Origin of the sequence: Brevundimonas naejangsanensis, assembly GCF_003627995.1 — a bacterium.
Taxonomy (GTDB): domain Bacteria; phylum Pseudomonadota; class Alphaproteobacteria; order Caulobacterales; family Caulobacteraceae; genus Brevundimonas; species Brevundimonas naejangsanensis_B.
The window spans coordinates 744,044-798,069 of sequence record NZ_CP032707.1; the positions used below are offsets into that span (position 1 = coordinate 744,044).

Here is a 54,026-nt window from a genome sequence, read left to right on the forward strand (position 1 = left end):
ATTCCTGCATCGCCGAGATCCGCACCGTCGAGACCATCCAGACCGGCGCGGCCAAGACCCCCTTCCTCAAGCATGGCGACACCGTCCGCATCGAGATGCTGGACGAGAAGAACCACACCCTGTTCGGCGCCATCGAGCAGACGGTGGCGGCGGTCTGAACCGCCAGACGGACCCTCAGACGAAAAACTGGCGGCGGCTGCGCTTCGTCGATTGACGCGACCCCAGCCGCCGCTAGATTGCGCCGCCTTGAGCCAAGCCGTGCCGGTGTGGTGAAATTGGTAGACGCGCCGGACTCAAAATCCGGTTCCGCAAGGAGTGTCGGTTCGAGTCCGACCACCGGCACCATCGGCTTCCGAGCCGCCCCTCCCCTTCATAATCCGTCCGTGAATACGCCGCCCCTGCGGTGCAGCGTGCGCGCGACTTGCGCATTCAAGGGACAAGACCCCTTGAACAAGCGGACACAAGTGTCCACTTAGCGCGCCATGACCCGCCCCTTGCGACAAGACGCCGCGGAACGCCGTGAAAGGCTGCTGGCAGCCGCCGAGGCGGCCTTCGCGCGCGACGGGCTCGACGCGCCGCTGCACCTGATCGCCGAGGAGGCGGGCGTGGGGCGGGCGACCCTCTATCGCAACTTCGCCGATCGGTCGGAGCTGGCGCTGGCGGTCTTCCTGAAGCAGATCGACGCCCTGGCCCGGCGCACGCGCGAGCGGCTGGACGATCCCGAGGTCTTCGTCTGGTTCCTGGAGCAGATGACGGGGCTGATGCTCGACAGCGCGGGCCTGTCCGGCGCCATCCGCGACCTGGCGGACGAGGCCCTGGCTCCGATTCGCCAGGGGCTGAAGGCGGCGGGGTCCGAGGCCCTGGCCGTGTCCCAGGCGGCGGGACGGGTGCGGCCCGACCTAACCGTCGAGGACATCCGCGTCCTCGCCCTGATGCTGGGCGCCCCGTCGCGCACCGTGCGGGCCGAGGACCGCGAGGCCCTGAGCCGCCGCTCGCTGGCGCTGGTGCTGGACGCGGTGCGGCCCCGAGGCGAGGCCGCATGAGCCGCCGCGACTGGGACCTGCCGTGGGAGACGTTCCTCGCCACCCTCAAGCCGCACGAGCGGCCCGCCCTGCCCGGATCGCCCGCCACGCCGGACCATCCCCTGCCCTGGCGGCTGGCCTATGCCTTCGTCGGGGTGCTGGTCGCCCTGACCGGCAGCCTGGGCAATGCGGCGGTGACCGCCGACCTGCCGCAGCTGGCGGGCGCCCTGGGGGTGACGACGACCGAGGCCGCCTGGCTGCCGGTCGTCTTCGTCATGACCAACGCCTGCATGAACCTGCTGCTGGTCAAGTTCCGCATGCAGTACGGCCTGCGCCTGTTCGCCGAGATCATCATGGTCGTCTTCCTGGCGACCGCCGCGGCGCACCTGTTCCTGGAGGACTTCGGCTCGACCCTGGTGGTGCGCGGCGTCGCCGGGATCGCGGCGGCGGGGATGTCGACCCTGGGCATCCTCTATCTGGTCCAGGCTTTTCCGGCGCAGCACCGGTTGAAGGGCATCATCATCGGCGTGGGCCTGTCCAGCCTGGCGATCCCCCTGGCCCGGCTGGGGGTGACGCGCCTGCTGGACCTGGACCAGTGGCGGGCCTTCTACATGTTCGAGCTGGGGCTGGTGCTGGTCGCCCTGCCCGCCGTCTTCGCCCTGCGGATGCCGCCGGCCCAGCGGGTGCGGGCGTTCGAGAGGCTGGACTTCGTCACCTTCGCCCTATTCGCGCCGGGGGTGGCCCTGCTGACCGCGGTGCTGGGGCTGGGGCGCATCGTCTGGTGGACCGAGGCGGCGTGGATCGGCTGTGCTCTGGTCGGGGCCATCGTCCTGCTGACCGCCGCCGTGCTGATCGAATACAACCGGGCCAATCCGCTGATCGACCTGAAGTGGCTGGCCGGGCGCGACATCGTGCGCCTGATCCTGGCCATCCTGCTGGTGCGTATCGTCCTGTCGGAGCAGACGACCGGGGCCGTCGGCTTCCTGCAGCAGATGGGCCTGGGGCCGCAGCAGATGCAGGGGCTGTTCCTGGTCATGCTGATCGCCACGGCGGCGGGGACCCTGGTCAGCGCCTTCACCCTGAACCCGATGAAGCTGTGGAAGCCCGTCTCCATCGCCCTGGCCCTGATCGCCGTGGGCGCCTTCCTCGACAGCCACGCCACGGTGCTCACGCGGCCGACGAACCTCTATTTCAGCCAGGCCCTGCTGGCCTTCGCCGCCGCCTTCTTCATCGGCCCGACCATGATCCTGGGCTTCGGCCAGGTGCTTCAGACCGGCGGCAAGAACCTGGTCAGCTTCATCGTCGTCTTCTCCATCGGCCAGAACGTCGGCGGGCTGATGGGCTCGGCCCTGGTCGGCACGATCCAGACCCTGCGCGAGAAGTTCCACTCCAACCAGTTGAGCGAGGGCGTCAGCCTGGGCGATCCCGAGACGGTGCTGCGCTTGCAGCAGCTGGGCGGCGCCTACGCCCATGTCATCGGCGACGCGGCCCAGCGCCAGGGCGCCGCCCTGCGCCTGCTGCAGCAGCAGATCAGCCAGCAGGCCCAGGTGCTGGCCTACAACGACGTCTTCCTGCTGATCTCGGGGGCCGCCGCCGTCGGCGCCGCCTGGGTCGCCCTCAACCATTTCCGCCCCCGCCTGGAGGCGCGCCGCGCCGCCCGACGCCACGCCCAGACCGCTTCCGAGACGGCCGCCTCCGCCGCGGCCGCCGCCGTCGAATGACCCGGACACGACCATGACCGACGCCGCCCCTCCTCCCTCGGCTCCCGCCCCCGCTCCCGCTCCCGCCGCGCCGCCGTCAGCCGCGCCGACGCCCGCCCCGTCCAGCGGCCGCCGTGTCATGTGGACCGTGGTGCTGATCGCCATGGCGGTCGTGGGCATCGGCCTGGTGCTGCACGCCTGGCGCCTGCCGCCGTTCGACGGCGGGCCCCAGACGACGGACAACGCCTATGTGCGCGGCCAGGTGACGATCATCAGCCCCCAGGTCAGCGGCTATGTCACCACGGTCGAGGTGCAGGACTTCCAGACGGTCAAGCAGGGCCAGCTGCTGGCGACCATCGACGACCGCATCTATCGCCAGCGGCTGGAGCAGGCCCAGGCCGCGCTGCATTCGGCCGAAGCCGCCCTGGCCAACTCGGCCCAGAGCCAGGCCTCGGCGCGCGGCTCGGTGGCCGAGAGCCGCGCCGCCGTCGCCGCCGCCCAGTCGGCCGTGACCAAGGCCCGCGCCGATGCGACCCGCGTGCGCACCCTGTTCCAGGGCGGCTGGGTCGCCCAGGCCCAGGTCGATGTCGCCCAGAACGCCCTGCGCGCCGCCGAGGCCCAGCTGGCCCAGACCCGCGCCGCCGAGGGCGTGGCCCAGACCGGCGTGACCTCGGTCGTGGTCGGGCGCGGTTCGCTGGAGGCCGCCGTCGAGAACGCCCGCGCCCAGGTGCGCCTGGCCCAGATCGACCTGGACAACACCCGCATCACCGCCCCGCGCGACGGTCGGCTGGGCGAGGTGACGGTGCGCCAGGGCCAGCAGGTCGCCGTGGGAACCCAACTGACCGCCCTGGTCCCCGACGTGGTCTGGGTCACGGCCAATATGAAGGAGACGCAGATGCGCGACGTGCGGGTGGGCCAGCCGGTCGAGATCACCGTCGACGCCCTGGGCGGGCGCGTCCTGACCGGCGAGGTCGAACGCATCTCGCCCGCCACGGGGTCCGAGTTCAGCGTCATCCGCCCCGACAACGCCACCGGCAACTTCACCAAGGTGGCCCAGCGCATTCCCGTTCGCATCGCCGTCGATCCCGGCCAGGCGGGCGTCGAGCGCTTGGCCCCCGGCATGTCGGTGACGGCGCGGATCAAGGTGCGGGGCTAGGCTTCGACCCTAATCCCGCTCGTCCCGGCGGAGGCCGGGACCCAGTAAGAACGCAGAGCAGCGCCCCATCCATTTGACCGGAGCCGTTTGAAGCCAAAGCGCCGGATCCCGGACTCCGCCGGGATGAGCGGAGGGTGGAACGAACAAGCTTCGAAACCGCCGCCCGCCGCCTGACTTAATTGCTGCAGTGCGCAAATCTTCACCGTCGCAGGGTTGCGTCAGCCTGTCGCAGCCCGCATCTGGGCCGGATGACCACCGCCCCCCTTCCTTCCGCCCCGACCGGGGCCGCCAAGCCCACGGGGCCGGGTTTCGCCGAGTTCGTCTGCCTGATCGCCGTGATGATGGCGCTCAACGCCCTGGCGATCGACGCCATGCTGCCCGCCCTGCCGCACATCGGCGAGGACCTGGGGGTGGCCAATGAGAACAGCCGCCAGTGGGTCATCACCGCCTATCTTCTGGGGTTCGGCGGGGCGCAGCTGTTCTACGGCCCGCTGTCGGACCGCTATGGGCGGCGGCCGGTGCTGTTCGCCGGCATCGGCCTCTACGTCGCCTTCAGCATCCTGGCCGCCTTCGCCCATTCGTTCGAGTGGCTGATCCTGTCGCGCATCGGCATGGGCCTCGGTTCGGCGGCGACGCGGGTGCTGGCCGTGTCGATCGTGCGCGACCGCTACGCCGGGCGCACCATGGCGCGGGTCATGTCGCTGAGCTTCCTGGTCTTCCTGGGCGTGCCCATCCTGGCCCCGACGGTGGGCCAGCTGATCATGCTGGTCGCGCCCTGGCGCTGGATCTTCGGCGTCTTCGCCCTGTTCGGCGGCGCCTTCCTGCTGTGGGCGGCCCTGCGCCTGCCCGAGACCCTGCATCCCGAGGACCGGATGCCGGTCAACCTGGGCCGCATCGCCGGGGCCTTCCGCTTCGCCCTGACCAGCCGGCTGGGCATGGGCTACACCCTGGCCATGACGGTCATCAGCGGGGCGCTGTTCGGCTTCATCAACTCCTCGCAGCAGATCTTCTTCGACGTGTTCAGGGCGCCGGGCCTGTTCCCGGTCGTCTTCGCCCTGGTGGCGGCGGGCATCGCCGTGGCCTCCGTCCTGAACGCGCGCCTGGTCGAGGCGCTGGGCTCGCGCCTGATCGCGCACACCGCCCTGCTGGGCTTCATCGGCTTCAGCGCCCTGCACGCCGCCGTCGCCTATGCCGGGCACGACAGTCTCTGGATGTTCGCCGCCCTGCAGGCCTGCAAGATGTTCTGCTTCGGCTTCATCGCCGGCAATTTCGGGGCCATGGCCATGGAGCCCATGGGCCATATCGCGGGCACGGCCTCCTCGGCGCAGGGCTTCATCTCGACCATCGGCGGCGCCCTTCTGGGCTTCGCCATCGGCCAGCATTTCGACGGCACCACCGTGCCGATGACGGTCGGCTTCGCCGTCCTGGGCCTCCTGGCCCTGGCGCTGGTGCTGGCGGCCGAGAAGGGGCGGCTGTTCCGCGCCCACCACCTGCCCCCGGTCGCAGCAAAGGCTTGATCTTTCGGGCGCGAGGGAGCCTTTTTCGAGCGCATCTGCACACGGAGCGTTCGATGACCCTGAAGCTGGTCGGGCGGGTTTCCGCCCTCGCCCTCGCCGCCGCCCTCGCCACGTCGCTGGGCGCCTGCGCTACCACGCCGGGAGGCGACGCCATGGCGCCTGAAGCCGCCGCTGCGGCGTCTCGGCCCGCCGCCGACTACGTCGACGACGCCCACTCCTACGCCCGCCCCGCCGAGGCCCGGGTGACGCACGTCGACCTGGACCTGGCCGCCGACTTCGCCGCCAAGACCCTGTCGGGCAAGGCGACGCTGGACGTCACCGGCCGCCCTGGCGCGACCGAGGTGGTGCTGGACGCCAAGATGCTGGACATCAAGGGCGTCACCGACGGCCGGGGCCGCGCCCTTGAATGGAGCCTGGGCGAGGCCGACCCGATCAAGGGCCAGCCGCTGAGCGTGCGCCTTCCCGCCTTCCAGGGCGACGAGACGCAGAAGATCGTCGTCGCCTACGCCACCCGGCCCGACGCCTCGGCGCTGCAGTGGCTGAGCCCGCAGCAGACGGCGGGCGGCCAGAAGCCCTATCTGTTCAGCCAGGGCCAGGCGATCCTGACCCGCACCTGGATTCCGACCCAGGACAGCCCCGGCATCCGCCAGACCTACAGCGCCCGCATCGTCGCCCCGGCCGACCTGACGGTCGTCATGGCGGCCGAACAACTGCCCCCCAGGGCGAGGCGGCGGGCGCCGGGACCAAGGCGTGGCGCTTCAAGCTGGACAACCCGATCCCGCCCTATCTGATCGCCGTCGCCGTGGGCGACCTGGCCTTCGCCTCGTTCGACGCGCGCACCGGCGTGTGGACCGAACCAAGCCAGCTGAAGGCCGCCCAGTGGGAGCTGGAGCCGACGGCGCAGATGGTCGACGCGGCCGAGGCGCTCTACGGCCCCTATCGCTGGGGCCGTTACGACCTGCTGGTCCTGCCGCCCAGCTTCCCCTTCGGCGGCATGGAGAATCCGCGCCTGACCTTCGCCACCCCGACCATCATCGCCGGCGACCGGTCGCTGGTATCGCTGGTGGCGCACGAGCTGGCGCATTCCTGGTCCGGCAATCTGGTGACCAACGCCACCTGGGACGACTTCTGGCTGAACGAGGGCTTCACCTCCTATTTCGAGAACCGGATCATGGAGGCGGTCTACGGCCGCGAGGCGGCGCTGCAGGAGCAGGTGCTGGCCTGGGGCGGGCTGCAGGACGAGCTGAAGGCGCTGGCCCCCGCCGACACCCGCCTGCATCTCGAACTGGCAGGGCGCGACCCCGACGAGGGCATGAACACCATCGCCTATGACAAGGGCGCCGCCTTCCTGCGCACCCTCGAACGCATCGCCGGGCGCGAGAAGTTCGACGCCTGGCTGCGCGGCTATTTCGAGCGCAACGCCTGGCGGCCGATGACGTCGGAGCGCTTCCTGGAAGACATCCGCGCCCACCTGGTGAAGGGCGATCCGGCGCTTGAGCAGAGGTTGATGCTGAACGCCTGGGTCTATGAGCCGGGCCTGCCCGACAATGTCGAGGCCCCGGTGTCGCAAGCCTTCGAGCCGGTGGATGCGGCGGCCCGCGCCTTCTACGTCGCCAAGGGGCCGGCCTCGGCCGTGCCGTGGAAGGACTGGAACACCCAGCAGCGGCTGCGCTTCCTGTCGTGGCGACCCGAGGGCCTGGCGGCGGGCGTCGACTGGCTGACCCCGGCCCAGCTGGCCGACCTGGAAAGCACGTTGAAGCTGGACAGCGAAGGCAACGCCGAACTGACCTTCGCCTGGCTGCAGGCGGCCCTGGCCAACCGCTACGAGCCCGCCGTGGCCGTGGCCGACCGCTTCCTGACCAGCCAGGGCCGGCGCAAATTCGTCCTGCCCCTGTTCCAGACCCTGTGGGCCGAAGGCGACTGGGGCCGCCCCATCGCCACGCGCATCTACGCCAAGGCGCGGCCGCTGTATCACCCGGTGACCAGCAACTCCGTCGATCAGGTGGTGGGGCGGCCCTGAGCGAACTGACCTGATCCTCCCCCGCCGAGCGGGGGAGGATGCAGGGCGATTTGCCCGATCACAGCTTCGAAAGGCCTGCCTGCAGGTCGGCCGCATCCATGGCCGGGTTGATCTCAAAGGAGGCGTTCAGCTCGGTGAAGAAAGGTTCAGCCAGCGGCGGAATCTGGGCGGTCGAAGCCAGATCGAACACGGCGACCATGGTGCGCTTGCCGCCCAGGGCGGTGAACCAGACCCCCTCGGGTTTGGCCGCCTCCGTGAAGCGCTGGATGATCTTCGGCAGGCTCCCGTCCTTGATCGCGCGATTGGCGGCCTCGACCTCCATCTGAACCTTCAAAAGCATGCGCATTGGTCGCTCCGTTGTCTGATCCGCCGCTCCGATGACGGGACAACACCCGGCGCCCGAGTAACGTTTCAATCTGCGGCAAGCCCCTGCGTCCCCCCGCCCCAGACTTGACGCCGAGCCTTGCGGCACGCTCCCTACGCCGCGACTGGAGACCTTCATGATCCGAACCACTCTGAAAGCCCTGCCCTTGGCGGCCGCCCTCATGCTGGCGGCGGCCCCGGCGGCCTTCGCCCAGAACCTGCTGATCCGGGGCGGGACCATCCACACCGGCGCGGAGGCCCAGCCGACCGCCGAGGTCGTCGTCGTGCGCGACGGGCGCATCGCCTATGTCGGGGCGGCGGCGGGCGCGCCCTCGGCCGAGGGGCTGGAGGCGGTGGACCTCAAGGGCGCGACCCTGTTCCCCGGCTTCACCGACGGCCACGCCCACCTGGACGGCATCGGCTGGCGCGAGATGACGCTGAACCTAGAAGGCTCGGCCTCGGTCGTCGAGGCGATGCAGCGGCTGACCGCCTGGGCCCAGGCCCACCCCGAGGGCGTCATCGTCGGGCGCGGCTGGATCGAGACCCACTGGCCCGAGAAGCGCTTCCTGACCGCCGACGACCTGGACGCCGCCGCGCCGGGCCGGGTGGTGCTGCTGAGCCGTGCCGACGGCCATGCGGTCGCCGCCTCCAGCGCCGCCCTGGCCGCCGCCGGGGTGGATGCGACGACCCAGGCGCCCTCGGGCGGCGACATCCTGAAGGACGCCGAGGGCCGCCCCACCGGCCTGCTGGTCGACGCCGCCGAACAGCTGGTGTCCAAGCTGATGCCGCAGGCCGACGCGGCGGCCACCCGCGCGGCCTATCGCGCCGGCTTCGACGTCTATGCCCGCTACGGCTGGACCGGGGTGCATTTCATGAGCGCGCCGTGGAAGGACGTGCCGCTGCTCGAGACGATGGCGGCCGAGGGCGAAGCGCCCTTGCGCGTCTACAACAGCGTCACCCCCGACGGCGCCCGCGCCCTGATGGCCCAGGGGCCGCGCAGCGTGGCGGACGGACGCGTCATCACCCGGGCGGTCAAATTCTACGCCGACGGGGCCCTGGGCTCGCGTGGGGCGGCCCTGTTCGAGCCGTACAGCGACCAGCCGGGCACGACGGGCCTGATGCAGACCTCGGGCGCGGAGATGGTCCCCCTGTATGAGGAGGCCCTGCGCACCGGCATCCAGCTGGCCACCCACGCCATCGGCGACCGGGGCAACCACGAGGTCGCCGCCTGGTACGAACAGGTCATGCGCGAGGTCCCGCGCGCCGAATGGAAGCTGGCCGATCCGCGCTGGCGCATCGAGCACGCCCAGATCATCCGGCCGACTGACTATCACTACTTCAGCGACCTGCCGATCATCGCCTCCATGCAGCCCAGCCACGCCATCGGCGACCTGCATTTCGCCGCCGACCGCCTGGGCGACGCGCGGCTGGACGGGGCCTATGCCTGGCACACCCTGGTCGATCGGAGCGTGATCGTGGTGGGCGGCTCGGACGCCCCCGTCGAACGGGGCGATCCGCTGATCGAGTTCTACGCCGCCGTGGCGCGGCGCGACCTGAACGGCTTCCAGGGGCCGGACTGGCGCCCGAACGAGGCGGTGGACCGGGCGACGGCGTTGAAGATGTTCACCCTGTGGCCGGCCTACGCCAGCTTCCGCGAGGCCGAGCTGGGCACCATCGAGGTGGGCAAGCGCGGCGACTTCACCGCCTTCGACATCGACCTGATGACCGTCCCGGCCGCCGCTATTCCCAAGGGCCGGGCCGTGCTGACCGTGGTGGACGGCCGGATCATCCACCGGGCGGACTGACGGCGGCGGACTGACGGCGGAATCCCGCCCCTTCTCGTTGCGGGCGGGGGCCGCTTCGGTTAAGCCCCGCCCATAGGATTTCGTCTCCGGCCGCCCGTCGCGCCGGGGCTTGGCGTTGGAGCGTCTGAGATGGCTGATTTCGCCCCCGGTCTGGTCACCGTGTTCGGAGGCTCGGGCTTCATCGGGACCCAGGTCGTGCGCGCCCTGGCCCGTCGCGGCTGGCGCGTGCGCGTGGCCGTGCGCAATGCGACGCGCGGCGCCGAGATGCGCATGACCGGCGACGTCGGCCAGGTCCAGACCGTCCGCTGCGACATCACCGACAAGGCCGCCGTGGCCGAGGCCGTCCGGGGCGCCGACGCCGTGGTCAACCTGGTCGGCATCCTGTTCGAGACGGGCAGCCGCAAATTCCAGACCCTGCACGTCCAGGGCGCCGTCAACGTCGCCGAGGCGGCCAAGGCGGCGGGCGCCAAGCGCCTGACCCACATCTCGGCCCTGGGCGCCGACGCGAACGGCAAGGCCGACTACGCCCGCACCAAGGGCCAGGCCGAGGCCGCCGTGCGCGCCGCCTTCCCCGGCGCCGTGATCATCCGCCCGTCGATCGTCTTCGGCTCGGGCGACAACTTCCTGAACCGCTTCGCCGCCATGGCGACCTGGTCGCCGGTCCTGCCGCTGATCGGCGGCGGCCACACCAGGTTCCAGCCGGTCCACGTCGCCGACGTCGCCGAAGCGGTCGCCACCGCGACCGTCTCGACCGAGGCCGAGGGCCAGACCTATGAACTGGGCGGGCCGTCGGTCTGGACCTTCGAGGACATCCTCAAGTTCATCCTGCGCGAGACCAACCGCCGCAACCTCCTGCTGCCTCTGCCCTTCCCGATCGCCCGCATCATCGGTTCCCTGGCCCAGATCCCGGCCGTGATCGGCCTGACGCCGCAACTGACCAAGGACCAGGTGACGCTGCTGGAGACGGACAACGTCGTCTCGCCGGGCGCCAAGGGTCTGGCCGACCTGGGGATCGAGCCCTCGGGCCTGGAGGCCATCGCCCCGAACTATCTGTGGCGCTACCGCGACGGCGGCCAGTACGCCGAGAACCCGGCGGATTGATCGCGGACCGCTTGTGAAAAACCCCTCGGGACCGGCGTCCCGAGGGGTTTTTTCTTGGGCGGCGCTCTCTTGGCTCCGTCATCCTCGGGCCTGACCCGAGGATCCAGAGACGACGCGCGCTCCATTTTTCCGATGTCGAAGGGCGGACAACTCGATCCTCGGGTCAAGCCCGAGGATGACGGCGCACGAGGAGGTGTCCTTGCCTTTCCTCCCCACGGCGTGGGGAGGAAAGCTTACAGCGCCCCCGTGGCCGCCAGGCCGATGATGCCGGCCACGCCGACCACGATCCGCCACCAGGCGAAGGGGCCGAAGCCGCGCTTGGACACGAAGTCCAGCAGGAAGCGCACCACCGCCAGGGCCGTCAGGAAGGCGGCGATGAAGCCCACGGCGATCAGGCCGAAATCGCTGAAGTCCAGCACGGCGCGGTTCTTGAACAGGTCATAGGCCACCGCCGCCCCCATGGTCGGCAGGGCCAGGAAGAAGCTGAACTCGGCCGCCGAGCGCTTGTCGGTCTTCAGCAGCAAGCCGCCGGCGATGGTGGCGCCCGAGCGCGACACGCCGGGGATCATGGCCAGGCACTGGAACAGGCCGATTAGGAAATAGACGCGGAAGGGGTAGCGGTCGGCGTCGAGATGGACCGGGACCTTGTCCATCCGGTCCAGCCACAGCAGCAGCACCCCGCCGACGATCAGGGCGATACAGACGACCAGCGGCGTCTCGAACAGCACCGTCTTGATGAAGCCGTAGGCCAGGAAGCCGATCACCACGGCGGGCAGGAAGGCGACCAGCAGGCCGATCAGGAAGCGCCGCGCCGCCGGATCGAAGGGCCAGCGCGTGGCCAGTTGCCACAGCCGCTTGAAATAGACGCTGATGATGGCCAGCAGGGCGCCCAGCTGGATGACGATCTCGAAGGTCTTGCCGGTGCTCTCGAAGCCGAGGAAATGCCCCAGCAACAGCAGGTGGCCGGTGGACGACACCGGAATGAACTCGGTCAATCCCTCGACCAGACCCAGGAGGATCGCCGTCAGCCAGTCCGCCATGAATGCTCCATCGCCATGTCTGTCATTGGGGTCGCGGGCACCGCGCCGCGCGCCGCCTCGGCGCTCTTCTTAGCGTCCCGCCGCGGCCACCGCCATTGGCGCGGGCGCGGTTTTGCGCGACAAGGGCGGGGAAATGACCGCCTCCGCCCTCGACGCCGCCCATGAGACCACGCGCCGGATCACCGCCCTGTCGGTGGCCACGGCGGTCCTGCTGATCGTCATGAAGGCCTTCGCCCTGGGGGCCTCCGGGTCGGTGTCCATCCTGGCCAGCCTGGCGGATTCGGCGCTGGACCTGGTGGCCTCGCTGGCGACCTTCTTCGCCGTGCGCTGGGCCGCCGCTTCGCCGGACGAGGAGCACCGCTACGGCCACGGCAAGGCCGAGGGCCTGGCCTCCCTGGTGCAGTCGGGCATGGTGCTGGCCTCGGGCGTCTTCATCGGCTGGGAGGCGCTGCAGCGCATCTTCGATCCGCGCCCGGTGACGTCCGGCGGCTGGGCCGTGGGGGTCGTGCTCCTGTCCATCGCCATCACGGCGGGCCTGGTGTGGATGCAGACCCAGGCGATGAAGAAGACCGGCTCCCTGGCCGTGGCGGGGGACCGCGCCCACTACGCCGCCGACCTGGCCGCCAACGTCGTGGTGCTGATCGGCGTGGTCGCGGGCGCCTTCCTCAGGGCGCCGGGGCTGGACGCGGCAGCGGGCCTGGTGGTCGCGGTCTGGCTGGCCTGGGGGGCGGTCAGCCTGCTCAAGGACGCCGCCGGCCACCTGCTGGACCGGGCCGCGCCCGACGCCGACCGCGCCGCCATCGTCGCCGCCGTCGGCGAGGACGCCCGCATCACCAACGTCCATCAGTTGCGCACCCGCATGGCCGGCCAGGCCCTGATGGTGCAGATGCACGTCGACCTGGACCCCGACCTCAGCCTGAAAGCCGCGCACGACATCGTGCTGGAGGCCGAGAAACGGGTGCTCAAGGCCTTCCCCCACGCCGACATCCTGATCCACGCCGATCCGCGCGGCGCGGCCGAGCCCCACGGCGGCGCCTTCGCCTCGGCCCGGCCGACGGCGCCGGACAAGCCGGTCGAAGCGGTCGCGCCCGAGGCCCCCGCCGCGCGGCCCGGCCCCTGGTCCTGAGCGCCGGCGACGATCGCGTCGCGGTAAACGGAGCCTTAAGGCGCACGGGCGCATGAAGATCGAACGATGTCCGCACCCGCCGTCCTCTATCATTTCGCCTTTCACCCGGCCTCGCGCGCGGCGCGGCTGGCGCTGGGCGAGGCCAAGATCGACTATGGCGAGGAGCCCGTCCGCCCGTGGGAGGACGACTGCCCCCTGTTCGAGCTGAACCCCTCGGGCATGCCGCCGGTCCTGACGGTGACGGAGAAGGGCAAGGCCCTGACCCTGTGCGAGATCGACGCCATCCTGGGCTGGATCGAGGAGCGCTCCAAGGGCGACCTGCTGCTGCCCTCCGACATGGCCGAGCGGGCCGAGGCGCGCCGCCTCGGCGCCTGGTTCAGCCGCCGCTTCACCGACGAGGTCGACGCCGTCCTGCTGCATGAGCGGATGGAGAAGCCCCTGCTGCGCCTGGGTCCGCCGGATGCGCGCATGCTGCGCGAGGGCCGCGAGGCGCTGAGGAGCCACCTGTCGCTGCTGGAGCCGCTGGCGTCCGGCCGCGAATGGCTGGCGGGGCGTCGCCTCAGCCAGGCCGACCTGATCGCGGCGGGACATCTGTCGGTGCTGGACTATTTCGGCGAGATCGCCTGGGCCTCCTGGCCGGCGCTGAAGCTGTGGTACTCCAAGCTGAAGTCGCGGCCCTGCTTCCGGCCGCTGCTGGGCGACCGTTTCCCCGGCGTGCATCCGGCCCCCTGGTACGCCGACCTCGACTTCTGAGGGCGACGGGCGTTAAAGCGCCCTCATGGCGGCCGATCCCCGCATCTTCATCCGACAGCGCGCCGCCGAACTGGGCTTCGGCGTGTGCCGCTTCGCCTCGGCCAGCGAACCGTGGAGCGCGGGCGAGAAGCTGGCGCACTTCGTCGAGGCGGACCGTCACGGCGACATGGGCTGGATGGAGACGACGCTGGAGCGCCGCGCCCACCCGACCGCCATGTGGGACGGGGCCAGGACCGCCATCGTCCTGGGCATGAATTACGGCCCGGATGAGGACCCACGGCCCGAACTGGACCAGCCCTCGGCGGGCTATATCTCCGTCTATGCGCGCGGCGACGACTATCACGAGGTCATCAAGGGCCGGCTGAAGATCCTGGCCGGCCAGATCGCCGCCCGGCTGGGCCAGGAGGTGAAGGTCTTCGTCGACACCGCCCCCCTGATGGAGAAGCCCCTGGCGCAGCGTGCAGGGCTAGGCTGGCAGGGCAAGCACACCAATCTGCTGAGCCGCACCCACGGCAGCTGGCTGTTCCTCGGCGTCATCCTGACCGCCGCCGAGATCGAGGCGGACGAAGCCGAGAGCGAGCATTGCGGCCGCTGCACCGCCTGTCTGGACGCCTGTCCGACGAACGCCTTTCCGGCGCCCTTCCAGATCGACGCCCGGCGCTGCCTGTCCTACCTGACCATCGAATACGCAGGCGCCTGGCCGCGCGAGTTCCGCGTCGCGACGGGCAACCGCATCTACGGCTGCGACGACTGCCTGGCGGCGTGCCCGTGGAACAAGTTCGCGCAAGCGGCGTCGGAGGCCCGGCTACAGGCCCGCGAGGCGCTGAAGTCGCCGCCTCTGGCCGAGCTGCTGGCGCTGGACGACCCGGCCTTCCGCACCCTGTTCGCCAAGAGCCCGGTCAAGCGCATCGGGCGGGATCGGTTCCTGCGCAATGTGCTCTATGCGGCGGGCAATTCGGGCGAGACGGGGCTGGTCGGTGCGGTCGAGCGATTGCTGGATGATGCGGCGTCCATGGTGCGTGGGGCGGCGACTTGGGCGCTCGGGCGGCTGGCGCCGGAGCGGTTCGAGGCGGCGCGCGAAGCCCGGCTGGCGGGGGAAGCGGACGAGGCGGTACGCGAAGAGTGGCGCGCGACACCTCTCCCTCCCCGTCCCGGGGAGGGTGGCTGAGCCGTCAGGCCGAAGCCGGGTAGGGGCGGCCAGGCTATTCAGGCGCCGCGCCCAGCATCACCTAGCCCTCCCCACCCGGTCTCCACTGCGCGTCGACCACCCTCCCCGGGACGGGGAGGGAGAGGCGTAGCTTAAACGCTGGCCTGGCCCACGCCGCGGCCGCCGCCGGGCACCGGGGCCACGTCCAGCAGCTTGAGCCGGAACACCAGCACCGCATTGCCGGGGATCATCGGCGGGCCGCCCATCTCGCCGTAGCCCAGTTCGGGCGGCAGGAAGAGAATCCACTCGTCGCCGGGCTTCATCATCTGCAGGGCCTCGGTCCAGCCGGGCACCACGCCCTCGGGCGAGAAGACCGCCGGGGCGCCGCGCTTGAACGAGCTGTCGAACACCGTCCCGTCCGTCAGCGTGCCCTCGTAGTCGACCTTTACCAGGTCGTTGCGGTCGGGGCTGACGCCGCCCGCCGGGCCGGAGGCCACGACCTTGTACTGCAGGCCCGACGGCAGGGTCTGGACGCCCTCTTCCGTCGCGTTCTGCTTCATGAAGGCGGCGGCTTCGGCTGCGTTCCTGGCCAGGTCCTCGGGCGCGGCGGCCGGGCGGCCGCAGGCGGCCAGGGCCAAAAGGGCGGTCGCGGCGAGGGCGGCGGCGGAGGGGCGCTTAGCCCATGCGAAGTTCATAACCCTGGTCCTTCAGAGCGGCGCCGATTTCCTCGGCATGACGGGCGTCGCGGGTCTCGACCATGATGTCGAACTCGGCGCCCTTGGCGGGCACGTCCAGCGCCAGCCGGTTGTGCACCACGTCGATGATGTTGCCGCCCAGACCGCCGATCACGGCGGCCATGGCCGACAGCATGCCGGGGCGGTCGTCGCCCAGGATGCGATAGACGATCAGGCGTTTCTCGCGGACCATTTCGCGGTTCAGCACCACGGCCAGCATGCGGGCGTCGATGTTGCCCCCGGTCAGCTCAATGCCGACCTTCATGCCCTTGAAGCGTTCGGGGTTGGCCAGGATGGCGGCCAGGCCGCCGGCCCCGGCGCCCTCGGCCACCGTCTTCTCCAGCGTCGCCAGCAGGGCCACGCCCTTTTCGAAATCCGCCTCCTCGCAGACGAAGACCTCGTCGATCAGGACGTCGGCCAGGGCGAAGGGGATCTCGCCCACGGCCTTGATGGCGATGCCCTCGGCGATGGTCTGGCCGCTGCACTTGGCGGGCTCGCCGCGACGCCGCGCGGTGAAGGAGGGGTAGCGGGCGGCCTCGACGCCGAAGATCTTGATGTCCGGCTTGAGCGCCTTGGCGGCGATGGCGCTGCCGGCGATCAGGCCGCCACCGCCGATGGGGATGATCAGGGCGTCGAGGTCCGGCGCGTCCTCGACGAACTCCAGCCCGCAGACCCCCTGCCCCGCCACGATGCCTTCATCGTCGAAGGCCGAGACGAAGACGTAGCCGTGCTCGGCCTGGAGCCGCTTAGCCTCCTCGGTCGAGGCCGAGAAGTCGAGGCCGTGGATGACGACATTGGCCCCATGGGCGCGCGTGCCGTCCACCTTCACGAAGGGGGTGCCCTCCGGCATGACGATGGTCACGGGCACGCCCAGGCGGCCGCCGTGGTAGGCCAGGGCCTGGGCGTGGTTGCCGGCCGAGGCGGCGACGACGCCGCGCTTCTTCTCGTCCGACGTCAGCTGCAGCAGGCGGTTCAGGGCGCCGCGCTCCTTGAAGCTGCCGGTGAAGTGCAGGTTGTCGAACTTGATCCAGATTTCGGCGCCGGTCAGTTGCGACAGGCGGCGCGAATGGCGGACGGGCGTGCGGTCGACCTGGCCGGCGATGCGCTGCTGCGCCGCGCGGATGTCGTCGATGGTGACGGTCATGAAGTCCCTGATTTTGTTTACGGCCGGCCTCTGTCGTCCGGTCTGCAGCGTCCCTTTTGGAACAGGCCGCGACCGCGGGCAACCTTGACTCGCCTCGCCTTCGGGCGTCATGCCGTAGAGCTTGAAACGAGTTTCGGGAGCCCTGCCATGTCGACCCGTCGCCCCTCCATCGCCCTCGCCGCCGTCCTGGCGGGCGGCCTGGCCCTCAGCGCCTGCGCGACCACGCCGATGGGCGGCGCCGCCGGCCCCGCCGTGTTCAGCGCCGACGACTTCGCCTGGTCGACCCGGGCGGGCCAGGCCTCGATCGAGGGCCGGGTGGCTTTCGCCCAGGATGGAAAGACGTTCCACTGCGTCGGCAACGTCGGCCTGATCCCCGACACCCGCTACACCCGCGCCCGGATCGAACGGCTGTACGGCGCCTCGGACCGCGCCGCCGTGCCTGCCGCCGTGGTGCGCGCCCGTTCCGCCGGGGAACAGGGCGCCGACTACCGCTCCTATGAGCGGGCCAACGCCTGCGCGGGCGACGCCTTCCGCTTCTCGGGCCTGCCCGACGGAAGCTGGTTCCTGATCGCTCCGGTCAAGGGCGGCGACGAGATCATGGTGCTGATGCGCCGGGTGCAGACGCGCGGCGGCCGGGCCGTCACCGTCACGCTCGGCGGCTGAGCCGGACCGCCGGCTGAGCCGTTAGCTCCGCCGTTTTCGGGGCGATCGACAGCGATCGTTTGACCGCCGTTCGCCATCCTTTGGCCCCATGGAGTCGCTCTCTGACCTGTTCCGTTTGTGGACAGTCGGGAGCGTCTCTTGTCCCAGCACAACATCATCGGCTCCGAGGCCTTCAGCAATCGCCCCTATGTGCTGGTGCGCAATGTGCGGCCCGGCGGCTTTCGCCGTCGTCGCTCGCGCTCCCTGATCGCCTATGGGGTGGTGGCGGTCCTGGCCCTGTCGGCGGGCGCCGCCGCTGCGGCCTTCGCCCTGGGCCCCCTGCTGGTGGACAGCGCCGCGCCCCCGCCGGTCGAGGCCGGCCTCAGCCCGTTGACCGCGCCCTAGACCGTCAGGGACCGACGAAGGCCAGGGCCTGGGCGAACAGTTCGCCCCGGCTGCGCACGCCCATCTTCTGATAGGCGCGCTTGAGATGCGAGCGCACCGTCTCCAGCGACACGTCCATGGTCTGGGCGATACGGCCGGTCTCCATCCCGGCCAGCAGCATTTCGACGATCCGCCCCTCGGACGGCGACAGCAGATGGGTCTCGATCAGCGCCTGGAAGCGGACCTCCCCGCCCGAGCGCTGCAGGGTCAGGCCGATCAGGGAGGTCGGCGACGTCGCCACCTCGCGCGCCCACACCACCCAGGTGCGGCCGTCCGCCCCCGGGGCCGCGAGGCAGCGCGCCTCGCCCGGCCTGGCCTGGGCCGCCAGGCGGGCCAGGACGCGCGACTGGGGCGCGAAGCGCCCGCCCTCGACGCCGAACAGTTCGCCGTCCTCGCGCAGGATGCGGGCGGCCTCGTTCATCCACACCACGTCCAGCGCCCGCGTGACCAGCAGGCGCGCGCGCATCTCGCCGTCGATCCAGGCGGCCAGGGCCCGGTTGCACTGGCCGTCGGCGTCGTCAGGCGATCCCGACGGCGGTCGACGGCGATCCGGATTGGTGCGCCGATCGGGGGCGACCCACGCCTCCTCCCCGGCCCGGCGCCGCGCGCGGCCGGTCTGCCAAAAAGCTTGTTCCAACGTCAAACGCTCCAGGAGTTTGCGCGGGTCCCCGGACCTGAACACGCCGCGCCTTCAAAGGATGCAACGCCTGAGCACTGTGGACACAATAGCGCATACCCACAGAACGAACATATTTATTGCTCCAAATAATCCAAATTTCCGAACCACCGATCAAGAAACGCCGAAAGTAGGCCGAACGTGGCATGATTTTCACGTCGACCTGGGGATAAGGCGACAGCGGACAGCGGGGCCCCAATTGAAAACGGCGGCCCTTCGCAGGACCGCCGTTTCCGCTTTGAACGTTGAGGCGCGCTAGGCGACCGCCGGCTTTTCGGCGCCGTCGGTCCCGCCGGCCTCGGGCATGTCGTCCAGTTCGCCCTCCCACTTGGCCACCACGGCGGCGGCGACGGAGTTGCCGACGACGTTGGTCGCGGAGCGGCCCATGTCGAGCAGGTGGTCGACGCCCAGGACGATGGCGATCCACGCCTCCGGCAGGCCGAAGTAGGTCAGGGTCGCCATGATGACCACCAGGGAGGCGCGCGGCACGCCGGCGATCCCCTTGGACGTCACCATCAGCAGCAGCAGCATGAAGATCTGCTGCGAGACGCTGAGGTGCACCCCGTGCGCCTGCATGATGAACATGGTGGCGAAGGTGCAGTAGAGCATCGATCCGTCCAGGTTGAACGAATAGCCCAGCGGCAGGACGAAGCTGACGATGCGGCGACGCACGCCGACGGTCGGCAGGGCGTCCAGGATGCGCGGATAGGCGGCTTCCGAACTGGCGGTCGAGAAGGCCAGCAGCGCCGGGGTGCGGATGACCTGGAACAGCGGGATCACCCGCTTGCCCAGCACCACGGCGCCGGCCAGGAACAGCAGGAACCACAGCACGCCCATGGAGCCGTAGAAGCCCAGCACGAACTTGGCGTAGGTGCCCAGCATCTCCAACCCTTGCGTGGCGATGGTCGAGGCCAGGGCGGCGAAGATGGCGAAGGGCGCCAGCTTCATCACGAACTCGGTCACCTTCAGCATGATGGAGGCGGCCTGTTCGACCAGGTGCAGCACCGCCGGGGCCTTGTCGTCCAGGGCGGCGACCGCCGTGCCGACGAAGACCGAGAAGACGACGATCTGCAGGATCTCGTTCTTGGCCATGGCGTCGAAGATCGACGTCGGCACCAGATGGGTGATGAAGCCGTGCAGCGAGAAGGCGTCCGTCGAGGCCGCCGGGGCCGCCGCCGCCACAGCCTCGGGCAGATGCATGCCCGAGCCCGGGTGCAGCAGCTGCACCATCACCAGGCCCAGCACCAGCGACACCACCGAGGCGCCGATGAACCAGGTCATGGTCTTGACGCCGATCCGCCCGACCGAGGCGGCGTCCTCCATGTGGGCGATGCCCGCCACCAGGGTGGTGAACACCAGCGGCGCGATGATCATCTTGATCAGCCGCAGGAAGATGTCCGTGACCAGATTGAGGTTGGACGCCGCCGCCGAGGCCTGGTCGGCGCTGAGGAAATGATTGAGGCCCCAGCCCGCGAGGACCCCCAGGATCATCGCTCCCACGATGAGATAAGCGAACAAGCGTTTCATGCAAAAGTCGTCCAGCTTTGCGGGCCCGGCAGGGGCCGGACCGCAGTTGCAACCGATGGAGGGTCCCCCCCCGTCCGAAATAAGGGCCAGCGAATAACCGATATTCGCCGCCCCTCCAATGAACTCCTCGTGGTTTCGTCGGACGAACCCTTGCCCGCGCCGGATTCCCGGCCGGCGACGGGGCTTTTCGGCCGGCTCCCCCGCCAGGATCGATCTCACCCGCTTCGCGCAGCTCGGCGAAGAAAAATTACGCGAAAAAGCGCGCCGAAGCGCCGCCCGGCAAATTGCGCCCCCGCGCCGAACAGGCCAAGCTGCGGCCAAGCCTCGCAGAAGGCTCGTTTTGAGTGAACGCATCAGGAGTTTGCATGTCCCGTCCCATCCTCGGCCCGGCCACACGACTGGCCGCCGGGTTGGCCGCCCTGGCCCTGTCCTCGACCAGCGTCCTGGCGCTGGAGGCGGCGACCCTCTCCGCGCCCGCCGTCGCCCCGGCCGCGACCGCCGCGCCCGCCCGGGCCCTGACCACCCCGCTGGAGGCCTTCGGCCACGAGGTCGGCGACGACTATCGCCTGATCACCTACAGCCAGTTCGAACGCTATCTGCACACCCTCGCCGGGCAGTCGGACCGGATGAAGCTGGTCGAGATCGGCAAGTCGTCCGAAGGACGGACGCAATATCTCTCGATCGTCTCCTCGCCGGCCAACCTGGCCAACATCGACCGCTATCAGGAGATCGCGCGCCGCCTCGCGAAAGCTGAAGGCGTCAGCGAGGCCGAGGCCCGCGCCCTGGCCGGAGAGGGCAAGGCCGTGGTCTGGATCGACGGCGGGCTGCACTCCACCGAGACGGTGCCGCCCCAGGCCCTGATCGCCGCCCTCTATGAGTGGCTGACCGCCGAGGACGCCGAGGCCAAGCGCATCCTGGACGACGTGGTCATCCTGTTCGCGCCGCTGAACCCGGACGGCTGGGAGCTGGTCTCGACCTGGTACATGCGCAACGAGGACCCGCTGAAGCGCGAGTACGCCTCGATCCCCCAGCTGTACCAGAAGTACGTCGGCCACGATAACAACCGCGACTACTACCTGTCGGCCATGGCCGAGACGACCAACGTCAACCGGCAGTTCTTCCGCGAGTGGTTCCCGCAGATCATCTACAACCACCACCAGACGGCGCCGGCGGGGACCGTGGTCTTCATGCCGCCGTTCCGCGATCCCTTCAACTACAACTACGACCCGCTGGTCATGAGCACCCTGTCCGAGGTCGGCGCGGCCATGCACAGCCGCCTGATCGAGGAAGGCAAGCCCGGCTCGACCATGCGCAGCGGGGCCAGCTACTCCACCTGGAACAACGGGATGGAGCGCTCCGTCACCTATTTCCACAACGCGGTCGGCCTGCTGACCGAGATCACCGGCCATCCGACGCCCAGCCAGATCAGCCTGATCCCGCAGAACCAGCTGCCGCGCAACGACCTGCCCATGCCGGTCGCGCCGCAGACCTGGCATTTCCGCCAGTCGATCGACTACTCCCTGTCGATCAACCGCGCCGTGCTGAACTACGCCTCGCGCAACAAGGACCGGGTGCTGTTCAACATCTGGCGCATGGGCCAGAACGCCATCGACAAGGGCAATGCCGACACCTGGCGCGTCACCCCCTCGGCGGTCGAGGCCCTGCAGGCCGCGGCCGGCGACAACGCCCAGCCAGGTCGTCGGGGCGTCGACCCGGCCCTCTATGACAGCGTGCTGCGCGATCCGGCGCGCCGCGATCCGCGCGGCTACGTCATCCCGGCGGACCAGGCCGACCTGCCCACCGCCGTCGCCTTCCTCAACAGCCTGATCAAGACGGGCGTCGACGTGGAGCGCGCCACCCGCGCCTTCACCATCGGGGGCAAGACCTATCCGGCCGGCTCCTATGTGGTGAAGACGGCCCAGGCCTATCGCCCGCACGTGCTGGACATGTTCGAGCCGCAGGACCACCCGCACGACCTGCAGTATCCGGGCGGCCCGCCCGCCCTGCCCTATGACGCCACCGGCTACACCCTGGCGCTGCAGATGGGGGTCAAGTTCGACCGCATCCTGGACGGCTTCGAGGCCCCGACCGAGCGCGTCGCCGACGTCATGGCCCCGCCGCCCGGCAAGATCGAGGGCTCGGGCCGCGCCGGCTGGCTGATCGACCACGCGCCGGTCAACGGCTACATCCTGACCAACCGCCTGCTGGCGGCGGGCGTGCCGGTCTATTGGCAGGAAGGCGAGACCCGCGCGGGCCGCGCGACCCTGGCCCCCGGCGCGCTGTGGATTCCGGCCGACGAAAAGGCGCGTCCGATCGTCGAGGCCGCCGTGCGCGACCTGGGCCTGAACGCCCACGCCGCCGCCCGCGCCCCCGGCGGCGACCGGATCGCCCTGAAGCCGGTCCGCGTCGGCCTGGTCGACCGCTACGGCGGCTCCATGGCCTCGGGCTGGACCCGCTGGATGCTGGAGCAGTTCGAATATCCGTTCGAGGTCATCCATCCCCAGCGCCTCGACGCCGGCGACCTGGCCAAGGATTTCGACGTCCTGGTCTTCGCCTCGGACATGATCCCGGCCGACCTGTCGGCCTCGGCCCAGCGCGACCAGCCGGCGCCCGAGACCATCCCGGCCGAGTATCGCGGCTGGCTGGGCCACATCACCGCCGAGAAGACCGTGCCGCAGATCGACGCCTTCGTGCGCGGCGGCGGCAGCGTCGTCACCATCGGCTCGGCCCACCGCCTGGCGGCCGCCCTGGGCGCGCCCGTGCAGGACGTCCTGACCACGGCCGACGGCAAGCCCTTGGCCTCGACCGACTTCTTCATCCCCGGCGCGGTGCTGAAGACCGAGGTCGACAACAGCCGCCCCCTGACCTTCGGCGCCCCGCGTCAGATGGACGTCTTCTTCAACCGCAACGCGGGCTTCCGCCATGCGGGCGAAGGGGCGTCGCTGGTGCGCTATCCGCAGCAGGTGTCGGTCTCGAGCGGCTGGGCCATCGGCTCGGACAAGCTGTCGGGCGCCGACGCCGTGCTGGACCTCGAGCACGGTCAGGGCCGCGTCATCGTCCTGGGCCCCGACGTGGTCAACCGCGCCCAGGCGCGCGCCTCGTCGCGGCTGCTGTTCAACGCCCTGTTCTACGGCCCGGCGACGACCGGCGAGCCCCGCTAAGCCGAAGCGACGGCGGCCCCAGGCGGGCCGCCGTCGTCTCATTTTCAGAAGGCTGAATTCACGCCGAGTGTCAGCCCGCCGCTTCGGCGCCGAACGGATCGTCCAGGCTATGCTGGGGCGTGGTGAACCACACCGGGCCAGCCTCGCCCATGTAGAAGTGGTCCTCCAGCCGCACGCCGAACCGGCCGGGGATGACCAGCATGGGCTCGTTGGAGAAGCACATGCCCGGCGCCAGCACGGTGCGGTCGCCGCGCACCAGGTTCGGCGCCTCGTGGATATCCAGGCCGACGCCGTGGCCGGTGCGGTGCGGCAGGCCCGGCAGGCGATAGTCGGGGCCGTAGCCGAGACCGGTCAGATAGTCTCGCGCCGCCGCGTCCACGCTCTCGCACGTCGCGCCGATCTGCGCCGCCTCGAAGGCCAGGGCCTGGGCCTGCTTCTCATGTTCCCACACGCGACGGAATTCGGGCGTGGGCTCGCCGAAGACATAGGTGCGGGTGATGTCGGAGTGATAGCCGTCGATCAGCGTCCCCGTATCGATCAGCACCACATCGTCGACCTTCAGCGCGCGGTCGCCCTCGCCCCCGTGCGGCAGGCAGGTGTCGTCGCCGAACGAGACGAGGCAGAACCACGAGCCGCCCTCGCCGCCCAGGGCGCGGTGCTCGGCGTCGATGAAGCGTTTGACCTCCGACGTCAGCACGCCCTCCTTCAGCCAGGCGTGGGCGCGGCGATGGACCTCCAGCGTAATGGCCTTGGCTCGCGTCAGCAGGGCGATCTCGGCGGGCGACTTGATGCGGCGCAGCGCCACGATCAGCGGGCCGCCGTCGACCAGGCGCTCGGCGCCGAGCGCGCGGGCCAGCCCCAGCCAGATGAAGGTCGCGGCCTGGTCGTCCACCGCCAGACGCCCGCCGGCCGGCACCCGGCCCGCGACCAGGGCGTAGGGGCTCTCGTCCTCTTCCCAGGTCAGGACCTCGCCGGCCACGGCGGTCTCGCCCGACATCACGGCCGACACCTTGTCCAGCTCGAAGCGGGGGCAGACGTATTCCAGCCGCCCGTCGGCGTGGATCAGGGCGCCGGTCAGGCGCTCGGAGGGATGCCAGTCCAGACCGGTGAAATAGCGCAACGACGCCGTCGGACCGACCAGAAGGGCGGCCAGGCCCTGAGCCTGAAGCTGGGCGGCCAGAGCCTGGATGCGGGAGCGCCTTTCATCGGCGCTGATGGGAGAAGCGGAGGGAGGCATGAAGGTCATGCCCCAGCATAACCGATAATCCGCGCGGCGTTGGAGCGGGTAGCGAGAATCGAACTCGCGACATTCAGCTTGGGAAGCTGACGTTCTACCTCTGAACTATACCCGCGCCGCGCCGAGGCGGACCGGGAAGATATAGGGCGGCGGGCAAAAGAAAAGGCCCGGCGGGGCCGGGCCTGCGGTTTTTTGCCGAAGCGGTCAGTCGCGGACTTCCTCGACCACGGCGCCGCGCTTGGCCAGCATGGCTTGGACGCTGTCCGCCCCCGCCAGATGGCCGGCGCCGACCGAGATGAAGGCCGTGCCCGAGCCGTCCAGCAGGGCCATGATCTGATCGGTCCAGTCGGCGTTGCGACGGGTCAGCATGACCTCGTACATCTCGGGCGATTCCGCCTTCATCTCCCGGCCGATCAGGGCGTCGAGGCTGTCCACGTCGCCGCTGGCCCAGGCCGCGACCATGCGGCCCAGGAACTCGGGCGCCTGGTCGAACTCCTTGAGGCCGGAGCGGAGCATGGCCAGCTGGGCCCCTTCCGACATGTCGGCGATCAGATTGATCTGCTGCGGCATGGTCTCGAAGCCCTTGATCGGCTTGCCGGCCGCGGCGGCGCGGGCGTGCAGCACCTGATCGCCGCCGTTCTGCGGCAGGTAACCGGCCTTGGTCACGGCGGCCACCGTCAGTTGCAGCGCCGCGAACCAAGGCCGCAGGGGGTCGAGCTGGGCGGCCGTGACCCCGACCTGGCGGGCGGCGGCGTCCAGATCGGCCTGTTCCTCGGCGGTCAGCAGACTGGACAGGGGCCGGTCGGGCGACACCCCCTTGGCCTGAATGACCGGCAGGGCGCCGGACACGTCGTTCAGGTCGGCGATCTCGAACCAGTATTCGTCGGCGGCGGCGAAGGCGCGGTTCAGCTTCTCGCTGCCCCAGGGCGTCTCGGGCTTCAGCACGTGGACGGTGCCGAACAGGTAGAGAGTCGAATCCGCGTCCTTCACCACCCACAGGCGCGGGCCCGACCCGGCGGGCGCATTGACCACCGCGGCCGGATCAGCGGCGGCGGGCGCCTGGGCGAAGGCCGGCGTCGTCGGCGCCAGCAGCGCAGCAGCCAGGACGGCGGCGGAGGCGCAGGCGGCGACGCGGCTCCAGAGACGGCGGATCATGTCAGGCTCCATGAGGGAAAGGCGGACGAAACGCAGCTCTCAATCCTCGTCGTCGAGGAAGATGGCCTCGATCGGCATCTCGAACAGGCGGGCGATCTTGAAGGCCAGCGGCAGAGAGGGGTCGTAGCGGCCGGTCTCCAGCGCGTTCACCGTCTGGCGCGACACGCCCAGTTCGTCGGCTAGGTGCGCCTGGCTCCAGTCGCGCTCGGCGCGCAGCACCTTGAGACGGTTCTTCATGCGGTTGCCCTCAACGCCGACCCAGCCACCACCAGGCCCAGGCCAGGCCGTAGCCGACGAGTTGGAACAGAAGAATGGCCAGCATGCCGGCCCCGACCAGATCGGCGGGCGTCTCGCCCAAGGGCGCCGGAATGACGATGTCCGCCGGGCGCGTCGTCAGCATGATCATGAGCACCAGGCCGATCAGCATTCCGGTGCTGCCGCCCCAGTACCAGGCCCATTTGTGCGCCTCGCGCGCGGCCTCGTCGAGGCGACGCCACCACCAGAAGGACACGCCCAGGACCCCCGCCATCACCACGCAGGTGAAGATCACGGTCGTCCAGAATCCCGCCGATCCGGGACGCTCGGAGAGGAAGCCGCTGCCGAGCCCGCCGACGAAGCCGAGCAGCAAGACCAGGCCCACCATGGCCGCGACGCCCTTCGGGCCGAGAGGTTTCTTCGATTTCATGGGCCCCCGCCACGCCTGGACTGTTAGACAAGCGAGTTTTACAGCCCGTCCCGGCTGCGTCAAGCGTGTTTGTCACCGCCTCGCCGTCACTCCGGCGCGGCCAGCAGCTCCGGCCGGCTGAGGGCGCGCGGCGACTGTTCGACGGCGGCCAGTTCGGGCAGCTCCTTGCCCTCGTGGTCGACCTTCAGGTCCTCGAAGCGGCGGGCCGAGACCATGACCTGGCTCTCCAGCGAGCCGACGAACTGGTTGTAGCGGGACACCGCCGCATCCAGCGCCTTGCCGACCGAGGCGGCGTGGCCGCCCATCACCGACAGGCGCTTGTAGAGCTCCTTGCCCAGTTTGGCGACGTCCTCGGCGTTCCGGGCCTGCTCCTCGGCGCGCCAGCCGTAGGCGACGGCCTTGCACAAAGCGAACAGAGTGGTCGGGGTGACGATGACCACGCGCGAGGCCATGGCCGTGGTCATCAGGTCCGGCTCATGGTCCAGGGCGGCGGCGAGGAAGGCGTCGCCGGGCACGAACATGGCGACGAAGTCGGGGCTGGGCTTGAACTGGTCCTGATAGGCCTTGGACGACAGCTGGCGCACGTGGGTCTTCATGCTGGCGGCGGTGCGCAGCGACATGGCCCGGGCCTGGGCCTCCTCGTCGCCGTCCGCCTCGTCAGCGAAAGCCAGGGAGACCTTGGCGTCGATGACGAACATGCCGCCGCCGGGCAGTTTGACGATGAAGTCCGGGCGCTGCTGGCGGCCCTCGTCATTGGCCGAGGAGTTCTGCTCCTCGAAATCGAAGCGGCCGGCCATGCCCGCCGCCTCCAGCACGTTGCGGCAGGTCTGCTCGCCCCAGCGTCCGCGCCGGCCGGTGTTGCCCTTCAGCGCCTCGGTCAGGCGCCGCGCCTCGTCGCGGGTGGCGGTGGAGGCGGCCATCAACAGGTTGAGCTGCTCCTTGAGGCCGCCGGTCTCGTCGGCGCGCGCCTTTTCCAGCGCGGTGACGTGTTCCTGAAACTTGGCCAGGGTTTCGGAGACCGGCTTGAGCTGGGCCTCCATCCGTTCGCGCGCGACGCGGTCCTGGGCCTGGAAGGTCTCGGTGGCGCGGGCCACCAGCTTGGTCGCCACGGCCTCGGCCGACTGGGCGGCCTGGGCCTTGAGGAACTCGGCCATGGAGTCCCGGCTCTCCTCCATCAGCTCCAGCCGGGCGTCGGCGGCGTCCAGCGCGCCTCGCGTCTTCTGCCAGCCCATGAAGGCCCAGACGAAGCCGCCCGCGGCGACGAGGGCGGCGATCAGGAGGACGAGTTCGAGCGTGTTCATGCTCCGTTCCTAGCGGGAGTCGGGAACGGAAGAAAGTCGCCCGTCGGGAGAGGTTCAGGCGGGACGCCGCGCTCGCAGCGCCTGGATGATGGTGCCGTCGTCCAGCCAGTCCAGTTCGCCGCCGACGGGAACGCCGCGCGCCAGGGAGGTGACCTGCACCCCCGCCGCCGACAGGCGCTCGGCCAGGTAGTGGGCCGTGGTCTGGCCGTCGACGGTGGCGGGCAGGGCCAGGACGACCTCCCTCGCCTCGCCGTCGCCCATCTCGCCGCCTTTGACGCGGCCGATCAGTTCGGCGATGCGCAGTTGTTCGGGTCCGACGCCGTCCAGGGCGGACAGCAGGCCGCCCAGCACGTGATACTTGCCGCGAAAGGCGCCCGAACGCTCCATGGCCCACAGGGCGCCGGCCTCCTCAACGACGCAGATCAGGGCGTTGTCGCGGCTCGGGTCCGAGCAGACCGAGCAGGGGTCGCGCGTGTCGGGCGCGCCGCAGACCGAGCAGTTGACGACCTTGTCCGCCGTCTCGGCCAGGGAGGCCGCCAGCGGGACGAGCAGTTGCTCGCGCCGCTTCAGCAGGGCCAGGGCCGCACGCCGGGCCGAGCGCGGGCCCATGCCTGGCAGCTTGGCCAGCAGGCTGATGAGCCGTTCGATTTCCGGCCCGGCGGAGGCGGCCATCAGTCTCTCCTCTCGCCCGTCATCCTCGGGCTTGTCCCGAGGATCCAGAAACACGACGGGTCGCTGGTCATCATCAAAGGTCGGCGTATCTGGATGCTCGGCACAGGGCCGAGCATGACGACAGAAGCTTGACCGCGGCCATCAGAAGAGTTTCGGCATTCCCGGGATGTTCATCCCGGCCATGGGCCCGGCGGCCTCGCGCATCAGGGCGTTGTTGATCTCGTCCAGCTTGCGTTTGGCGTCGGCGTGGGCGGCGACGATCAGGTCGGCCAGGATCTCGCCCTCGCCGGGGGTCATCAGGCTGTCGTCGATCTTCACCGCGGTGATCTCGCCGGGGCCCTTCAGGGCGATGGAGACGAGGCCCCCGCCCGAGGTGCCCTCGGCGGTGGATTCGGCCATTTTCGCCTGGGCGTCCTGCAGCTTCTGCTGCATCGCCTGGGCCTGCTGCATCAGGGCGTTGAGGTCTTTCATATCCCCTAGATAGGGCGAAGCGCGGCGCGGCTCCAGCCCCCTTGCGCCAAGCGCCCGACCGCATCAGCAACAGTTTTCATCACGAATCATCTTGACGGCGCCGCAACGCGCGCCATATTCGCAACAACTGTAGTTACCGATCCTGCTCAGGAGGTTTTCCGATGGCCTATGACGCCCTTTCCGCCCGCGACGTTCCCGTCTCCGACGCCGTCCTGGCCCAGCTGTTCACCGAGGCGCGCACGCGCAACGGCTGGAGCGACCGCCCGGTGTCGCAGGAGCTGATCCGCAAACTCTACGACCTGACCAAGTTCGGCCCGACGGCGGTCAACATGACCCCGGCCCGCTTCGTCTTCGTCACCTCGCCCGAGGCCAAGGCGCGCCTGTCCGTGCACATGGCCGAGGGCAACCGCGCCAAGACCCTGGCCGCGCCGGTCAATCTGATCATCGCCCAGGACATCGACTTCCACGAGACCCTGGGCAAGCTGTTCCCGCACGCGCCCGGCGCTCGTGACTGGTTCCTGGACGAAGCCGGCCGCCGCGAAGCCGCCTTCCGCAACGCCTCGCTGCAGGGCGGCTATCTGACCATCGCCGCGCGCGCCTTGGGTCTGGATGTCGGTCCGATGTCGGGCTTCGATCCGGCGGGCGTGAAGGCCGAGTTCTTCCCCGACAGCAATGTCGAGCCGAACTTCATCATGAACCTGGGCTATGGCACGGACGAGAACCTGTTCCCCCGCTCGCCCCGCCTCGACTTCGAAGAAGCCGCGCAGATTCTGTAAGCTCAAAGACGTCATCCCGGACGGCGCGCAGCGCCGATCCGGGACCGCGGCAAGCCCGGCGTTCTGGGCGGTCCCGGCTCTCCGCTGACGCTGCGGCCGGGATGACGCGGACTCAGTCGTCGTCGCCCGCCTCGTCATCCTCGGGGATGACCGGCATCTCGACCGCCGGGGCCAGGGTGGTGATCTCCTTGATCTCGGCGCCGGGGAAGGCCTGCATGATCGACACCACGAAGGGGTCCGCCTCGACCGCCGCGCGGCGGGCGGCGCGGGCCTTCTTCTCGACCTCGATCAGGGTCTCGCCGCCGCCCTGGCCGTTGGCGGCGATCAGCCAGGTGCGGCCGGTCCATTCCTTGAGCCGTCCGGCCAGACGCCGCGCCAGATCGTGGGGCGAGCCCTCGGCCGGTTCATAGGTGATGGCGCCGGGGCGGAAGCTGACCACGCGGACGTAGCGCTCCACATCCATCTGCAGGGTGATCTCGCGCTTCTCGCCGATCAGAGCGACCACGGCCTCGAAGCTCTGCGGGTCCGGCAGGGCGGGCGCCTGAACCGGACGCGCCGCCAGCATGGCCGAAGCGCCGCCGCCTCCCCCGCCCGAGCCGCCGCCGCGAGGACCGCCAGCGCCGCCGCCGGGCACGCCGCCCGACTGGATCGCCTTCAGCGCCTCTTCGGGACCGGGCAGGTCGGCGGCGTAGGCCAGGCGGACGATCGCCATTTCCACCGCATCGGCCGGATTGGGCGCGCGCCGCACCTCGTCCAGCGCCTTCAGCAGCATCTGCCAGGTCCGCGACAGCGTCCCGGCCGAGATGGCCGCGCCCAGCGCCGCCAGCTTCTGCGCCTGATCGCCGGGCAGGCGGGTGGCGTTCGGCCCCAGCATCTTGGCCACAGAGGCCGCGTGGCAATGCTCCAGCAGGTCGTTGGCCACCTGCACCGGATCGGCGCCATAGCCGTACAGGGTGCGGAAGGTCGTCAGGGCTTCGGCCGTCTTGCCCGCCATCGTCTGTTCGAACAGGGCGATGGTTTGGGTGCGGTCGGCCAGACCCAGCATGTCGCGCACCGTGGCCGTCTCGACCACCGCGCCGCGCTCGGCTTGCACCAGCGCCTGATCCAGCAGCGACAGGCCGTCGCGCACCGACCCTTCGGCCGCGCGCGAGATCAGGGCCAGCGCCTCCTGCTCGATCTTCATGCCTTCGCGCTCGGCGACGCGGCCCAGATGGCCGGCCAGAACCTCAGGCTCGACCCGGCGCAGGTCGAAGCGCTGGCAGCGGCTCAGGATCGTCACCGGCACCTTGCGGATCTCGGTGGTGGCGAAAATGAACTTGGCGTGGGGCGGCGGCTCCTCCAGCGTCTTCAGCAGGGCGTTGAACGCCTGCGTCGACAGCATGTGGACCTCGTCCAGCACATAGACCTTGTAGCGGGCCTCGACCGGCGCGTAGCGGACGCTCTCGAGGATGTCGCGGATGTCGTTGACGCCGGTGTGCGAGGCGGCGTCCATCTCCATCACGTCCATGTGCTGGCCCGCCATGATGGCGGCGTCGTGACGGCCGTGCGCCGTCAGGGCCAGGGACGGCCTGTCGATGGTCTCGGTTTCGTTGTTGAGCGCGCGGGCCAGCAGGCGGGCGGTCGTCGTCTTGCCGACGCCCCGCACCCCGGTCAGCATGAAGGCGTGGGCGATGCGGCCCGTGGCGAAGGCGTTGGTCAGGGTCCTGACCATCGCCTCCTGGCCGATCAGGTCCTCAAAGGCGCGCGGCCGGTATTTGCGGGCCAGGACGGTGTAGGCCTCGCCCTCGGCGGGCGGCGCCTGGGCCGCCGCAGGGGCGGGCTGGGGCGCCGGTTCAGGCGCGGGCGCCGCCTCGGCGGCCGGCGGCGGGGCGCCGAACATGTCGTCGGTGTTCTCGTCCCGCTCGGGAACGTCCTCCTCCCAGGGAGGGCCATCAAAACTCGGATCGACGTCGCTCATGCGCCTGTCTTAGAGCGGAATCGGTTCAGATGCGACGCATCTGAACTCAGATACCCGCTTCAGCGCGTTTGCGCGCGAAGGGGCGCCGTCGCGCAACCCCTCGCGAGCCCGCGCCCCTCTTAATGGACCACAAGAGATCATTGTTATATCGAGGCACGTCCTGATACCGTGACGGCATCGGAACTGGGACGGGCGATGATGAAGAACAAAACGGTCATGGGCCTTGTGGGGGCCGCCGCCTGGGCGATCGCCTGTTCGGCTTTCGCGGAACCCTTCCAGTCGTTCGTCGACATCTGCCTGTCGACCAATGGCGACGCCCGGACTGTCGCAACGGTCGCCCAGGACAGCGGCTGGTTCAAAATGCCCGACGGCGCCCTCCCGGACATGGGCAAGGAGTTTCAGGATCCGGCCATCCATCTCAACTTCGATCCGAACCGGCCGAACGCCGCATCCATGAAATCGATGGAAATCCTGGTGACCGGCTGGGGCGACGGCGAAACCATCATGGAAATCAGCGGCCTCAGACTCGATGCCTGCGGACTGATGTCGCCGGTAGCGGACGTCCAATCCCTCAAACGCGCCGTGACCGCCCATCTCGGTTTCCCGCCCTTCAAAAGCGACGACATGACGGTGTGGCTGTATTCAAGAACCGCTGCTGGTTTCGTCTCCGAAGCCTCGCTGAAAGACATCGACGACAATGCCATCGTCGAGGCGGTCCGAAAGCGAAAGCTCTATGCGCTCTATGTCATCACCGAGGGTGACATGGCGGGATTGGTGCTCGGCGCGGTCCGAGCGGTCCCTTAGAACCAAGCGACGTCGACGATGTAGGGAAAGGGTGGAGACCGCGACCCGAAGGGGAATTCGTTGTGGCTGCTGCCTTCCGGCCCTGACCAGGTTGGCGAAGCCTTCGCCCGCGATCTCCGAGAGGGGATATGACGGCGGACGGCGCGGGAATCAAGCCCTCCCCTGCGCGCGCGGTCGGGGCTATGAAGCGCCATGCCCTATCGTCACGCCTTCTCCGGCAATCCGCTCGACCGCTCCGGCGACCTCCGTAACGACGCCGCCTGGCTGGCCGAGCAGGAAGCCAACCCCGAAGCCCTGGCCATGATCCTGTGGGAAGGCCGTCCGCTGATCGAAACCCATGAGGGGGCCGAGCGGCTGGTCTGGCTGTCTCTGGCCCACGCACGTGACTTGGCGCGCGACCGCGACGTCTTCCTGGGGCTGTGGAAGGGCGCGCCGGTCTTCGCCGCCGAGTTCGAGGGCTCCATCGACCCCACCAGCGGCCCCGCCGGGGGCCTGGGCCGCTTCGTCGAGATGCGCGAGGCGGCGGTCGTCCTGCCCGAGGCCGACGCTGGCATCGCCGCGACGGCCAAGAGCCTGTTCGACTGGCGCCGCCGCCACGGCTTCTGCGCCGCCTGCGGCCAGGCGACGGATCAGGCTTCGGGCGGCTGGAAGCGCGTCTGCCCGGCCTGCGGGACCGAACATTTCCCGCGCGTCGACCCCGTCGTCATCATGCTGCCGGTCTATAAGGGCGGGACCGAGCCGCGCTGCCTGCTGGGCCGTCAGGCGGCCTGGCCCGCCGGGCGGATGTCGGCCCTGGCCGGCTTCATGGAGCCGGGCGAATCGATCGAGGAGGCCTGCGCCCGCGAGGTGATGGAGGAGGCCGGCCTGACGGTCTGCGACGTGCGCTACCACTCCAGCCAGCCCTGGCCCTTCCCCGGTCAGCTGATGATCGGCCTGATCGCCGAGGTCACGACCGACGAGGCCGCCCCCGACCAGACCGAACTGGAGGCCGTCGCCTGGCTGACCCGGGCCGAGGCCCGCGCCGTGCTGGACGAGACCCACCCCACGATCCACGCGCCCGCGCCCTACGCCATCGCGCGGCGGCTGCTGGAGAGCTGGGCGGCGGAATAGGACCCTTCTCCCCTTGTGGGAGAAGGTGGCTCGCGCAGCGAGACGGATGAGGGGTGACTGCGTCGCGGCGTGAAGATTCGCCTGCAACGTCGCCCCATCATTGCCAAGCGCGACGCCGGCACCCCTCATCCGAGCGCCTTCGGCGCCCACCTTCTCCCACAAGGGGAGAAGGAAGAAGGTCACGCCAGCGCCCGCGCCGCCTCCAGGTCCGCCGGGTTGTCGACCGACAGCGGCGCCTCGTCGATCACCGAAGCCCAGATTTGCAGGCCCATCTCCAGGGCGCGCAACTGCTCCAGCTTCTCGCGCTTCTCCAGCGGCGACGGCGGGGCGGCGCAGAAGCGGGTCAGGGCCTGACGGCGATAGCCGTAGATGCCGACGTGGCGCCAAACAGGGCCGTCGCCGTAGAGCGTCGAACGGGTGAAGTAGAGGGCGCGGCCGCTGGTCCCGTCCTCCGGCAGGGCCAACACCGCCTTGACCACGTCGGGATTGGCGCGATCCGACACATCCGCCTCGGCCGCGACCAGGGTGGCGATGTCGCAGGCTGATTCGCCCGCCAGCAGCGCGGCGCAGGCCTTCGCCAGGTCCGGCGAGGCGAAGGGCATGTCGCCCTGGATGTTGATGACCACCTCGTGGGCGCCGTCAGGATCGACCGCCTGGGCCGCCGCCAGGATGCGGTCCGAGCCGCTCGGCAGGGCGGGATCGGTCAGCACGGCCTCGCCCCCCGCCGCCTGCACCGCCGCGACGATCTCCGGATCGCCCGCCGCCACGGCGACGCGGAAGCCCGACGCCATGGCCTGCTCCCAGGCGCGCACGATCATCGGCTTGCCGCCGATGTCGGCCAGGGGCTTGCCCGGCAGACGCGTGGCCGCCATGCGAGCCGGTATCATTATCAGCGGATTCATGGTCGGCGAGCGTCCTGAAACGCCCGGAAACGTCCGGGCCAGTTGCGAAGGTCGCGCTAGCGTGTAAGAGACGCCCACGCAAGAATACGCCTGAACGCCGCTTCGCGGTCGGGGGGCTCATCTAGAGACGGGATGCGACGACGCGGTATGAGCGGCGATCTGAAGTGGAACAAGATTATGGGCGCGTGCCTGGGCACCGCCTTTGCGATCCTGGTGGTCCAGCAGGTTTCGGGCTTTGTCTATCAGACCAAGCAGCCCGAAAAGATGGGCTACTTCGTCGACGCGCCGGATGAATCCGCCGCCGGCCCGGCCGAAGCCGTCCTGCCGATCGACTGGGGCACGGTCCTGCCGACCGCCGACCTGGCCGCCGGCGAGGCCGCCTTCGCGCGCTGCCAGGCCTGCCACACCGTCAACTCGGGCGGCGCCGACGGCATCGGCCCGAACCTGTTCGGCGTGGTCGGCGGCCCCGCCATGCACCGCGCGGGCTTCGCCTATTCGGACGCCATGGCCAAGCACAAGGCCGCGGCTCCGACCTGGAACTATGACGAGCTCGACCACTTCCTGAACGCGCCGGGCCGCTACGTCCCGGGCACCAAGATGTCGTTCGCCGGCATCCGCGACGAGAAGACCCGCATCAACCTGATCGCCTGGCTGCGCACGCAAGGCTCGGCCGGCTTCGCCATCCCGGCGCCGGATCCGGCCCGCCAGCCGGGCGCCGCGGCTCCGGCCGCCGCCGAGGCTCCGGCCGCCGAAGGCGCCGCCGCGACCGAGGCTCCGGCCGAGGCCGCCGCGGCCCCCGCGCCGCAAGCCTAAAGGCGAACGGACAGGACAGACGACGGAAAGGCGGCCCTCGGGCCGCCTTTCTTCGTTTCAGCTGCTCGTTTTTCCTCCCCATTTCATGGGGAGGGGGACCACGAAGTGGTGGAGGGGCTACCTAGGCGGAACGAAGTGGTGGAGAGGCCACGTCAGCGGAGCCAAGCCGCCCCTCCGTCTCGTCGGCTATCGCCGCCGATCCACCTCCCCATGGAATGGGGAGGAAATCAGACCCGGCGGAAGATCGCGGAGGCGAAGCCGTCGGCGCTCAGACGGGCCTCGACCTCGGCCAGGGGCTCGATGACCACGCCGCCGCGCGCGCCGGTCGCGTGGATGACGCGCTCGGCGTCGACCATCAGGGCCGAATGGCCGGTCCAGTCGCCCTCGGCCGTCGACAGCCAGATCGCGAGATCGCCGCGCGCGGCCTCGGCCCGGGTCACGGCGCGGCCCAGGCCGGCCTGCTCGTCCGAACGGCGCGGCCCCGGCAGGCCGCAGGCCAGCAGGGCCTGCTGCACCAGGCCGGAGCAGTCGGTCTCGATCGAGGAGCGGGCGCCCAGGGCGTGCGGACGCCCCAGCAGACGCTCGGCCACGGCCACGAGGTCGCGCTCGAACGCGCCCACGGGCAGAAGATCGGCGTCCGCCACGCCGTCCGCGTCCTGGTCGACCAGGGCGTTCAGCGGCAGGGCGGCGGAGACGGAGGCGACGCGGCGCGTCGCCAGGGGCGCGCCGGGGGCCAGGGCCTCCAGCAGGACCCAGCCGACCACGCCGTCGCGCCGCGCCCGGCCCCAGGCGCGGTCCTGACGACGCTCCAGCACGTCGAAAGCCTCGCCGAACAGAAGCTGGTCGATGCGCCGGCCCTCGTCCGACACGAGGTCGGCGACCGGCAGGCGGCAATGCATGGGCTCGGTCCGGCGGTAGGCCTCGGCCCGCATCAGACCCTCCAGCGCCTGTTCGGCCAACACCACGCGGTCCCCGTCCCGAAGGATCAGGGGCGCGCCGGGCGGCAGAAGGGCCAGGACATCGGTCAAGCGGCGGTCTCTAGACGGCTCAGACAAATCGAGCCGCCTACCCTAGGCGCCGATCCCCAAGGGGGCGTTAACAGCCTCGGCTATTCGGCGAATTTGTCGCTGAGGTAGCGGAAGCAGGCGCGCAGGGCCTGGGCCTCGCCGCCCTCGGGCCAGCCCGGGCGGGCGCGCGGATTCCAGGCGAAGACGTCCATGTGCGCCCAGCTTCCCGTCGTCGGGGCGAACGTCTGCAGGAACAGGGCCGCCGTCACCGACCCGGCCTGGGCCCAGGCGGCGGAATCGTTGCGCAGGTCGGCGATTTCGCTGTCCAGCGAGGCGCGGTAGCCCGACCACAAAGGCATCCGCCACAGGGGGTCGCCCACGGCCCGGCCCGCGCTCAGCACGCCCTCGGCCAGGGCGTCGTCGTCGGTGTAGAGCGGCGGCAGCTCCGGCCCCAGCGCGATGCGCGCCGCCCCGGTCAGGGTGGCGAAGTCCAGCGTCAGGTCCGGCTCATGCTCGCCCGCCCGCGTCAGCACGTCGGCCAGGATCAGCCGCCCTTCCGCGTCGGTGTTGCCGATCTCGATGGTCAGGCCCTTGCGGCTGTTGAGGATGTCGCCCGGCCGGAAGGCGTCGCCCGAGACGGCGTTCTCGACCGCCGCGACCAGCACCACCAGCCGCACCGGCAGCTCGGCCTGCATGATCAGGCGGCCCAGCGCCAGGGCGTGGGCGGCGCCGCCCATGTCCTTCTTCATGTTGCGCATCCCGGCGGCGGGCTTGAGGTCCAGACCGCCGGTGTCGAACACCACCCCCTTGCCGACCAGGGCCACCAGCGGCCGGTCCGTCTGGTCCAGGTTCCAGCCGATCTCGAGGACGCGCGGGGCGCGGTGCGGGGCGGCGGCGCGGCCGACGGCGTGGACCGCCGGATAGTTCTCCTCCAGCAGGGCGTCGCCGGTCGTGACGGTCAGGCTCGCGCCCGCGGCCTCGGCGATCTCGCGGGCGATCGTCTCCAGTTGCAGCGGCCCCATGTCGGCGGCGGGGGTGTCGACCATCTCGCGCGTCAGGGCGCAGGCGGCGGCGATGTTCAGCGTCGCCGTCAGGTCGAGGCCGTCGGGCGCGACCAGGCGGGCGCGGCCGCGCTCGGGGCCTTCCTTGATCTTGGCCTTGTAGCGGTCGAACAGATAGCCGCCGAGCGCAAAGGCCAGGGCCGCCGAATGCGCCGCCTCGCCGTCCACGCCCTCCAGCCGCCAGTCGCCCGCGGGCAGACGCGTCGGCAGGCCGCGCGCGCTCATCGGGTCGAAGGCGTCGCCCGCCCCGAACAGGGCCAGCTCCGGCGCGCCGTCGGCGTCGGGCACGACCAGCAGCTGGCCCGCCTTGCCGGTGAAGCCGTTGGCCTCGGCCCAGGCGGCCAGGCGGCCGTCCAGCGCTGCACCCTGCCCGACCACGCGCACCGGACGCGCCGTCTCGGAGGCGGCGATCAGCAGTTCGGACTGGTGGGACATGGGGGCGACCTTTCCGGCCCTTAAAGGCCGCTTAACCAAACCTTGACCCGTCGGCGCGACCCTCGAGCCTAAACCGCACGGACCCCTTCCATGTCGCGCAACACCGCCCTCGCCGCAACCGTCAGCCTGACGCTTCTGACCCTCGCCGCCCCGGCGCTCGGCCAGACGCCGCCCGCTCAAGCCACGGCGCGCGCCCCCGCCGACGCCGCGACGCGCGCGGGCTATGACCGGGCCGACGCCCTCAGCCGCTCGGTCTTCTGGACCCAGGAGCAGGCGGTCAATCCGCTCGACCCGGTCGCCGGGGTCAAGCTGGCCCAGGCCCTGCGCGAACTGGGCCAGTTCGACCGCGCCGCCGAGACGGCTCAGGGCGTGCTGGTGGTCCAGCCCGCCAATGTCGAAGCCATGCTGGAGGTCGGGCGCGCCCATATCGCGCGCGGCCAGGCCTTCTACGGCATCGCCGCCCTGGAGCAGGCCAAGGCCGCGGCGCCGCGCGACTGGCGCCCCCTGTCGCTGCTGGGCGTGGCCTATCAGCAGGTGCGCCGCGCCGACGACGCCAAGACCGCCTGGGCCGAGGCCCTGCGCCTGTCGCCCGACAATCCCGACGTCCTGACCAACGCCGCCATCGCCCGCATCGGCGAGGGCGACGCGCCCTCGGCCGAGATTCTGCTGCGCCGCGCCGCCGCCCAGCCGGGCGCAGGGCTGCAGGTGCGCCAGAACCTGGCCCTGGCGTTGGGGCTGCAGGGCAAGACCGCCGAGGCCGAGGCCATCCTGCGCCGCGACCTGCCGCCCGAGGCGGCGGATCAGAACCTGCGCTGGCTGGCCGCGCGGATGCAGGCGGGGGCTGCGGGGGCAGAAGTCTCGCCCACGGCCAGGACGTGGTCGTCGCTGCAGGGCGGATAGGACGCGCGCCACGCCTCTCCCTCCCCGTCCCGGGGAGGGTGGCTGAGGCCGTCAGGCCGAAGCCGGGTGGGGGCGGCGAGGCTATTCGAGCGCGACGTCCTGCATCACCTCGCCCTCCCCACCCGGTCGCTGCGCGACCACCCTCCCCGGGACGGGGAGGGAGAGGCGCGGCATCCCTTCACCTTCCACCCGCAAACGCCTATCTTCCTCCCGTGATCGACGACCTCTACAGCGCGCGCATCCTGTCGCTGGCGGCCAACCTGCCGCACAGCGGGCGCCTGCCCGCGCCCGAAGGCTCGGCCGAGCGGGTCGCCAAGCTGTGCGGCTCCAAGGCCATCGTCGACGTGATGCTGGACGCCGACGGCCGCGTCAGCGGCTTCGCCCAGACGGTCAAGGCCTGCGCCCTGGGCCAGGCGGCGGCGGGCGTGGTCGGCGAGGCCATCCTCGGCGCCTCGGTCCAGGAGATCGAGGGCGCGCGCGACGCCCTGTCGGCCATGCTGAAATCCGGCGGCGACGGTCCCGAAGGCCGCTTCGAGGGCCTTCGCGTGCTGAAGCAGGTCGCCGACTACCCGGCCCGCCACGCCTCGACCATGGTGGCGCTGGAGGCCACGCTGGACGCCGTGCAGCAGGCGTTGGCCAAACACCACACCGATACGCGAACTCGCCTCGCCGGCGCGGCCTGAACGGCTTCGTCCGGTTGATCCCCCTGCTGTGACGAGGGATAAGCGCGACGAACCCGAAACAGAGCCCCCGGCGAAGGGACCCCGGTCTCTCCATGTCTCTCTACGAACGCAGCGTCCGCGCGGCCCATCGGGGCTATAAGGTGACGCTGTCCCCCTTCTTCGGCCAGTCGTGCCGGTTCCTGCCGACCTGTTCGGACTATGGGCGCGACGCCCTGCTCCAGCACGGTCCGGTGCGGGGGGGATGGCTCACCGTGCGCCGTCTCTGTAAATGCCATCCCTTCGGCGGTTCGGGCTATGATCCCGTTCCGCCCGCCAAGACCGAAAAAGAACGACCGTCATGATCGAACTGAAATTCCCCGACGGCGCCGTGCGTCAGTATCCGGCCGGCTCGACGGGCCGCGACGTGGCCGCCGCCATCTCGCCCTCGCTGGCCAAGAAGGCGGCCCTGGTCGTCTGGAACGGCGAGCAGCGCGACCTGGACCGCGTTATCGACGGGAACGGCGACTTCCGCCTGCTGATGCGCGACGACCCCGAGGCGCTGGAGACCATCCGCCACGACGCCGCCCACGTTCTGGCCCAGGCGGTGCAGGAGCTGTTCCCGGGCACTCAGGTGACGATCGGCCCGGCCATCGAGGACGGCTTCTATTACGACTTCGCCCGCGACGAGCCCTTCTCGACCGACGACTTCCCGAAGATCGAGAAGAAGATGGCCGAGATCATCGACCGGGGCGCCCCGCTGGAGCGTCAGGTCTGGGACCGCGACACGGCTATCGCCCACTTCGAAGGCGTCGGCGAGACCTACAAGGCCGAGCTGATCCGCGATCTGCCCGAGAGCGAGACGATCACCGTCTATAAGCAGGGCGAATGGGCCGACCTGTGCCGGGGACCGCACTTCCCGACCACCAAGTTCGTCGGCAAGGCCTTCAAGCTGACCAAGCTCGCCGGCGCCTACTGGCGCGGGGATTCCTCCAAGGCCCAGCTGCAGCGCATCTACGGCACCGCCTGGGCCTCCAAGGAGGACCTGGACGCCTATCTGCTGCGCATCGAGGAGGCCGAGAAGCGCGACCACCGCAAGCTGGGCCGCGCCATGGAGCTCTTCCACATGCAGGAAGAGGGCCGCGGCATGGTCTTCTGGCACCCCAAGGGCTGGGTGCTGTGGCGCGTATTGGAGGCCTATATGCGCCGCCGTCTGGACGCCTCGGGCTATGTCGAGGTCAAGACGCCGCAGGTCTTGGACCGGAAGTTCTGGGAAGCCTCGGGCCACTGGGACAAGTATCGCCCCAACATGTTCGTCTGCGAGACGGTCGAGGGCGAGACGCTCAGCCTCAAGCCGATGAACTGCCCGGGCCACGTGCAGATCTTCGATCAGGGCCAGCGGTCCTATCGCGAACTGCCGCTGCGCATGGCCGAGTTCGGCGCCTGCCACCGCTATGAGCCGTCGGGCTCGCTGCACGGCCTGATGCGGGTGCGCGGCTTCACCCAGGACGACGCCCACATCTTCTGCCGCGAAGACCAGATCGTCGAGGAGACGGCGGAGTTCATCAAGCTGTGCCGCAGTGTCCACGCCGACCTGGGCATGGAGACCAAATACATCAGCCTGGGCACCCGTCCCGAGCAGCGCGCCGGCACCGACGAGTTCTGGGACAAGGCCGAGGCCCAGATGCTGGAGGCCGCCCGCGCCGCCGGGTCCGAGCCGGTCATCACCGAGGGCGACGGCGCCTTCTACGCGCCCAAGCTGGACTTCATCGTCAAGGACGCCATCGGCCGCGAATGGACCTGCGGCACGATCCAGCTGGACTATGTGCTGCCCGAGCGTCTGGATGCGACCTACATCGCCGAGGACGGCCAGAAGCACCGCCCGGTCATGCTGCACCGCGCGATCCTGGGCAGCTTCGAGCGCTTCATCGGCATCATGATCGAGAACTACGCCGGGGCCTTCCCGCTGTGGCTGGCGCCGACGCAGGCCGTGGTGGCGACCATCACCTCGGACGCCGACGGCTATGCCGAAGAGGTTCTGGCCAAATTCCGTGCGGCGGGCCTGCGCACCGAGATCGATCTGCGCAACGAGAAGATCAACTACAAGATCCGCGAGCACTCGGTCGCCAAGGTCCCCGCCATCGCCGTGGTCGGCCGCAAGGAGGCCGAGGAAGGCAAGGTCGCCATCCGCCGCTTCGGCTCCCAGGCCCAGACCATCGTCACGGTCGAGGAAGCCATCGCCCTGCTGACGGACGAGGCCCTGGCGCCGGATCTGAAGCGCCTCCGCGACGGCCAAGGCTGACTATGCTTTCTCCTCCCCACAGCGTGGGGAGGGGGACCACGAAGTGGTGGAGGGGCTTTGCGACGGCGGAACCAAGCAGCCCCTCCGTCTCGGCGGCTACGCCGCCGATCCACCTCCCCACACAGTGGGGAGGAGAAGGCCGCGTCGGGTCGAGAAGGCGCAGCCTTCTGACCGCGGCCCGGCATCAAGCGGCCTTCTCCCCTTGCTCTCCACGGGCCATAAGCCTGTCATGGCCACCACCCTCTACATCGACGCCGACGCCTGCCCCGTGAAGGAGGAGGTCTATCGCGTGGCGCGCCGCTGCGGCCTCAAGGTCTTCGTGGTGTCCAACGCCTGGATCAACACGCCGCGCGAGCCCCTGATCGAACAGGTGGTCGTCGACGCCGGGCCGGACGTGGCCGACGACTGGATCGCCGAGCGCGCGGGGCGCGGCGACATCGTCATCACCGCCGACATCCCGCTGGCCGACCGGGTGCTGAAATCGGGCGCCCAGGCGCTGAAGTCGAACGGCCAGCCGTTCACGACGGACTCCATCGGATCGGCCCTGGCGGGGCGGATGATCGGCGAGCACCTGCGCTCCATGGGCGTGCCGACCAGCGGGCCGCCGCCCTTCTCGGCCGCCGACCGCTCGCGCTTCCTGCAGGCGCTGGACGCGGCCGTCGTGCGGGCGCGCAGGGACGCCGCATGAGCCGCATTCCCGAGGAGGAGCTGGAGTTCCGCTTCTTCCGCGCAGGCGGCCCGGGTGGGCAGAACGTCAACAAGGTCTCCACCGCCGTGCAGATGCGGTTCGACGTGAAGAACTCGCCCAGCCTGACCGAGCCGGTGAAGGCGCGGCTGATGAAGCTGGCGGGCAGCCGCCTGACGCTGGACGGGGTGATCGTCATCAGCGCCGTGCGCTTCCGCACCCAGGAGCGCAACCGGGCCGACGCCATCGAACGGCTGGAGACCATGGTCGCCGAGGCCTCGATCAAGCCGGTCTATCGCGTGCCGACCCGGCCGACGCGGGCGTCCAAGGAACGGCGGCTGAAGGCCAAGTCGAGCCGGTCATCGATCAAGAGCGGGCGCGGCAGGCCGTCGCTGGATTAGCCTTCCACGCTCTGCATCGACCGGGAAACGCCCTCAATCCCGCGCCGGGCGGAACAGCAGGGCGGCGATGCGGTCGTCCTCGTCGAAGGCGATGACCCAGTCGGTGGCCTGTTTGTCGAACACCACGCGGAACAGGTCGGCGCCGCCGTCGCTGTCGCGATGCTCGATGGACTTCAAGGCGCCGAACTGCTGCACCATCGGCGTCACCTGTGCCGCCTGGGCGCGGATCTGGTCGGCCAGGTCGGGGCTGAACACCGCATAGTCGATCTGATTGCTCTGGAAGGCGGCGATGACGCCGCGCAGGGCCGCTTCCGCGCGGGCGACGTCGGAGGCCGGGGCCGCCGGAGCCGCAGCGGGCGGCGCCTGCGCCGGGGGCGCCGCGGCCGATTCGTCGAAGGCGCCCGGCAAGGTCGCCGCCACGGCGCCGCTCGGGGGCGCCGTCTGGGCCAGGGCCGGGGCGGCCAGAAGGAGCGCGCCCGACAGGACGACGGCGAGAGAGCAGGTCTTCATGGCGCGCGGCCTCCGAAGAAACGTCAGGCGACGATCATCGGCCAAAGCGTCAGCGCCAGGGCGGCGGCCGACGCGCACGCGGCGACGGTGACGGCGGCGACCACCCAGGGCCGCGTTCCGGCCTTGTCGATCACCAACGCTTGAGATTGCGGCGGGTTCTGCACCAGGCGCGACAGGGCCTTGAGGGCGGCGACCGCCTCCTCGAGCGTCTCCTTCACCTGGGCCGAGGGCCGAGTTCGCGCTTGATCCAGCGCTCGACCACCGGCTTGGCGGCTTCCCATAGGTCGTGATCGGGATTGAGGCGGCGCGCCACCCCCTCGACCGAGACCATGGTCTTTTGCAGCAGCACCAGTTCAGGGCGCATGTGCATGTCGAACAGGGCGGTGATCTCGAACAGTTGGCCCAGCAGACGCCCCATCGACACCTGGCTGGCCTGACGGCCGACCACCGGCTCGCCGACGGCGCGCAGGGCCTGGGCGAAGGTGTCGACCGAATGGTGCGGCGGCACGTAGCCGGCCTCGAAATGGACCCGGCTGATGCGGTCGTAGTCGCGGCTGATGAAGCCCCACAGGATCTCGGCCAGATAGCGCCGCTCGGCCGGGCCCAGGCGGCCGACGATGCCGAAGTCGATGGCGGTCAGCTGCGCCGGGGCGTCGGCGAACAGATTGCCCTCGTGCAGGTCGGCGTGGAAGACGCCGTGGTCCAGCGCCTGAACCAGGAAGGCGCGCACCACCTTGTCGGCCAGGGCGTCCTTGTCGAGGCCGGGCAGCTCGGCCAGGGCCGGGTCGGTCATCGGCAGGCCGGGCGCCCATTCCAGCGTCAGCACCCGCTTGCCGACCCCGTCCCAGACCACGGCGGGGGCGGTCATATAGCCGTCCTTGGCCATGACCTCGGCCAGTTCGGAGGCGGCGGCCGCCTCAAGCCGCATATCCAGCTCCAGCTGCAGCGACTGGGCGATGATCTCGACGAAGGCGCGCGGCTCCAGCCGACGGGCGGGCTCGACGAAGCGGTCGACCAGCTTGGCCCCCAGGCGCATGGCGTCCAGCCCCTGGGCCACCCGGCGCTCGACGCCGGGGCGCAGCACCTTGACCGCGACCTTGCGCCCGTCGGCCAGCCAGGCGGGATGCGCTTGTGCGAGCGAAGCGGCGCCCATGGGCTCCACCAGGTCGATGAACAGGCTCTCGGCCGGGCGGCCCAGCGAGCGCTCGATCTCGCGCCTGGCCTCCTCCAGCGGGAAGGGCGGCAGCTTGTCCTTCAGCCGGCCCAGGTCCTGGGCGAACTGCAGGCCGAAGATGTCGGCGCGGGTGGCCAGCACCTGGCCCAGCTTGATGGCGACGGGGCCAAGGTGCTCGAAGGCTTCGCCGACGCGCTGGCCGGGCCGTCCGGCGCGGTGTCGGCGGCTGGCGAACATCTGAATCAGTTGCGCGAAGGGGCGGCCCCAGGCGGGCAGCAGGGGTTGGCCTCGCGCGGGATCAGGGCGTCATGGCGCGCCAGCACCCAGCCCCAGCGGATCATGCGCAGGGCCGCGCCGACCGGATGGCGGACGGGCTGCGCCTCGGGCTTGGGCGGCGGGGCGTTGAAGGTCAGCCGGCTCAGATCGCCCACCCGTGGTGGATGGCGGCGATCCCGCCCGACAGGTTGGTGACGCTGACGCGGCTGAAGCCCGCCTCCTCGATCATCCGCTTGAAGGTCTGCTGATCGGGGAAGCGGCGGATGCTCTCGACCAGATACTGATAGCTGTCACGATCCTTGGCCACCCATTGGCCGATGCGCGGGATGGCGTGGAAGGACCAGGCGTCATAGGCCTTGCGCAGGGCGCCGGTCGTGGGCCGCGAGAACTCCAGGCAGATGAAGCGGCCGCCCGGCTTCAGCGCGCGGCGCGCCTCGCGCAACGCCTGCGGAATGTCGGCCACATTGCGGATGCCGAAGCTGATCGAATAGGCGTCGATCGAGGCGTCCGGCAGCGGCAGGTGCATGGCGTCGCCGACGCTCCAGGCCATCTCGGGCTCGCCGCCCTTGGCCACGCCGTTCAGGATCATCTCGGCGTTGTAGTCCATGACGATGACGGTGGCGTCCTCGCCGCCGCGCCGGTCCTGGGCGGCGCGAGCCATCTTGGAATAGCGCCGGGCCATGTCGCCGGTGCCTCCGGCCATGTCGAGAATGACCTCGCCCGGGCGGGCGTTCAGCTTGGCCGCCGTGGCGTCCTTCCAAATGCGGTGCACGCCCGCGCTCATCAGGTCGTTCATCAGGTCGTAGTTCGACGCGACCGAGTCAAACACGCCGCGCACCATGCGGACCTTTTCTTTGGCGTCCACGTCGCGGAAGCCGAAGGAGGAGGTCTTGCCGGAAGAGGAGCCGGAAGGGGGAGTGTTGTCGGCCTGGGTCATGGATGCGGGTGTAACGCCTCACGCGCCGCCCGTCATCCGGGGAAGCGTCGCCCGGCAATCTGACACAGCGTCACGGCTTGTCGCCCCGCCGGGCGCGCGATACCCCTCATGCTGGAATCCAAGGAGACGCCCATGACCGCCGCCCTCGACGTGACCGAAGTTCTGGCGGGCCTGCCCGACTGGCGCCGCGCCGACGACCCGCGCCCGGCCATCGCCCGCTCCTTGCGCTTCAAGGATTTCAACGCCGCCTTCGGCTTCATGACGCGGGTCGCCCTGCTGGCGGACAAGGTCGATCACCACCCCGAATGGTCGAACGTGTACAACCGCGTCGAGGTGCTGCTGACCACCCATGACGCGGACGGGGTGACTGAGCGGGACGTCGCCATGGCCCGCTTCATCGACGACGCCGTGAAGGGTCAGGTCGAGTGACCGGCGGGCGCGTCGTCGGCAAGACGGCCCTGATCACCGGCGCGGCCGGGGGCCTGGGCCAGGCCATGGCGCGGATGCTGGTCCGCGAAGGCGCCAAGGTGGCGATCAGCGATCTGGACCTGAACGGCGCGCGGGCTCTGGCCGAGGCCATCAACGCCGACCATCCCGGCGCGGCCTTCGCCTATGAGCACGACGTGACGCGCGAGGACGACTGGGTCCGCGTCGTCGGGGCGGCGGCCGAGGACATGGGCGGCCTCAACATCCTGGTGAACAACGCCGGGATCGGCGGCCGTCTGCTGTGGGCCGAGCAGGACACCCTGGAGAACTGGCGCAAGGTCCAGGCGGTGAACCTGGAGTCCGTCATGCTGGGCTGCAAGCACGCCCTGCCCCATCTGCGGGCCTCGGGCGCGGGTTCGATAATCAACATCTCCTCGATCGCGGGACTGGCGGCGGCGCCGGGCATGGGCGCCTACAACGCCACCAAGGCGGCGGTCTGGCTCTACACCAAGACGGTGGCGCTGGAGTGCGCCAAGGCGGGCTGGAACGTGCGCGCCAACTCGGTGCACCCGGTCTTCATCAAGACGCCGATCCTCGATCCCTTCGTCGCCATGGCGGGCGGGGACGAGACGACGGCGCACGAGAAGCTGGCTCGCGGCATTCCGCTGAAGCGCATCGGCGAGCCGGACGACGTGGCCTGGTGCGTTCTGTACCTGGCGTCGGACGAGTCCAAGTTCGTGACCGGCGCCGAGTTCAAGATCGACGGCGGCCTGACGGCGCAATAGGGCGCGCCTGCTCCCCCTTCCCCCTCGATGGGGAAGGGCCGGGGATGGGGGTGGACGCTCGACGTCGCCGAGCAAGGGCATGAGGCGCGTCGGCGTCTCTCCCGCCACATCGGAAACCCGCGGCCCTCACCCCCACCCAACCCTCCCCCATCGAGGGGGAGGGCTTCAGCCCCAAACGAAAAAGGGCGCCGCGGTCTCCCGCGGCGCCCTCTGTCGTCAGGCCGTGAAGCCTCAGTTGCCGTAGGCGGGCGGCATGGCCCCTTCGCCGCCGGTGCGGTAGCGGTCGCGCAGCAGCAGGTTGCGCGCCTGCAGCGGCTGCTCCACCCCGTCGATCAGCACGGCCGAGGGCTGGCTGAGCGGCTCCAGCGGGTCGCCCGACCAGACCACGACGTCGCCCGCCGCGCCCGGCTTCAATTCGCCGAACTGGCCGTCGAAGCCGAAGATGCGGGCCGGGTTGACCGTGATCGCCTGGATGGCCGCCGCGAACGGCAGGCCGTGCGAGACGGCGTTGCCGGCGTTGTAGCGCAGGTCGCGCGCACGGTGGGCGCCGCCCTCGTTGCCCTTGATGGCGATGACCACGCCGGCCGCGTTCAGGGCCGCCGCGTTCTGCATCCGCGCCGCCCGCATCTCGAAGTTCGAGGGCAGGTTGGTCAGCGGGTGCAGCAGGACCGGAACCTTGGCGGCGGCGATCTCGTCCGCCACCAGCCAGCCTTCGGCCGCGCCGTCGAGGATGACCTTGACGCCTTCCTCGCGCGCCAGGCGCAGCACCTGCCGGATGTCGGCCGCCCGGTTGACGGTGACGATCAGCGGCATGCGGCCCTCGGCTACGGGGATCAGGGCCTCCAGGTCGGCGCGCGACAGGGACAGGTCGCGCAGCGCCGCCCGGTCGTAGGCCGCCTTGTTGCGGGCGTAGAGGCGCGTCTCGGCCAGGGTCTCCTTGAACAGGACGAACTCGGCGCCGCGCGCGCCGCCCGCCACCGTTGCCCCGGCCTCGCCGAACGGGGCCGTCATGGCCACGCGCGGCTTCACCAGGATGTCCGAACCGCCCAGCTTGATGACCGCCGCCTGGCCCGCGAACAGGCCCGGCGTCTGATAGCCGCCCGCGCCGGCGCCGGCGAAGTCGGAATCGTCATGGCTGTGGCCGCCGCCCGAGCCGCCGTGCTGCGGCGTGACGACGGCGCGGGTGACGCCGCCCAGGCGCGCCACCGGCAGGGTGAAGGACCAGGGGTCCAGCCCATAGGACAGGTCGAAGGCCGCCGTCAGGGTGTTGGCGCGGTTGGCCAGGTCGTTGGTGCCGCGCACCGAGCCGACCTCGGTGCCGGCCAGGCCCGAATCCACGGCCACGAAGCCGGGAGCCACGACCTTGCCGCGTGCGTCGATGACGCGCAGGCCGGCCGGCGCCGCGCCGGTTCCAACGGAGACGACCTTGCCGCCGCGGATGACCACGGTGCCGTTCTCGATCACCGAGGTTCCGGTCAGCACCCGGCCGCCGGTGATGGCGACGTCCTGGGCCAGGGCCGGACCGGCCAGGGCGATGGCCGCGACAGCGCCCGCGAGGAGAGTGTTGATACGCATGGTTCAGCGAGCTCCCTGGGCGACGCCGACGGCGGCCTGGCCGAAGCCGGGCTGGCCCAGTTCAAAGTCGGATACGGGCTGGAAGGCGGGGTTGGCGCGGTCATAGGCCAAGCCGCCGTCGATGAAGACCTGATCGGCGCGGGCGTAGATCGAGAAGGGATCGGCGCTCCAGATCACCACGTCGGCGCGCTTGCCGTTCTCCAGCGAGCCCGTCTCCTTGTCGATGCCGATGGACTTGGCGGCGTTCAGCGTGATCCAGCTGATGGCGTGCTCTTCGGCGATGTTCATCCCGGCGCGGCGACCGGCCGACAGGGCGGCGGCGGCTTCCTGGTTGAGGCGCTGGATCAGTTCGGCGTCGTCCGAGTGGATGACGGCGCACGAGCCCTCGGGCGCGTCGGTCAGGGCGGCGTTTTCCTCGATGCCGTCCAGGGCTTCCATCTTGAAGCCCCACCAGCCGGTCCACATGGCGGCGCAGACGCCTTCGCGGGCCAGCAGCGGCGCGACCTTGTAAGCCTCGACCGCGTGGTGGAAGGTGGTGATCTTGTAGCCGAACTCCTTGGCCACATCGAGCATCACCGCCATCTCGTCGGCGCGGTAGCAGTGGTTCTGGATCAGGACCGAGCCGTCCAGAACGCCCGCCAGGGTCTCCAGCTGCAGGTTGCGGGTCGGGGGCGTGCCCTGGCCCGTCTCGCGCCACTTGTCCCACTTGTCCTTGTAGTCGCGCGCGGCGATGAAGGCGGCGCGATAGCCGGCGACATTGCCCATGCCGGTGGCCGGCGACTGGTTGCGCGAGCCATAGACGCGCGACGGGTTCTCGCCGCAGGCCATCTTCAGGCCGTAGGGGGCGTTCGGGAACTTCATCCCCTGCATGGTGACCGACGGCACGTTGCGCAGGGTCACGCCGCGCCCGCCGAACAGGTTGGCCGAGCCGGGCAGGATCTGCATGGTCGTCACCCCGCCCGCGCGGGCGGTGTTGAAGCCGGGATCCTGCGGCCAGATCGAGTGCTCGGCCCAGACCTGGGCCGTGTTCGGGTTGGTGGCTTCGTTGCCGTCGCTCATCCCCTGCACGCCGGGCGAAGGATAGACGCCCAGGTGGCTGTGGATGTCGATGATGCCCGGGGTGACGTAGCGGCCGCGCGCGTCCACCACCTGGTGGCCCGCCGGGACCGGGGTGTCGGCCCCGCCGACAGCGACGATGCGGCCGTCGGTGACGACGACGACGCCGTTCTGGATCTTCTGGCCCGCGCCGGTCAGCACCGTGGCGCCGACGATGGCCATGTCCTGGCGCGGCAGGCCGCGATAGGTCGAGGGATAGGGATCCTGATTGGCCCAGCCGTCCAGGCCCGGGGCCATGGTCCGGTCCTTCGAGGCCGGAGCCGCCGAAGCCGTCTGGGTCTTCGGCGCGGCGTCGCCGGTCGTGGCGCAGGCCGACAGGCTGAGCGCGCCGAGCGCGCAGGTGAGAACGGCGAGGCTGGGACCCCGCAGGCGACTGAACAACATGGGCGAGCCCCCTCGCGCCCGCGAACGGCGGGCAGATACGGGCCGTATAGAAACCTTAGTTTCCCCTAGCGTAAAGCTCTAAAACTCAGCCCACGGACAGGCGGGCCTTCGCCTCGTCTTCGGCGAGGCCCTGGACCTCGATCATCTTGAGCCGCGACTGGCCGCCGCGCGCCAGGGACACCGCCCGCTTGGGCACGCCCAGGGCCTTGGCCAGGACGGCGATCAGGGCGGCGTTGGCCTCGCCCTCGACCGGCTGGGCGCGCACGCGGACCTTGAGCACCGGGCGGCCGTCGGGGTCGACGTCCCAGCCGTCGATGCGGTCGGCGGCGGCGCGGGGGGTCAGCTTGACGGGGATGCGGGCGGTCATGGGAGCGTGTTTGGCCCATGGACGCGAGAGCGCCAAATCTTCGTCATTCTCCGGCAAGCCGCGCAGCGGCGCAGACCGGGGAACCCAGCGGCGCCCGTCAGGGCGAAAAGCCCACGCGTTGCGCTTGCCATGAAGATCGCCTTCGGCGCCGCTGGGTCCCCCGGTCTCGCTCCGCTCGCCGGAGGATGACGGAAGGAAGGGCCGATACAAGAAAACGCGCCGGACGATCCCTCGCCCGGCGCGCTTCAATGTTCAGCGTGACGACTGCTCTCAGCCCAGGGCGGCCATCAGTTCCGGCACGGCGGTCTTGTAGTCGGCGACCCAGCCGTAATCGGCGACCTGGAAGATCGGGGCGTCGGCGTCCTTGTTGATGGCGACGATGATCTTGGAGTCCTTCATCCCGGCCAAGTGCTGAATAGCGCCCGAGATGCCGATGGCGATGTAGAGGGCCGGGGCCACGACCTTGCCGGTCTGGCCGACCTGATAGTCGTTCGGCGCATAGCCCGCATCGACCGCCGCGCGCGAGGCGCCGACGGCGGCGCCCAGCTTGTCGGCCAGGGGGTCCATGACGGCGTGGAACTCTTCGGCCGAGCCCAGGGCGCGACCGCCCGAGACGACGATCTTGGCGGCGCCCAGTTCGGGGCGATCCGACTTGACCATTTCTTCGGAGACGAAGGCGGTCTTGGGCGCTTCGCCGGCGGCGACGCTCTCGACCGAGGCCGAACCGCCTTCGCTTTCGTTATTGGGGGCGGCGGCGAACGCCGTCGGGCGCACGGTGATGACCTTCTTGGCGTCGGCCGACTGGATCGTCTCCAGCGCGTTGCCGGCGTAGATCGGGCGCACGAAGGTATCGCCCGAGACGACTTCGACGATGTCCGAGATCGGCGCGACGTCCAGCTTGGCGGCGATGCGCGGGGCGAAGTTCTTACCGTCGGTGTTGGCCGGGGTCAGGATGGCGTCGTAGTTCCCGGCCAGCGGCAGGACGGTGGCCTCGACGGCCTCGGCCAGGCCGTGGGCGACGGCGTCGCCTTCGGCCAGCAGCACCTTGCGCACGCCCGAAATCTTGGCGGCGGCGTCAGCCACGGCTTGCGCGCCCTTGCCCAGCACCAGAACGTCGACGTCGGACGACAGCGCCAGGGCGGCCGTCACGGTCTTGTGGGTGGTGTCGCGAACGGCCGAGCCGTCGTGGTCGGCGATGACGAGAACGGCCATTACAGAACCCCTGCGTCTTTGAGCTTGGAAACCAGTTCGGCCGCATCGGCGACCTTGACGCCCGCCGAACGCTTCGGCGGCTCCGTCACCTTCAGCACCTTGAGGCGATCCGCCGTATCGACGCCGTAGTCGGCGACCGACTTCATGGCGATCTCCTTCTTCTTGGCCTTCATGATGTTGGGCAGCGACGCATAGCGCGGCGTGTTCAGGCGCAGGTCGACCGACACCACGGCGGGCAGTTCCGCCGCGACCGTCTGCAGGCCGCCATCGACTTCACGGGTGACGACCGCCTTGCCGCCTTCGATCGCCAGCTTGCCGGCGAAGGTGGCCTGCGGCCAGTCCAGCAGGGCGGCCAGCATCTGGCCCACCGCATTGTTGTCGCCGTCGATCGACTGCTTGCCCAGCAGGACCAGGTCCGGCTTCTCCTCGTCCACCACGGCCTTCAGCACCTTGGCGACGGCCAGCGGCTCCAGGTCCGTATCCGACTGCACCAGGACGCCGCGATCGGCGCCCATGGCCAGGGCGGTGCGGATGGTTTCCTGAGCCTGGGTCACGCCGATGGAGACGACGACGATCTCGGTCGCCGTGCCCGCCGCATGGTGCTCCTTGCCTTCCTTCAGACGCACAGCCTCCTCGACGGCGATCTCGTCGAAGGGGTTCATGCTCATCTTGACGTTGGCCAGGTCGACGCCCGTCTGGTCCGCCTTGACGCGCGCCTTGACGTTGGAGTCGATCACCCGTTTCACCGGGACGAGTACCTTCATGAGCCTATCCACTTGGTCATCGAAATGTCGGTCGAGGGATTGGACCGGCGAAACCGGCCTGTCAACGTAACGCTACGTGAACTGCGGTCGTGTCGCGGGCGCATTTTTGATCTATTGAGACCCGCATGAAACGCTTCCTGACGATCCGGCGCCTCAGCATCCTCTTCTTCGGCCTGTTCGCCCTGGTGACGGCGGGGCTGTTCGCCTTCCAGCGCTTCTGGATGGACCCCGGCGAGCGCTGCGAGGCCCAGGGCTACTGGTACGACCTGGAGACGCGCATCTGCGCCCAGCCCATCTACATTCCCGACATCACCGGCCGCCCGGCCGGGGTCACGCGCGCCGAGGCCTCGAACAAGGCCAACCAGGAACTGCTGGGTCTGGAAGACCAGGTCGCCGCCGAGAAGCGCGCCCGCGCCGCCGCCACCCAGGCCGAACGCGAACGGGTCCAGGCGCTGCGGGCGCAGTAAGGCCGCGCCTGCTTGCCTCACTCTGCGAGGATGACGGCGGTGGCGCCGGCCGTGCGAGGGGATGATCAGCGCGTCGCGCCGGGCCGCCACAGGACGTCGCCCGCGCCGTTGGCGTTGGCGCGGCGGGCGGCGCAGAACAGGTGGTCCGACAGGCGATTCAGATAGCGCGCCGCCTCGGGGTTCACGGCCTCGCCCGATTCGACTAGGCGCACGGCGTCGCGCTCGGCCCGGCGGCAGACGGTGCGCGCCAGGTGCAGATGCGCCGACAGGGGCGAGCCGCCCGACAGGATGAAGCTGTCCAGCGGCTTCAGGCTCTCGTTCATCCAGTCGATCTCGGATTCCAGCCGCTCGACCTGGGAGGCGAGGATGCGCAGCGCCTCCCACTTGGGCGCGGGCTCCAGCGGCGTGGCCAGGTCGGCGCCCAGGTCGAACAGTTCGTTCTGGATGCGGCCCAGCATGGCGTCGATGCGGTCGTTCTGGCCGCTGTTCAGCCGGGCCAGGCCGATGACCGCGTTCAGCTCGTCCACCGCGCCATAGGCCTCGACCCGCAGGTCGGTCTTGGACACGGGCGCGCCCGAGGCCAGACGCGTCCGGCCGGCGTCGCCGGTGCGGGTGTAGATCTTGTTCAGCGTCACCATGGCGCCCTCCCCTCCTCTCGCCTCGGTCCCCGATCAGGCCCCGTGGCTGTTCTTCCACCACATGCCGGCGATCAGCAGCAGCACCGCCAGGGCCTGCAGGATGATCCGCAGCCGCATCAGCTTGTTGGAATAGGTCCGCGCGAAGTCCCCGCCGCGATAGAGGGAATAGACGCCGAAGCCCAGAGTGACAGCCACGGCCGCCACGGCGATCAGGATCAGAATGTCGAACAGGTCCATGCCTGCTTCATAGGCCCCCGGCGACGCCCACGCCAGACGCGACGGGCCCGGTTTGCGGCTGTGCGGCCCAAGCTAAGCCGTTGGTCATCTTTCGCTGGCAGGGTGACCGCATGACCGACCGCGCCATCCGCAATCTGGAGCACCTGCGTCGCACCGCCTCGACGGCGCGGGTGTTGAACCTGCTCAAGGTCTATGACGAGCACGGCGACACCGAGGACTGGGGCGAGCGCCCCATGTTCCGCACCGCGGCGCTGAACCGCTGCCTGATCATCAAGCACCGGCTGCGCCGCAACGAGACCGACGCCTTCCCCGGTCGCCGCCAAGTGGCGACCAAGATCGTGGTGCCGATCGACAGCACCGATCTGAAGACCGGCGGCCGCTTCATCTTCGTCAATCAGATCGGCTTCGAGCGCGCCATGCAGGAGGCGTTCGGCGTCGACGCCGAGCATCCCGATCTGAAGACCCTGCGCCTGATGGACCAATTGCCGTCGCTGGATCCTTTCCTGCTGCGCGAACAGCTGCGGCGCGGCGGGGTCGACGCCGCCCCCTGCTATTTCGCCCTCAGCGAGGCGGACCTGGAGCGGATGCTGGAGTTCGTCCAGAAGGAGATCGAGCCCCTGGTCACCCTCAGCGTGGGGGACGGGGTCGTCGCCGCCGGCTCGACCGCCCGCATGGCGTCGAAGATCCTGTCCAACGCCCCCGGCGACCGGCTGGAGGCCCTGCGGCTGACGCTGAAGCTGGAGCCCG

56 protein-coding genes, 2 tRNA genes, 1 other RNA gene and 1 pseudogene (2 of these 60 running past the window's edge) are annotated in these 54,026 nt (G+C 70.2%); 29 read left to right on the plus strand and 31 right to left on the minus strand.

All coding sequences use genetic code 11. The annotated features are described in order from the left end of the window. From D8I30_RS03475 to D8I30_RS15090, 7 genes and pseudogenes are all read left to right on the plus strand, one after another. Window positions 1-158: the 3' end of a fumarylacetoacetate hydrolase family protein gene (locus tag D8I30_RS03475; RefSeq protein WP_121481506.1), read on the plus strand. The gene continues 850 nt to the left of window position 1, outside the view; only the last 158 of its 1,008 coding nucleotides appear in the window; the start codon falls outside the window, past its left edge; it ends in the stop codon at window positions 156-158. 102 nt (window positions 159-260) lie between these two features. After that, window positions 261-345, plus strand: a tRNA-Leu gene (locus tag D8I30_RS03480). Between the two features lie 149 nt (window positions 346-494). Beyond that, window positions 495-1,043 carry a TetR family transcriptional regulator gene (locus D8I30_RS03485; protein ID WP_240387310.1) on the plus strand — a complete coding sequence of 183 codons (549 nt, stop codon included), beginning with the start codon at window positions 495-497 and terminating at the stop codon, window positions 1,041-1,043. Further along, window positions 1,040-2,743, plus strand: a complete 1,704-nt coding sequence (locus tag D8I30_RS03490) for an MFS transporter (protein ID WP_121481508.1) — start codon at window positions 1,040-1,042, stop codon at window positions 2,741-2,743. Before D8I30_RS03485 ends, D8I30_RS03490 begins: the two co-directional genes overlap by 4 nt. Window positions 2,744-2,756: 13 nt before the next feature. Continuing rightward, window positions 2,757-3,878: an HlyD family secretion protein gene (locus D8I30_RS03495; RefSeq protein WP_162938798.1), complete on the plus strand. Its 1,122-nt coding sequence runs from the start codon at window positions 2,757-2,759 to the stop codon at window positions 3,876-3,878. A 248-nt stretch (window positions 3,879-4,126) separates the two neighbouring features. Further along, window positions 4,127-5,395, plus strand: coding sequence for a multidrug effflux MFS transporter (locus D8I30_RS03500; RefSeq protein WP_121481510.1), 1,269 nt, complete (start codon window positions 4,127-4,129; stop codon window positions 5,393-5,395). Window positions 5,396-5,448: 53 nt separating this feature from the next. Next, window positions 5,449-7,415 (plus strand): annotated as a pseudogene (locus tag D8I30_RS15090) (M1 family metallopeptidase). 58 nt (window positions 7,416-7,473) lie between these two features. Here the strand turns inward: D8I30_RS15090 and D8I30_RS03510 are convergent. Then, window positions 7,474-7,761: a DUF3303 family protein gene (locus tag D8I30_RS03510; protein WP_121481511.1), complete on the minus strand. Its 288-nt coding sequence runs from the start codon at window positions 7,759-7,761 to the stop codon at window positions 7,474-7,476. Between the two features lie 154 nt (window positions 7,762-7,915). Here D8I30_RS03510 and D8I30_RS03515 point away from each other — a divergent pair, with 154 nt between their 5' ends. Together D8I30_RS03515 and D8I30_RS03520 are read left to right on the plus strand one after the other, a co-directional pair. Then, a complete protein-coding gene (locus D8I30_RS03515; protein ID WP_121481512.1) occupies window positions 7,916-9,583 on the plus strand; it encodes an amidohydrolase in 1,668 nt (555 codons plus the stop codon). Window positions 9,584-9,712: 129 nt separating this feature from the next. Continuing rightward, window positions 9,713-10,684, plus strand: a complete 972-nt coding sequence (locus tag D8I30_RS03520; protein WP_121481513.1) for a complex I NDUFA9 subunit family protein — start codon at window positions 9,713-9,715, stop codon at window positions 10,682-10,684. A gap of 233 nt (window positions 10,685-10,917) precedes the next feature. Here D8I30_RS03520 and D8I30_RS03525 read toward each other — a convergent pair whose 3' ends face one another. Then, on the minus strand, window positions 10,918-11,724 hold the full coding sequence (locus tag D8I30_RS03525) for an undecaprenyl-diphosphate phosphatase (protein WP_121481514.1): 807 nt from the start codon (window positions 11,722-11,724) through the stop codon (window positions 10,918-10,920). A gap of 133 nt (window positions 11,725-11,857) precedes the next feature. Here D8I30_RS03525 and D8I30_RS03530 point away from each other — a divergent pair, with 133 nt between their 5' ends. From D8I30_RS03530 to queG, 3 genes are all read left to right on the plus strand, one after another. Then, window positions 11,858-12,850 carry a cation diffusion facilitator family transporter gene (locus tag D8I30_RS03530; RefSeq protein WP_121481515.1) on the plus strand — a complete coding sequence of 331 codons (993 nt, stop codon included), beginning with the start codon at window positions 11,858-11,860 and terminating at the stop codon, window positions 12,848-12,850. Window positions 12,851-12,916: 66 nt separating this feature from the next. Next, entirely contained in the window at window positions 12,917-13,603 is a 687-nt protein-coding gene (locus D8I30_RS03535; protein WP_121481516.1) for a glutathione S-transferase family protein, read from the plus strand. A 25-nt stretch (window positions 13,604-13,628) separates the two neighbouring features. Then, complete coding sequence (gene queG, locus D8I30_RS03540; RefSeq protein ID WP_121481517.1) at window positions 13,629-14,771, plus strand: tRNA epoxyqueuosine(34) reductase QueG; 1,143 nt, start codon at window positions 13,629-13,631, stop codon at window positions 14,769-14,771. Between the two features lie 131 nt (window positions 14,772-14,902). On the opposite strand, the gene D8I30_RS03545 is transcribed toward queG, so the two are convergent. Together D8I30_RS03545 and D8I30_RS03550 are read right to left on the minus strand one after the other, a co-directional pair. Beyond that, window positions 14,903-15,445, minus strand: a complete 543-nt coding sequence (locus D8I30_RS03545; protein WP_121481518.1) for an FKBP-type peptidyl-prolyl cis-trans isomerase — start codon at window positions 15,443-15,445, stop codon at window positions 14,903-14,905. Next, window positions 15,426-16,628, minus strand: coding sequence for a threonine ammonia-lyase (locus tag D8I30_RS03550; protein WP_121481519.1), 1,203 nt, complete (start codon window positions 16,626-16,628; stop codon window positions 15,426-15,428). The genes D8I30_RS03545 and D8I30_RS03550 overlap by 20 nt, the downstream gene beginning before the upstream one ends. A 147-nt stretch (window positions 16,629-16,775) precedes the next feature. On the opposite strand from D8I30_RS03550, the gene D8I30_RS03555 reads away from it, so the two are divergent. Beyond that, window positions 16,776-17,291 carry a hypothetical protein gene (locus D8I30_RS03555; protein ID WP_121481520.1) on the plus strand — a complete coding sequence of 172 codons (516 nt, stop codon included), beginning with the start codon at window positions 16,776-16,778 and terminating at the stop codon, window positions 17,289-17,291. Window positions 17,292-17,429: 138 nt separating this feature from the next. Next, a complete protein-coding gene (locus D8I30_RS03560) occupies window positions 17,430-17,675 on the plus strand; it encodes a hypothetical protein (protein WP_121481521.1) in 246 nt (81 codons plus the stop codon). A gap of 4 nt (window positions 17,676-17,679) precedes the next feature. On the opposite strand, the gene D8I30_RS03565 is transcribed toward D8I30_RS03560, so the two are convergent. Further along, a complete protein-coding gene (locus D8I30_RS03565) occupies window positions 17,680-18,351 on the minus strand; it encodes a helix-turn-helix transcriptional regulator (RefSeq protein WP_121481522.1) in 672 nt (223 codons plus the stop codon). Between the two features lie 294 nt (window positions 18,352-18,645). Further along, on the minus strand, window positions 18,646-19,917 hold the full coding sequence (locus D8I30_RS03570; RefSeq protein ID WP_121481523.1) for a dicarboxylate/amino acid:cation symporter: 1,272 nt from the start codon (window positions 19,915-19,917) through the stop codon (window positions 18,646-18,648). Window positions 19,918-20,282: 365 nt separating this feature from the next. Here D8I30_RS03570 and D8I30_RS03575 point away from each other — a divergent pair, with 365 nt between their 5' ends. Then, window positions 20,283-23,078: a M14 family metallopeptidase gene (locus tag D8I30_RS03575; protein ID WP_121481524.1), complete on the plus strand. Its 2,796-nt coding sequence runs from the start codon at window positions 20,283-20,285 to the stop codon at window positions 23,076-23,078. A gap of 70 nt (window positions 23,079-23,148) precedes the next feature. Here the strand turns inward: D8I30_RS03575 and D8I30_RS03580 are convergent, their stop codons facing one another. The 8 genes from D8I30_RS03580 to D8I30_RS03615 form a co-directional block, all read right to left on the minus strand. Next, window positions 23,149-24,324, minus strand: a complete 1,176-nt coding sequence (locus tag D8I30_RS03580) for a M24 family metallopeptidase (RefSeq protein WP_121481525.1) — start codon at window positions 24,322-24,324, stop codon at window positions 23,149-23,151. A gap of 31 nt (window positions 24,325-24,355) precedes the next feature. Further along, window positions 24,356-24,430, minus strand: a tRNA-Gly gene (locus D8I30_RS03585). 89 nt (window positions 24,431-24,519) lie between these two features. Further along, a complete protein-coding gene (locus D8I30_RS03590) occupies window positions 24,520-25,470 on the minus strand; it encodes a TraB/GumN family protein (RefSeq protein ID WP_121483369.1) in 951 nt (316 codons plus the stop codon). 39 nt (window positions 25,471-25,509) lie between these two features. Continuing rightward, window positions 25,510-25,707 (minus strand): helix-turn-helix transcriptional regulator, encoded by a 198-nt coding sequence (locus tag D8I30_RS03595; protein ID WP_121481526.1) that lies wholly within the window; start codon window positions 25,705-25,707, stop codon window positions 25,510-25,512. A gap of 10 nt (window positions 25,708-25,717) precedes the next feature. Beyond that, a complete protein-coding gene (locus tag D8I30_RS03600; protein WP_240387311.1) occupies window positions 25,718-26,155 on the minus strand; it encodes a hypothetical protein in 438 nt (145 codons plus the stop codon). Between the two features lie 86 nt (window positions 26,156-26,241). Next, on the minus strand, window positions 26,242-27,456 hold the full coding sequence (locus D8I30_RS03605; RefSeq protein ID WP_121481528.1) for a DNA recombination protein RmuC: 1,215 nt from the start codon (window positions 27,454-27,456) through the stop codon (window positions 26,242-26,244). 54 nt (window positions 27,457-27,510) lie between these two features. Further along, complete coding sequence (gene recR / locus D8I30_RS03610) at window positions 27,511-28,128, minus strand: recombination mediator RecR (protein ID WP_121481529.1); 618 nt, start codon at window positions 28,126-28,128, stop codon at window positions 27,511-27,513. A gap of 141 nt (window positions 28,129-28,269) precedes the next feature. Then, on the minus strand, window positions 28,270-28,599 hold the full coding sequence (locus tag D8I30_RS03615; RefSeq protein WP_121481530.1) for a YbaB/EbfC family nucleoid-associated protein: 330 nt from the start codon (window positions 28,597-28,599) through the stop codon (window positions 28,270-28,272). A gap of 161 nt (window positions 28,600-28,760) precedes the next feature. Here D8I30_RS03615 and D8I30_RS03620 point away from each other — a divergent pair, with 161 nt between their 5' ends. Next, window positions 28,761-29,375, plus strand: coding sequence for a malonic semialdehyde reductase (locus tag D8I30_RS03620; RefSeq protein WP_121481531.1), 615 nt, complete (start codon window positions 28,761-28,763; stop codon window positions 29,373-29,375). A gap of 112 nt (window positions 29,376-29,487) precedes the next feature. Here D8I30_RS03620 and D8I30_RS03625 read toward each other — a convergent pair whose 3' ends face one another. After that, window positions 29,488-31,332: a DNA polymerase III subunit gamma/tau gene (locus D8I30_RS03625; protein ID WP_121481532.1), complete on the minus strand. Its 1,845-nt coding sequence runs from the start codon at window positions 31,330-31,332 to the stop codon at window positions 29,488-29,490. Window positions 31,333-31,527: 195 nt separating this feature from the next. Here D8I30_RS03625 and D8I30_RS03630 point away from each other — a divergent pair, with 195 nt between their 5' ends. Beyond that, complete coding sequence (locus D8I30_RS03630; RefSeq protein ID WP_121481533.1) at window positions 31,528-32,136, plus strand: hypothetical protein; 609 nt, start codon at window positions 31,528-31,530, stop codon at window positions 32,134-32,136. 27 nt (window positions 32,137-32,163) lie between these two features. On the opposite strand, the gene ffs is transcribed toward D8I30_RS03630, so the two are convergent. Next, window positions 32,164-32,257, minus strand: an RNA gene (ffs, locus tag D8I30_RS03635) — signal recognition particle sRNA small type. Between the two features lie 71 nt (window positions 32,258-32,328). On the opposite strand from ffs, the gene nudC reads away from it, so the two are divergent. Further along, window positions 32,329-33,246, plus strand: coding sequence for an NAD(+) diphosphatase (gene nudC, locus D8I30_RS03640; RefSeq protein ID WP_121481534.1), 918 nt, complete (start codon window positions 32,329-32,331; stop codon window positions 33,244-33,246). Between the two features lie 179 nt (window positions 33,247-33,425). Here the strand turns inward: nudC and D8I30_RS03645 are convergent, their stop codons facing one another. After that, window positions 33,426-34,148 carry a 3-deoxy-manno-octulosonate cytidylyltransferase gene (locus D8I30_RS03645; protein ID WP_121481535.1) on the minus strand — a complete coding sequence of 241 codons (723 nt, stop codon included), beginning with the start codon at window positions 34,146-34,148 and terminating at the stop codon, window positions 33,426-33,428. Window positions 34,149-34,280: 132 nt separating this feature from the next. On the opposite strand from D8I30_RS03645, the gene D8I30_RS03650 reads away from it, so the two are divergent. Next, on the plus strand, window positions 34,281-34,961 hold the full coding sequence (locus D8I30_RS03650; protein WP_240387312.1) for a c-type cytochrome: 681 nt from the start codon (window positions 34,281-34,283) through the stop codon (window positions 34,959-34,961). A gap of 227 nt (window positions 34,962-35,188) precedes the next feature. Here the strand turns inward: D8I30_RS03650 and D8I30_RS03655 are convergent, their stop codons facing one another. Beyond that, a complete protein-coding gene (locus tag D8I30_RS03655; protein ID WP_121481537.1) occupies window positions 35,189-35,989 on the minus strand; it encodes an NlpC/P60 family protein in 801 nt (266 codons plus the stop codon). A gap of 80 nt (window positions 35,990-36,069) precedes the next feature. Beyond that, the gene (locus D8I30_RS03660; RefSeq protein ID WP_121481538.1) at window positions 36,070-37,464 is read right to left on the minus strand and encodes a leucyl aminopeptidase family protein; all 1,395 of its coding nucleotides are present in this window, start codon (window positions 37,462-37,464) and stop codon (window positions 36,070-36,072) included. Window positions 37,465-37,554: 90 nt separating this feature from the next. On the opposite strand from D8I30_RS03660, the gene D8I30_RS03665 reads away from it, so the two are divergent. The 6 genes from D8I30_RS03665 (at window position 37,555) to arfB (ending at window position 42,411) form a co-directional block, all read left to right on the plus strand. Next, window positions 37,555-38,364, plus strand: a complete 810-nt coding sequence (locus D8I30_RS03665; protein ID WP_121481539.1) for a tetratricopeptide repeat protein — start codon at window positions 37,555-37,557, stop codon at window positions 38,362-38,364. A 212-nt stretch (window positions 38,365-38,576) separates the two neighbouring features. Beyond that, window positions 38,577-39,047 carry an iron-sulfur cluster assembly scaffold protein gene (locus tag D8I30_RS03670; protein WP_121481540.1) on the plus strand — a complete coding sequence of 157 codons (471 nt, stop codon included), beginning with the start codon at window positions 38,577-38,579 and terminating at the stop codon, window positions 39,045-39,047. Window positions 39,048-39,139: 92 nt separating this feature from the next. After that, entirely contained in the window at window positions 39,140-39,388 is a 249-nt protein-coding gene (gene yidD / locus D8I30_RS03675) for a membrane protein insertion efficiency factor YidD (protein WP_121481541.1), read from the plus strand. Beyond that, window positions 39,385-41,325, plus strand: a complete 1,941-nt coding sequence (gene thrS, locus D8I30_RS03680) for a threonine--tRNA ligase (protein WP_121481542.1) — start codon at window positions 39,385-39,387, stop codon at window positions 41,323-41,325. Before yidD ends, thrS begins: the two co-directional genes overlap by 4 nt. 229 nt (window positions 41,326-41,554) lie before the next feature. Then, window positions 41,555-42,013, plus strand: a complete 459-nt coding sequence (locus D8I30_RS03685; protein ID WP_121481543.1) for a YaiI/YqxD family protein — start codon at window positions 41,555-41,557, stop codon at window positions 42,011-42,013. Further along, window positions 42,010-42,411: an alternative ribosome rescue aminoacyl-tRNA hydrolase ArfB gene (gene arfB, locus D8I30_RS03690; protein WP_121481544.1), complete on the plus strand. Its 402-nt coding sequence runs from the start codon at window positions 42,010-42,012 to the stop codon at window positions 42,409-42,411. Before D8I30_RS03685 ends, arfB begins: the two co-directional genes overlap by 4 nt. A 33-nt stretch (window positions 42,412-42,444) precedes the next feature. Here the strand turns inward: arfB and D8I30_RS03695 are convergent, their stop codons facing one another. The 5 genes from D8I30_RS03695 to D8I30_RS03705 are packed head-to-tail and all read right to left on the minus strand — an operon-like array spanning window position 42,445 to window position 45,308. Further along, a complete protein-coding gene (locus D8I30_RS03695) occupies window positions 42,445-42,921 on the minus strand; it encodes a hypothetical protein (protein ID WP_121481545.1) in 477 nt (158 codons plus the stop codon). Between the two features lie 23 nt (window positions 42,922-42,944). After that, the gene (locus D8I30_RS14665) at window positions 42,945-43,139 is read right to left on the minus strand and encodes a hypothetical protein (RefSeq protein WP_240387313.1); all 195 of its coding nucleotides are present in this window, start codon (window positions 43,137-43,139) and stop codon (window positions 42,945-42,947) included. Next, the gene (gene ubiB, locus D8I30_RS03700; RefSeq protein ID WP_240387314.1) at window positions 43,136-44,332 is read right to left on the minus strand and encodes a 2-polyprenylphenol 6-hydroxylase; all 1,197 of its coding nucleotides are present in this window, start codon (window positions 44,330-44,332) and stop codon (window positions 43,136-43,138) included. Before ubiB ends, D8I30_RS14665 begins: the two co-directional genes overlap by 4 nt. 5 nt (window positions 44,333-44,337) lie before the next feature. Next, window positions 44,338-44,526 (minus strand): hypothetical protein, encoded by a 189-nt coding sequence (locus D8I30_RS14670; protein WP_240387315.1) that lies wholly within the window; start codon window positions 44,524-44,526, stop codon window positions 44,338-44,340. Continuing rightward, on the minus strand, window positions 44,514-45,308 hold the full coding sequence (locus tag D8I30_RS03705) for a class I SAM-dependent methyltransferase (protein WP_121481546.1): 795 nt from the start codon (window positions 45,306-45,308) through the stop codon (window positions 44,514-44,516). The genes D8I30_RS14670 and D8I30_RS03705 overlap by 13 nt, the downstream gene beginning before the upstream one ends. A 132-nt stretch (window positions 45,309-45,440) precedes the next feature. On the opposite strand from D8I30_RS03705, the gene D8I30_RS03710 reads away from it, so the two are divergent. Together D8I30_RS03710 and D8I30_RS03715 are read left to right on the plus strand one after the other, a co-directional pair. Next, complete coding sequence (locus D8I30_RS03710; protein ID WP_121483370.1) at window positions 45,441-45,737, plus strand: 4a-hydroxytetrahydrobiopterin dehydratase; 297 nt, start codon at window positions 45,441-45,443, stop codon at window positions 45,735-45,737. Beyond that, window positions 45,734-46,519, plus strand: coding sequence for an SDR family oxidoreductase (locus D8I30_RS03715; RefSeq protein WP_121481547.1), 786 nt, complete (start codon window positions 45,734-45,736; stop codon window positions 46,517-46,519). The genes D8I30_RS03710 and D8I30_RS03715 overlap by 4 nt, the downstream gene beginning before the upstream one ends. A gap of 231 nt (window positions 46,520-46,750) precedes the next feature. Here D8I30_RS03715 and D8I30_RS03720 read toward each other — a convergent pair whose 3' ends face one another. From D8I30_RS03720 to D8I30_RS03740, 5 genes are all read right to left on the minus strand, one after another. After that, the gene (locus D8I30_RS03720; protein WP_121481548.1) at window positions 46,751-48,094 is read right to left on the minus strand and encodes an amidohydrolase family protein; all 1,344 of its coding nucleotides are present in this window, start codon (window positions 48,092-48,094) and stop codon (window positions 46,751-46,753) included. Window positions 48,095-48,097: 3 nt separating this feature from the next. After that, a complete protein-coding gene (locus D8I30_RS03725) occupies window positions 48,098-49,594 on the minus strand; it encodes an amidohydrolase (RefSeq protein ID WP_121481549.1) in 1,497 nt (498 codons plus the stop codon). A gap of 85 nt (window positions 49,595-49,679) precedes the next feature. Next, window positions 49,680-49,961, minus strand: coding sequence for a DUF167 family protein (locus D8I30_RS03730; RefSeq protein WP_121481550.1), 282 nt, complete (start codon window positions 49,959-49,961; stop codon window positions 49,680-49,682). 270 nt (window positions 49,962-50,231) lie between these two features. Further along, on the minus strand, window positions 50,232-51,173 hold the full coding sequence (locus D8I30_RS03735; protein WP_121481551.1) for an electron transfer flavoprotein subunit alpha/FixB family protein: 942 nt from the start codon (window positions 51,171-51,173) through the stop codon (window positions 50,232-50,234). Beyond that, window positions 51,173-51,937, minus strand: a complete 765-nt coding sequence (locus D8I30_RS03740; RefSeq protein WP_121481552.1) for an electron transfer flavoprotein subunit beta/FixA family protein — start codon at window positions 51,935-51,937, stop codon at window positions 51,173-51,175. Before D8I30_RS03740 ends, D8I30_RS03735 begins: the two co-directional genes overlap by 1 nt. Window positions 51,938-52,062: 125 nt before the next feature. Between D8I30_RS03740 and D8I30_RS03745 the strand changes: the two genes are divergently transcribed. Next, a complete protein-coding gene (locus D8I30_RS03745) occupies window positions 52,063-52,404 on the plus strand; it encodes a hypothetical protein (protein WP_121481553.1) in 342 nt (113 codons plus the stop codon). A 65-nt stretch (window positions 52,405-52,469) separates the two neighbouring features. Here the strand turns inward: D8I30_RS03745 and D8I30_RS03750 are convergent, their stop codons facing one another. Next, window positions 52,470-53,042 (minus strand): cob(I)yrinic acid a,c-diamide adenosyltransferase, encoded by a 573-nt coding sequence (locus D8I30_RS03750; protein WP_121481554.1) that lies wholly within the window; start codon window positions 53,040-53,042, stop codon window positions 52,470-52,472. Between the two features lie 33 nt (window positions 53,043-53,075). After that, window positions 53,076-53,279 (minus strand): twin transmembrane helix small protein, encoded by a 204-nt coding sequence (locus D8I30_RS03755; RefSeq protein WP_121481555.1) that lies wholly within the window; start codon window positions 53,277-53,279, stop codon window positions 53,076-53,078. Between the two features lie 110 nt (window positions 53,280-53,389). Here D8I30_RS03755 and D8I30_RS03760 point away from each other — a divergent pair, with 110 nt between their 5' ends. Beyond that, window positions 53,390-54,026, plus strand: the 5' portion of a protein-coding gene (locus D8I30_RS03760) for a hypothetical protein (protein WP_121483371.1). It continues 485 nt past the right edge of the window; 637 of the gene's 1,122 nt are visible here — the first part of the coding sequence; its start codon is at window positions 53,390-53,392; its stop codon lies beyond the right edge, outside the window.

Coding starts and splice junctions, on each gene's coding strand:
- D8I30_RS03755 (WP_121481555.1), bottom strand. CDS start 53,279: ATGGACCTGTTCGACATTCTGATCCTGATCGCCGTGGCGGCCGTGGCT.
- D8I30_RS03580 (WP_121481525.1), bottom strand. CDS start 24,324: ATGACCTTCATGCCTCCCTCCGCTTCTCCCATCAGCGCCGATGAAAGG.
- D8I30_RS03510 (WP_121481511.1), bottom strand. CDS start 7,761: ATGCGCATGCTTTTGAAGGTTCAGATGGAGGTCGAGGCCGCCAATCGC.
- D8I30_RS03495 (WP_162938798.1), top strand. CDS start 2,757: ATGACCGACGCCGCCCCTCCTCCCTCGGCTCCCGCCCCCGCTCCCGCT.
- D8I30_RS03630 (WP_121481533.1), top strand. CDS start 31,528: ATGATGAAGAACAAAACGGTCATGGGCCTTGTGGGGGCCGCCGCCTGG.
- D8I30_RS03575 (WP_121481524.1), top strand. CDS start 20,283: ATGTCCCGTCCCATCCTCGGCCCGGCCACACGACTGGCCGCCGGGTTG.
- D8I30_RS03550 (WP_121481519.1), bottom strand. CDS start 16,628: ATGACCGTCACCATCGACGACATCCGCGCGGCGCAGCAGCGCATCGCC.
- D8I30_RS03730 (WP_121481550.1), bottom strand. CDS start 49,961: ATGACCGCCCGCATCCCCGTCAAGCTGACCCCCCGCGCCGCCGCCGAC.
- D8I30_RS03515 (WP_121481512.1), top strand. CDS start 7,916: ATGATCCGAACCACTCTGAAAGCCCTGCCCTTGGCGGCCGCCCTCATG.
- yidD (WP_121481541.1), top strand. CDS start 39,140: ATGTCTCTCTACGAACGCAGCGTCCGCGCGGCCCATCGGGGCTATAAG.
- recR (WP_121481529.1), bottom strand. CDS start 28,128: ATGGCCGCCTCCGCCGGGCCGGAAATCGAACGGCTCATCAGCCTGCTG.
- D8I30_RS03660 (WP_121481538.1), bottom strand. CDS start 37,464: ATGTCCCACCAGTCCGAACTGCTGATCGCCGCCTCCGAGACGGCGCGT.
- D8I30_RS03625 (WP_121481532.1), bottom strand. CDS start 31,332: ATGAGCGACGTCGATCCGAGTTTTGATGGCCCTCCCTGGGAGGAGGAC.
- D8I30_RS03525 (WP_121481514.1), bottom strand. CDS start 11,724: ATGGCGGACTGGCTGACGGCGATCCTCCTGGGTCTGGTCGAGGGATTG.
- D8I30_RS03750 (WP_121481554.1), bottom strand. CDS start 53,042: ATGGTGACGCTGAACAAGATCTACACCCGCACCGGCGACGCCGGCCGG.
- D8I30_RS03695 (WP_121481545.1), bottom strand. CDS start 42,921: ATGAAGACCTGCTCTCTCGCCGTCGTCCTGTCGGGCGCGCTCCTTCTG.
- D8I30_RS03705 (WP_121481546.1), bottom strand. CDS start 45,308: ATGACCCAGGCCGACAACACTCCCCCTTCCGGCTCCTCTTCCGGCAAG.
- D8I30_RS03735 (WP_121481551.1), bottom strand. CDS start 51,173: ATGGCCGTTCTCGTCATCGCCGACCACGACGGCTCGGCCGTTCGCGAC.
- D8I30_RS03570 (WP_121481523.1), bottom strand. CDS start 19,917: ATGAAACGCTTGTTCGCTTATCTCATCGTGGGAGCGATGATCCTGGGG.
- D8I30_RS03545 (WP_121481518.1), bottom strand. CDS start 15,445: ATGAACTTCGCATGGGCTAAGCGCCCCTCCGCCGCCGCCCTCGCCGCG.
- thrS (WP_121481542.1), top strand. CDS start 39,385: ATGATCGAACTGAAATTCCCCGACGGCGCCGTGCGTCAGTATCCGGCC.
- D8I30_RS03650 (WP_240387312.1), top strand. CDS start 34,281: ATGCGACGACGCGGTATGAGCGGCGATCTGAAGTGGAACAAGATTATG.
- D8I30_RS03745 (WP_121481553.1), top strand. CDS start 52,063: ATGAAACGCTTCCTGACGATCCGGCGCCTCAGCATCCTCTTCTTCGGC.
- D8I30_RS03620 (WP_121481531.1), top strand. CDS start 28,761: ATGGCCTATGACGCCCTTTCCGCCCGCGACGTTCCCGTCTCCGACGCC.
- D8I30_RS03740 (WP_121481552.1), bottom strand. CDS start 51,937: ATGAAGGTACTCGTCCCGGTGAAACGGGTGATCGACTCCAACGTCAAG.
- D8I30_RS03490 (WP_121481508.1), top strand. CDS start 1,040: ATGAGCCGCCGCGACTGGGACCTGCCGTGGGAGACGTTCCTCGCCACC.
- D8I30_RS03665 (WP_121481539.1), top strand. CDS start 37,555: ATGTCGCGCAACACCGCCCTCGCCGCAACCGTCAGCCTGACGCTTCTG.
- D8I30_RS03615 (WP_121481530.1), bottom strand. CDS start 28,599: ATGAAAGACCTCAACGCCCTGATGCAGCAGGCCCAGGCGATGCAGCAG.
- D8I30_RS03535 (WP_121481516.1), top strand. CDS start 12,917: ATGTCCGCACCCGCCGTCCTCTATCATTTCGCCTTTCACCCGGCCTCG.
- D8I30_RS03590 (WP_121483369.1), bottom strand. CDS start 25,470: ATGATCCGCCGTCTCTGGAGCCGCGTCGCCGCCTGCGCCTCCGCCGCC.
- D8I30_RS03645 (WP_121481535.1), bottom strand. CDS start 34,148: ATGAATCCGCTGATAATGATACCGGCTCGCATGGCGGCCACGCGTCTG.
- D8I30_RS03500 (WP_121481510.1), top strand. CDS start 4,127: ATGACCACCGCCCCCCTTCCTTCCGCCCCGACCGGGGCCGCCAAGCCC.
- D8I30_RS03555 (WP_121481520.1), top strand. CDS start 16,776: ATGTCGACCCGTCGCCCCTCCATCGCCCTCGCCGCCGTCCTGGCGGGC.
- D8I30_RS03725 (WP_121481549.1), bottom strand. CDS start 49,594: ATGTTGTTCAGTCGCCTGCGGGGTCCCAGCCTCGCCGTTCTCACCTGC.
- D8I30_RS03520 (WP_121481513.1), top strand. CDS start 9,713: ATGGCTGATTTCGCCCCCGGTCTGGTCACCGTGTTCGGAGGCTCGGGC.
- nudC (WP_121481534.1), top strand. CDS start 32,329: ATGCCCTATCGTCACGCCTTCTCCGGCAATCCGCTCGACCGCTCCGGC.
- arfB (WP_121481544.1), top strand. CDS start 42,010: ATGAGCCGCATTCCCGAGGAGGAGCTGGAGTTCCGCTTCTTCCGCGCA.
- D8I30_RS03685 (WP_121481543.1), top strand. CDS start 41,555: ATGGCCACCACCCTCTACATCGACGCCGACGCCTGCCCCGTGAAGGAG.
- queG (WP_121481517.1), top strand. CDS start 13,629: ATGGCGGCCGATCCCCGCATCTTCATCCGACAGCGCGCCGCCGAACTG.
- D8I30_RS03710 (WP_121483370.1), top strand. CDS start 45,441: ATGACCGCCGCCCTCGACGTGACCGAAGTTCTGGCGGGCCTGCCCGAC.
- ubiB (WP_240387314.1), bottom strand. CDS start 44,332: ATGTTCGCCAGCCGCCGACACCGCGCCGGACGGCCCGGCCAGCGCGTC.
- D8I30_RS03720 (WP_121481548.1), bottom strand. CDS start 48,094: ATGCGTATCAACACTCTCCTCGCGGGCGCTGTCGCGGCCATCGCCCTG.
- D8I30_RS03600 (WP_240387311.1), bottom strand. CDS start 26,155: ATGAAATCGAAGAAACCTCTCGGCCCGAAGGGCGTCGCGGCCATGGTG.
- D8I30_RS03605 (WP_121481528.1), bottom strand. CDS start 27,456: ATGAACACGCTCGAACTCGTCCTCCTGATCGCCGCCCTCGTCGCCGCG.
- D8I30_RS03595 (WP_121481526.1), bottom strand. CDS start 25,707: ATGAAGAACCGTCTCAAGGTGCTGCGCGCCGAGCGCGACTGGAGCCAG.
- D8I30_RS03530 (WP_121481515.1), top strand. CDS start 11,858: ATGACCGCCTCCGCCCTCGACGCCGCCCATGAGACCACGCGCCGGATC.